General features: G+C 51.7%; 59 protein-coding genes and 1 pseudogene. 33 read left to right on the top strand and 27 right to left on the bottom strand.

The window, feature by feature from the left end; genetic code table 11:
* Positions 1–68: 68 nt before the first annotated feature.
* Both BZG83_RS04185 and BZG83_RS04180 read right to left on the bottom strand, forming a co-directional pair.
* Positions 69–422, bottom strand: coding sequence for a hypothetical protein (locus tag BZG83_RS04185; RefSeq protein WP_077479480.1), 354 nt, complete (start codon positions 420–422; stop codon positions 69–71).
* 65 nt (positions 423–487) lie between these two features.
* A complete protein-coding gene (locus tag BZG83_RS04180) occupies positions 488–1,189 on the bottom strand; it encodes a LuxR C-terminal-related transcriptional regulator (protein WP_077479479.1) in 702 nt (233 codons plus the stop codon).
* A 285-nt stretch (positions 1,190–1,474) separates the two neighbouring features.
* On the opposite strand from BZG83_RS04180, the gene BZG83_RS04175 reads away from it, so the two are divergent.
* Complete coding sequence (locus tag BZG83_RS04175; protein ID WP_069588185.1) at positions 1,475–2,017, top strand: single-stranded DNA-binding protein; 543 nt, start codon at positions 1,475–1,477, stop codon at positions 2,015–2,017.
* Positions 2,018–2,080: 63 nt separating this feature from the next.
* On the opposite strand, the gene BZG83_RS04170 is transcribed toward BZG83_RS04175, so the two are convergent.
* The gene (locus BZG83_RS04170) at positions 2,081–3,238 is read right to left on the bottom strand and encodes an alpha-hydroxy acid oxidase (protein WP_077479478.1); all 1,158 of its coding nucleotides are present in this window, start codon (positions 3,236–3,238) and stop codon (positions 2,081–2,083) included.
* A 147-nt stretch (positions 3,239–3,385) separates the two neighbouring features.
* Positions 3,386–4,273 (bottom strand): LysR family transcriptional regulator, encoded by an 888-nt coding sequence (locus BZG83_RS04165; RefSeq protein ID WP_077479477.1) that lies wholly within the window; start codon positions 4,271–4,273, stop codon positions 3,386–3,388.
* Between the two features lie 121 nt (positions 4,274–4,394).
* On the opposite strand from BZG83_RS04165, the gene csrD reads away from it, so the two are divergent.
* The 10 genes from csrD to tldD all read left to right on the top strand — a co-directional run bounded on the left by csrD (position 4,395) and on the right by tldD (position 17,822).
* Positions 4,395–6,374, top strand: a complete 1,980-nt coding sequence (gene csrD, locus BZG83_RS04160; RefSeq protein WP_077479476.1) for an RNase E specificity factor CsrD — start codon at positions 4,395–4,397, stop codon at positions 6,372–6,374.
* Positions 6,371–6,883, top strand: coding sequence for a hypothetical protein (locus BZG83_RS04155; protein ID WP_077479475.1), 513 nt, complete (start codon positions 6,371–6,373; stop codon positions 6,881–6,883). The genes csrD and BZG83_RS04155 overlap by 4 nt, the downstream gene beginning before the upstream one ends.
* Positions 6,884–7,067: 184 nt before the next feature.
* The gene (locus BZG83_RS04150; protein WP_069588176.1) at positions 7,068–8,111 is read left to right on the top strand and encodes a rod shape-determining protein; all 1,044 of its coding nucleotides are present in this window, start codon (positions 7,068–7,070) and stop codon (positions 8,109–8,111) included.
* Positions 8,112–8,144: 33 nt separating this feature from the next.
* Positions 8,145–9,053 (top strand): rod shape-determining protein MreC, encoded by a 909-nt coding sequence (gene mreC, locus BZG83_RS04145; RefSeq protein ID WP_069588174.1) that lies wholly within the window; start codon positions 8,145–8,147, stop codon positions 9,051–9,053.
* Positions 9,053–9,541, top strand: coding sequence for a rod shape-determining protein MreD (gene mreD, locus BZG83_RS04140; RefSeq protein WP_077479474.1), 489 nt, complete (start codon positions 9,053–9,055; stop codon positions 9,539–9,541). The genes mreC and mreD overlap by 1 nt, the downstream gene beginning before the upstream one ends.
* A 9-nt stretch (positions 9,542–9,550) precedes the next feature.
* On the top strand, positions 9,551–10,117 hold the full coding sequence (locus tag BZG83_RS04135) for a Maf family protein (RefSeq protein ID WP_077479473.1): 567 nt from the start codon (positions 9,551–9,553) through the stop codon (positions 10,115–10,117).
* Positions 10,118–10,155: 38 nt separating this feature from the next.
* Positions 10,156–11,625 carry a ribonuclease G gene (gene rng, locus BZG83_RS04130; RefSeq protein WP_069588168.1) on the top strand — a complete coding sequence of 490 codons (1,470 nt, stop codon included), beginning with the start codon at positions 10,156–10,158 and terminating at the stop codon, positions 11,623–11,625.
* 3 nt (positions 11,626–11,628) lie between these two features.
* A complete protein-coding gene (locus BZG83_RS04125; protein WP_077479472.1) occupies positions 11,629–15,486 on the top strand; it encodes a YhdP family protein in 3,858 nt (1,285 codons plus the stop codon).
* Between the two features lie 2 nt (positions 15,487–15,488).
* Positions 15,489–16,307 (top strand): carbon-nitrogen hydrolase family protein, encoded by an 819-nt coding sequence (locus tag BZG83_RS04120; RefSeq protein ID WP_077479471.1) that lies wholly within the window; start codon positions 15,489–15,491, stop codon positions 16,305–16,307.
* 66 nt (positions 16,308–16,373) lie between these two features.
* Positions 16,374–17,822, top strand: a complete 1,449-nt coding sequence (tldD, locus tag BZG83_RS04115; protein WP_077479470.1) for a metalloprotease TldD — start codon at positions 16,374–16,376, stop codon at positions 17,820–17,822.
* 35 nt (positions 17,823–17,857) lie between these two features.
* Here tldD and yjgA read toward each other — a convergent pair whose 3' ends face one another.
* A complete protein-coding gene (yjgA, locus tag BZG83_RS04110) occupies positions 17,858–18,385 on the bottom strand; it encodes a ribosome biogenesis factor YjgA (protein WP_077479469.1) in 528 nt (175 codons plus the stop codon).
* Positions 18,386–18,513: 128 nt separating this feature from the next.
* On the opposite strand from yjgA, the gene pmbA reads away from it, so the two are divergent.
* On the top strand, positions 18,514–19,854 hold the full coding sequence (gene pmbA / locus BZG83_RS04105) for a metalloprotease PmbA (RefSeq protein WP_077479468.1): 1,341 nt from the start codon (positions 18,514–18,516) through the stop codon (positions 19,852–19,854).
* A 94-nt stretch (positions 19,855–19,948) separates the two neighbouring features.
* A complete protein-coding gene (locus BZG83_RS04100; RefSeq protein ID WP_077479467.1) occupies positions 19,949–20,782 on the top strand; it encodes a hypothetical protein in 834 nt (277 codons plus the stop codon).
* A gap of 6 nt (positions 20,783–20,788) precedes the next feature.
* On the opposite strand, the gene BZG83_RS04095 is transcribed toward BZG83_RS04100, so the two are convergent.
* Genes BZG83_RS04095 through folB form a run of 3 tightly spaced genes read right to left on the bottom strand, consistent with a single transcriptional unit; the run spans position 20,789 to position 22,442 of the window.
* Complete coding sequence (locus BZG83_RS04095) at positions 20,789–21,589, bottom strand: undecaprenyl-diphosphate phosphatase (RefSeq protein WP_077479466.1); 801 nt, start codon at positions 21,587–21,589, stop codon at positions 20,789–20,791.
* An 8-nt stretch (positions 21,590–21,597) separates the two neighbouring features.
* The gene (gene folK / locus BZG83_RS04090) at positions 21,598–22,092 is read right to left on the bottom strand and encodes a 2-amino-4-hydroxy-6-hydroxymethyldihydropteridine diphosphokinase (protein ID WP_077479465.1); all 495 of its coding nucleotides are present in this window, start codon (positions 22,090–22,092) and stop codon (positions 21,598–21,600) included.
* Positions 22,089–22,442: a dihydroneopterin aldolase gene (gene folB / locus BZG83_RS04085; protein WP_069588147.1), complete on the bottom strand. Its 354-nt coding sequence runs from the start codon at positions 22,440–22,442 to the stop codon at positions 22,089–22,091. The genes folK and folB overlap by 4 nt, the downstream gene beginning before the upstream one ends.
* Before the next feature lie 170 nt (positions 22,443–22,612).
* Between folB and plsY the strand changes: the two genes are divergently transcribed.
* Positions 22,613–23,212 carry a glycerol-3-phosphate 1-O-acyltransferase PlsY gene (plsY, locus tag BZG83_RS04080; protein ID WP_069588145.1) on the top strand — a complete coding sequence of 200 codons (600 nt, stop codon included), beginning with the start codon at positions 22,613–22,615 and terminating at the stop codon, positions 23,210–23,212.
* Positions 23,213–23,251: 39 nt separating this feature from the next.
* On the opposite strand, the gene tsaD is transcribed toward plsY, so the two are convergent.
* Positions 23,252–24,271 carry a tRNA (adenosine(37)-N6)-threonylcarbamoyltransferase complex transferase subunit TsaD gene (tsaD, locus tag BZG83_RS04075; protein ID WP_077479464.1) on the bottom strand — a complete coding sequence of 340 codons (1,020 nt, stop codon included), beginning with the start codon at positions 24,269–24,271 and terminating at the stop codon, positions 23,252–23,254.
* A gap of 249 nt (positions 24,272–24,520) precedes the next feature.
* Between tsaD and rpsU the strand changes: the two genes are divergently transcribed.
* The 4 genes and pseudogenes from rpsU to rpoD all read left to right on the top strand — a co-directional run.
* Complete coding sequence (rpsU, locus tag BZG83_RS04070; RefSeq protein WP_069588141.1) at positions 24,521–24,736, top strand: 30S ribosomal protein S21; 216 nt, start codon at positions 24,521–24,523, stop codon at positions 24,734–24,736.
* 23 nt (positions 24,737–24,759) lie between these two features.
* A complete protein-coding gene (locus tag BZG83_RS04065) occupies positions 24,760–25,203 on the top strand; it encodes a GatB/YqeY domain-containing protein (RefSeq protein ID WP_069588140.1) in 444 nt (147 codons plus the stop codon).
* 83 nt (positions 25,204–25,286) lie between these two features.
* The gene (gene dnaG / locus BZG83_RS04060) at positions 25,287–27,038 is read left to right on the top strand and encodes a DNA primase (RefSeq protein WP_077479463.1); all 1,752 of its coding nucleotides are present in this window, start codon (positions 25,287–25,289) and stop codon (positions 27,036–27,038) included.
* Between the two features lie 81 nt (positions 27,039–27,119).
* Positions 27,120–28,973 (top strand): annotated as a pseudogene (gene rpoD / locus BZG83_RS04055) (RNA polymerase sigma factor RpoD); the annotation flags it as partial.
* A 69-nt stretch (positions 28,974–29,042) separates the two neighbouring features.
* On the opposite strand, the gene mgtE reads toward rpoD, so the two are convergent.
* The 12 genes from mgtE to BZG83_RS03995 all read right to left on the bottom strand — a co-directional run bounded on the left by mgtE (position 29,043) and on the right by BZG83_RS03995 (position 38,320).
* The gene (gene mgtE, locus BZG83_RS04050; protein ID WP_077479461.1) at positions 29,043–30,410 is read right to left on the bottom strand and encodes a magnesium transporter; all 1,368 of its coding nucleotides are present in this window, start codon (positions 30,408–30,410) and stop codon (positions 29,043–29,045) included.
* Positions 30,411–30,531: 121 nt separating this feature from the next.
* Positions 30,532–30,807, bottom strand: coding sequence for an HPr family phosphocarrier protein (locus tag BZG83_RS04045; RefSeq protein ID WP_077456362.1), 276 nt, complete (start codon positions 30,805–30,807; stop codon positions 30,532–30,534).
* Positions 30,804–31,655: an RNase adapter RapZ gene (rapZ, locus tag BZG83_RS04040; protein ID WP_077479460.1), complete on the bottom strand. Its 852-nt coding sequence runs from the start codon at positions 31,653–31,655 to the stop codon at positions 30,804–30,806. Before rapZ ends, BZG83_RS04045 begins: the two co-directional genes overlap by 4 nt.
* A gap of 26 nt (positions 31,656–31,681) precedes the next feature.
* Positions 31,682–32,125: a PTS IIA-like nitrogen regulatory protein PtsN gene (gene ptsN, locus BZG83_RS04035; protein ID WP_069588129.1), complete on the bottom strand. Its 444-nt coding sequence runs from the start codon at positions 32,123–32,125 to the stop codon at positions 31,682–31,684.
* A gap of 3 nt (positions 32,126–32,128) precedes the next feature.
* Entirely contained in the window at positions 32,129–32,416 is a 288-nt protein-coding gene (gene hpf / locus BZG83_RS04030) for a ribosome hibernation promoting factor (RefSeq protein ID WP_077479459.1), read from the bottom strand.
* A gap of 26 nt (positions 32,417–32,442) precedes the next feature.
* On the bottom strand, positions 32,443–33,900 hold the full coding sequence (locus BZG83_RS04025; RefSeq protein WP_077479458.1) for an RNA polymerase factor sigma-54: 1,458 nt from the start codon (positions 33,898–33,900) through the stop codon (positions 32,443–32,445).
* A gap of 124 nt (positions 33,901–34,024) precedes the next feature.
* Positions 34,025–34,750 carry an LPS export ABC transporter ATP-binding protein gene (gene lptB / locus BZG83_RS04020; protein WP_069588123.1) on the bottom strand — a complete coding sequence of 242 codons (726 nt, stop codon included), beginning with the start codon at positions 34,748–34,750 and terminating at the stop codon, positions 34,025–34,027.
* Positions 34,751–34,758: 8 nt separating this feature from the next.
* A complete protein-coding gene (gene lptA, locus BZG83_RS04015) occupies positions 34,759–35,277 on the bottom strand; it encodes a lipopolysaccharide transport periplasmic protein LptA (protein WP_077479482.1) in 519 nt (172 codons plus the stop codon).
* Positions 35,258–35,821, bottom strand: coding sequence for an LPS export ABC transporter periplasmic protein LptC (gene lptC, locus BZG83_RS04010; protein WP_077479457.1), 564 nt, complete (start codon positions 35,819–35,821; stop codon positions 35,258–35,260). The genes lptA and lptC overlap by 20 nt, the downstream gene beginning before the upstream one ends.
* Positions 35,818–36,378 (bottom strand): 3-deoxy-manno-octulosonate-8-phosphatase KdsC, encoded by a 561-nt coding sequence (gene kdsC / locus BZG83_RS04005; RefSeq protein WP_077479456.1) that lies wholly within the window; start codon positions 36,376–36,378, stop codon positions 35,818–35,820. Before kdsC ends, lptC begins: the two co-directional genes overlap by 4 nt.
* The gene (locus BZG83_RS04000; protein WP_077479481.1) at positions 36,378–37,346 is read right to left on the bottom strand and encodes a KpsF/GutQ family sugar-phosphate isomerase; all 969 of its coding nucleotides are present in this window, start codon (positions 37,344–37,346) and stop codon (positions 36,378–36,380) included. Before BZG83_RS04000 ends, kdsC begins: the two co-directional genes overlap by 1 nt.
* 11 nt (positions 37,347–37,357) lie before the next feature.
* On the bottom strand, positions 37,358–38,320 hold the full coding sequence (locus tag BZG83_RS03995) for a calcium/sodium antiporter (protein WP_077479455.1): 963 nt from the start codon (positions 38,318–38,320) through the stop codon (positions 37,358–37,360).
* A 315-nt stretch (positions 38,321–38,635) separates the two neighbouring features.
* On the opposite strand from BZG83_RS03995, the gene mlaF reads away from it, so the two are divergent.
* From mlaF to murA, 7 genes are read left to right on the top strand one after another with little or no spacing between them, the layout of a single operon-like run.
* A complete protein-coding gene (gene mlaF / locus BZG83_RS03990; RefSeq protein ID WP_077456374.1) occupies positions 38,636–39,433 on the top strand; it encodes a phospholipid ABC transporter ATP-binding protein MlaF in 798 nt (265 codons plus the stop codon).
* Positions 39,433–40,212: a lipid asymmetry maintenance ABC transporter permease subunit MlaE gene (gene mlaE / locus BZG83_RS03985; RefSeq protein ID WP_175418646.1), complete on the top strand. Its 780-nt coding sequence runs from the start codon at positions 39,433–39,435 to the stop codon at positions 40,210–40,212. Before mlaF ends, mlaE begins: the two co-directional genes overlap by 1 nt.
* Before the next feature lie 2 nt (positions 40,213–40,214).
* Positions 40,215–40,694 carry an outer membrane lipid asymmetry maintenance protein MlaD gene (gene mlaD, locus BZG83_RS03980; protein ID WP_077479454.1) on the top strand — a complete coding sequence of 160 codons (480 nt, stop codon included), beginning with the start codon at positions 40,215–40,217 and terminating at the stop codon, positions 40,692–40,694.
* A gap of 4 nt (positions 40,695–40,698) precedes the next feature.
* On the top strand, positions 40,699–41,373 hold the full coding sequence (gene mlaC / locus BZG83_RS03975; RefSeq protein WP_077479453.1) for a phospholipid-binding protein MlaC: 675 nt from the start codon (positions 40,699–40,701) through the stop codon (positions 41,371–41,373).
* Positions 41,370–41,684: an STAS domain-containing protein gene (locus tag BZG83_RS03970; protein ID WP_077479452.1), complete on the top strand. Its 315-nt coding sequence runs from the start codon at positions 41,370–41,372 to the stop codon at positions 41,682–41,684. Before mlaC ends, BZG83_RS03970 begins: the two co-directional genes overlap by 4 nt.
* Positions 41,685–41,686: 2 nt before the next feature.
* Positions 41,687–41,941, top strand: coding sequence for a BolA family iron metabolism protein IbaG (ibaG, locus tag BZG83_RS03965; protein WP_077456380.1), 255 nt, complete (start codon positions 41,687–41,689; stop codon positions 41,939–41,941).
* Between the two features lie 9 nt (positions 41,942–41,950).
* On the top strand, positions 41,951–43,210 hold the full coding sequence (murA, locus tag BZG83_RS03960) for a UDP-N-acetylglucosamine 1-carboxyvinyltransferase (protein ID WP_077456382.1): 1,260 nt from the start codon (positions 41,951–41,953) through the stop codon (positions 43,208–43,210).
* Positions 43,211–43,312: 102 nt separating this feature from the next.
* Here the strand turns inward: murA and degS are convergent, their stop codons facing one another.
* The 3 genes from degS to zapG all read right to left on the bottom strand — a co-directional run bounded on the left by degS (position 43,313) and on the right by zapG (position 46,368).
* The gene (gene degS / locus BZG83_RS03955) at positions 43,313–44,386 is read right to left on the bottom strand and encodes an outer membrane-stress sensor serine endopeptidase DegS (protein WP_077479451.1); all 1,074 of its coding nucleotides are present in this window, start codon (positions 44,384–44,386) and stop codon (positions 43,313–43,315) included.
* Positions 44,387–44,527: 141 nt separating this feature from the next.
* Complete coding sequence (locus BZG83_RS03950; protein ID WP_101494742.1) at positions 44,528–45,892, bottom strand: Do family serine endopeptidase; 1,365 nt, start codon at positions 45,890–45,892, stop codon at positions 44,528–44,530.
* Positions 45,893–45,960: 68 nt separating this feature from the next.
* On the bottom strand, positions 45,961–46,368 hold the full coding sequence (zapG, locus tag BZG83_RS03945) for a Z-ring associated protein ZapG (protein ID WP_077479449.1): 408 nt from the start codon (positions 46,366–46,368) through the stop codon (positions 45,961–45,963).
* A 200-nt stretch (positions 46,369–46,568) separates the two neighbouring features.
* On the opposite strand from zapG, the gene zapE reads away from it, so the two are divergent.
* From zapE to sspB, 8 genes are all read left to right on the top strand, one after another.
* Positions 46,569–47,675: a cell division protein ZapE gene (gene zapE / locus BZG83_RS03940; protein WP_077479448.1), complete on the top strand. Its 1,107-nt coding sequence runs from the start codon at positions 46,569–46,571 to the stop codon at positions 47,673–47,675.
* A 284-nt stretch (positions 47,676–47,959) separates the two neighbouring features.
* The gene (gene rplM / locus BZG83_RS03935) at positions 47,960–48,388 is read left to right on the top strand and encodes a 50S ribosomal protein L13 (RefSeq protein ID WP_077456388.1); all 429 of its coding nucleotides are present in this window, start codon (positions 47,960–47,962) and stop codon (positions 48,386–48,388) included.
* A gap of 13 nt (positions 48,389–48,401) precedes the next feature.
* Entirely contained in the window at positions 48,402–48,791 is a 390-nt protein-coding gene (gene rpsI / locus BZG83_RS03930; RefSeq protein ID WP_069588094.1) for a 30S ribosomal protein S9, read from the top strand.
* A 365-nt stretch (positions 48,792–49,156) separates the two neighbouring features.
* Complete coding sequence (gene petA, locus BZG83_RS03925; protein ID WP_069588092.1) at positions 49,157–49,747, top strand: ubiquinol-cytochrome c reductase iron-sulfur subunit; 591 nt, start codon at positions 49,157–49,159, stop codon at positions 49,745–49,747.
* Complete coding sequence (locus BZG83_RS03920) at positions 49,747–51,012, top strand: cytochrome b (protein ID WP_069588091.1); 1,266 nt, start codon at positions 49,747–49,749, stop codon at positions 51,010–51,012. Before petA ends, BZG83_RS03920 begins: the two co-directional genes overlap by 1 nt.
* Positions 51,009–51,746: a cytochrome c1 gene (locus tag BZG83_RS03915; protein ID WP_077479447.1), complete on the top strand. Its 738-nt coding sequence runs from the start codon at positions 51,009–51,011 to the stop codon at positions 51,744–51,746. The genes BZG83_RS03920 and BZG83_RS03915 overlap by 4 nt, the downstream gene beginning before the upstream one ends.
* 87 nt (positions 51,747–51,833) lie before the next feature.
* Entirely contained in the window at positions 51,834–52,472 is a 639-nt protein-coding gene (sspA, locus tag BZG83_RS03910; RefSeq protein WP_069588088.1) for a stringent starvation protein SspA, read from the top strand.
* Positions 52,472–52,993: a ClpXP protease specificity-enhancing factor gene (gene sspB, locus BZG83_RS03905; protein ID WP_077479446.1), complete on the top strand. Its 522-nt coding sequence runs from the start codon at positions 52,472–52,474 to the stop codon at positions 52,991–52,993. The genes sspA and sspB overlap by 1 nt, the downstream gene beginning before the upstream one ends.
* 121 nt (positions 52,994–53,114) lie before the next feature.
* Here sspB and pyrI read toward each other — a convergent pair whose 3' ends face one another.
* The 3 genes from pyrI to argF all read right to left on the bottom strand — a co-directional run bounded on the left by pyrI (position 53,115) and on the right by argF (position 55,745).
* Positions 53,115–53,582: an aspartate carbamoyltransferase regulatory subunit gene (gene pyrI, locus BZG83_RS03900; RefSeq protein ID WP_069589977.1), complete on the bottom strand. Its 468-nt coding sequence runs from the start codon at positions 53,580–53,582 to the stop codon at positions 53,115–53,117.
* Positions 53,582–54,523 carry an aspartate carbamoyltransferase gene (gene pyrB / locus BZG83_RS03895; RefSeq protein ID WP_077479445.1) on the bottom strand — a complete coding sequence of 314 codons (942 nt, stop codon included), beginning with the start codon at positions 54,521–54,523 and terminating at the stop codon, positions 53,582–53,584. Before pyrB ends, pyrI begins: the two co-directional genes overlap by 1 nt.
* Before the next feature lie 214 nt (positions 54,524–54,737).
* Positions 54,738–55,745 (bottom strand): ornithine carbamoyltransferase, encoded by a 1,008-nt coding sequence (gene argF / locus BZG83_RS03890; protein ID WP_077479444.1) that lies wholly within the window; start codon positions 55,743–55,745, stop codon positions 54,738–54,740.
* Positions 55,746–55,764 lie beyond the last annotated feature (19 nt).

Genomic DNA, 55,764 nt, shown 5'->3' with positions numbered 1-55,764 from the left:
ATCTCGCTTTGCTTCACTAGCGCGTCAGCACTGCGGTTCAGGTTGTCATCATAAGCGCCCACGAGCGCCTAATGACGATATTGGCCACCCAGGAGGGCGTCAATATTCAGTGCGGTACAGGTATTCGATGCAGTATGAATGTGCGCATCTAACAAGGGCGAGGTCGGAAGCGGCCCACTGTCATGGTGGTCTGCATAAAAAACGCTGGCACCCGCCTGCAATAAGGCCTCTAAGGCAGGACGATTTTTTGCCATCGAGATATCAAACACATTGACCTGTTCGGTCTCAACTGGGACGTGTTGCAACAACGCAATATCCCGCTTCACACCAGTGATGAGGGTGGTGTTTTGAGGATAAGCGAGGCGCCACTGTACCAGTGCGGTTAGCCCGTCGGCATCGCCATTAAAAACATCAAAGGCCATTTGCGACTTCCTTATTGCAAAAACGGCGCGAGTGCGCCGTTGGGATCGGGAGGATGTATTCGCGATTAATCATCGTAACTGTCAGGACCGAGTTCGAGCCCGACCGATCCGATTAACGATAAGTTGTTTTTCGCCCAAAAAACAGCTTGTACGCGATTTTTTACATTTATCTTTTTGAAAACATTATATAAATGCGATTTAACCGTGTGTTCGCTGACCGCAAGCGCATTGGCAATATCTTGATTCGACGCGCCTGTGACCAGATGCCGTAAGATTTCTTGCTCGCGGTTGGTGAGCACAATGGCTTGCTCATCGATAGTTTGTTGGTAATGCTGCTGATAGTAGTGAATCAGCGCCGCCATTTTGTGGCGGGGGAGCCAATATTCTCCCGAGAACATCTTTTCGATGCCGTAGCACAGATGGCTTAACTCATCGTCTTTCTTAAATACCCCTTTAATAAAGGGCCAGCTTGCCAATTCCTTCGCGGTAAGATCATGGGCATTGAGGAGAGCAAACACATGCTGATCGGCATACGGTGTGAGTGCATGTTTAAGACGCTCGGTGGCGGTGTCGTCGAAGGCACTTAAATCAATCAGGACCAACCCAGAACGTTCGGTGAGCTTTTCGTGAATGGTATCTGGGCTCACGAGTTCGACGGTGCCGCGGATTTCTTTTTCTAAACACGCGATCAATGCAGAGACAGACATGCTGGGCTGAGAGATGAGAAGCAGTGTGTAAGAATCGGACGTGGTTTCTGCCTTGCTCATAAAGTTCCTACTTATCTGACGTAAAGCGTGCTCACCGATGTGCGTATTATTGCATAATTCAGCGCAGAGAGGCGCTCACGCGGGGACTTTATTCAGTCTAAACTATTTTTGTTGTCTACGTATATGTAAGCGTATGRCCATTCTTAGGTTCGTAGCGTGAATACAGAATCTGGAACCAGATCGCGTGGAAAAGCATCGAACCTCTTGGGCGCTCGTGCTAGACTTCGTGTTTATTTATCCAGTAGGCGAAAATGTTTTCGCGCGTAACAAGAGTGGGAGTCACCTATGGCCAGCCGTGGCATAAACAAAGTCATCTTGATTGGTAATTTGGGCAATGATCCGGAAATCCGTTATCTCCCGAACGGTGGTGCAGTGGCGAACTTGAGCCTAGCGACCTCGGAGTCATGGCGCGACAAGAGCACTGGCGAGATGCGTGAAAAAACCGAATGGCATCGCGTGGTCCTGTTTGGTAAGACCGCAGAAGTGGCTGGCGAGTATTTGCGTAAGGGCTCGCAAGTTTATATTGAAGGTCAGTTACAAACACGCAAATGGCAAGATCAAAGTGGTCAAGACCGCTACTCAACAGAAGTAGTGGTACAAGGCTTTAACGGCAGCATGCAAATGCTTGGTGGCCGTGCCGGACCAGGCCAAGGTCAGCCGATGCAGCAGTCGCAGCAGCAAGGTGGATGGGGTCAGCCTCAACAGCCACAAAACAACTTCAACCAGCAGCCGCCTCAGCAGCAAGCCGCGCCGCAATCTCAGCCGCAATCGCAACCTCAGCAGCAGTATAACGATCTGCCTGACTTTGACGACGATATTCCGTTCTAAAAAACGGTTTACTCGAAAAGCGATAAGCCCCGTTGTGACGGGGCTTTTCTTTATCTGATGAACTTAAACACCGGGGCCGGCTTTGAGGAAATGTGGCAGTTGTGTCGGCGTTGGACACTTTAACTGCCCCATGACTTGCGTCATTTGCTGTTTGAGCATTTCAATCGCGTGCTCGCCACCATGATGCCCCACGGCGCCGCACGCATAAACAAAGGTACGGCCCAGCAAGGTAAAGTCGGCTCCCATGGCCATCGCCTGCGCAACGTTGCCACCGCTTTGTACGCCGCTGTCTAGCAACAGCTTAATTTTATCCCCATAGGCCTTGTCGATAGTGCGAATGGTATCGAGCGGCGATTCGCCGATATCTAACTGACGGCCTCCATGGTTGGATAGCACCACCCCATCAGCACCTAGGGCAACGGCCTGAGCGACGTCTTCAGGATTGACCAGTCCTTTGAGAATCAAGGGGCCATCCCAGTTGTCACGGATCACTTTCAGGCTTTCAAAATCCACTGCACCCATCACGGTATTGTTCATAAAGTTTGCCAACTCGCTGGTGGGCATATTCTTCGGCATGTAGGGTTTGAGGGTTTGCATTTCCGGTACCCCCGCCAGCAAGGTATGCCAACACCAGCTTGGACATTGCATCATTTGTGCAATATTGCGTAGGTTCATTTTGGGTGGCATGGCTAAGCCGTTTTTGATGTCACGAGGGCGATAACCAAAGGTTGGTACATCGACGGTGACGAGGAGAACCTTGTAGCCTGCACGCTTAATGCGGCCCATCAGATCTTCGCGGATCTTAGCATCGGTTGGGTTATAGAGCTGATACCACGCGGTGCCCTCAGAAATGTCGGCAATGGTTTCAAGACTTGCCGACGATACTGTGCTAAGTACGTAGGGCACATTGGCTTCCAGTGCGGCTTTGGCAAGGATTTCAGGCGCTTTAGGCCACATCAAACCTTGTAAGCCTACAGGCGCAATGCCAAAGGGCGCGGCATAGCGGTGGCCAAAGAGCTCAACGGACAAATCAATCTCAGGGGTGGGAGCCAAGAGATCAGACTGTAGCTTGACGTCTTTAAAGCGATCAAAATTATGAGCGAGACCGATTTCGTCGTGGCATCCACCACATAAATAATCAAAGGCAAAGGCGGGAATACGCTTTTTGGCCGCACGTTTGAGTGCCGGTGTGTCGGGATAGTTAGGATTGTAGTAAGACATGGATCTCGCGTCCGTTTTGTGAGGTGAGTAAAGACCCTTACCTTAGCGCGGCAGTTGTTATCGATATATAGACAAAAAATAAAATACTTTTTCCAAAATCGCGCAAAGCCGCGCATGCGCTATCGCTTTTTAAGTCGTGATATTCCCTTAAATATACAAGTTCTTAACTTTTTGCTTGATAAAATCGATAAATAATTTGGTCTTAGTATGGTTGTAGTCCAACTTTGGATAGTAGGCATAGGCAGATGTGCGGGGCTGTTTCAGCGTCGGCAAAACGGGGACCAGTAACCCTTGATCGAGCTCTTTTTGGACGGTGCCAGCGCCGCCAAGAATGATCCCCATCCCGATCACAGCCGCGCTTACTAGCGCTTCAGGGTTGGGAGAGACAAAGTTGCCAGATAACTGCAAGCGCGTTCCGTCCTCAAAAACACGTTCTTGAGGTTGGTGTGAATTGCCATATAGCAAGACGTTGTGCTCGGTCAGTTGCGTTGGTGAGGTAATCGGCGCGTGGCGAGCTAGGTAACTAGGAGCGGCGAAAAAACCGGGCTGAAAATCAAATAGCTTGGCCGCGATGTAGCTGGCTGAGTTGAAGTAGTCGAGCTCTCGGCTGATCACCACATCTAAATTCAGATCGGGTAATTGGCCGGGGGTCAGCGTAGTCAGTTCGACTTTGATTTTCGGATAGATCTCAAGAAACTCAGCAATAAAGTTGACCAAAAAGCGGTTCCCTGTCACCAATGGCGCACCGATACGCAGGATGCCACTGACTTCGCCAAACGTGGATGCGGTCTCGCTGACCAGCTGTTGCCAATCGTCCACCCACGCTTTGGCGCGTTGATAAAACAGATCGCCAGCATCGGTCATGGACAGGCTTCGGGTGGTGCGCTTTAACAGCTGCACGCCCAGTTGGCTCTCAAGCCAGCTTAACCGCTTTGACAGTGCAGAACTTGAGGTGTGTAACTTGGTGGCGGCTTGTGCCAAAGAGCCTTGTTCAACCACACAGATAAAGCTTTGTGTGCAGGTAATCCAGTCCATGAAACCTCTTAATAGTGGAAAAGGTGATAACCAATCGTCAGACAGGCATTCACATTATGATAACCAAGCCTGATAATACCGACTACTCGACCATCAAGGCGACCTGAATCAGCAGAGAATCATGGAAAGAACAGCCAACGCCATCAAAGTTAGCGGCATGAAGCTTACCAATCGATTAGTGGCGTTTGTCACCCTGATTGTGGTGTGTGCCATTTTTGTCTTATTTATCGGTGGAGCAATTAGCTTTCGTCAATTAGGTATCGATTTTATCTCACACTATGTGGATGGCATGGTGGAGGTGATCGATCAGGAAATGGCCACCGAGCAACGGGACAACCAGTATTTTTCACGTTGGCTGCCTAAAATGCTCAAGGCGAGTGATGTCACCTCGCTGACCATCTACTCCGATGCGGGCATCCTTTATCAGTACGAGCAAATTCATTATCAAGCCCCGACCACGCAACAAGCGATTACCCGAGACATTCCGCTGGCGAATAACCCCGGCTTTGCTGTGAAGCTGACCTTTGTGCCCCCGTATGCGGAGTTTGCCTACTCCATTGGGCCGCTGTCGTCACTTTCCGCGGCCATTTTGGTGATTGTGCTGGGCTTGGCGTGGGGGATCCAATGGTTACGCCGCCAGCTTTATGGCAGTGAGGTCTTGGAGCAGCGAGGGCGCTTAATCTTAGCTGGCAGGCTTGATGAAGCGCAACATGGCGATGCTCACGAGTGGCCGATCCCTGCCAGTGCCGCATTGACGCAATTAATCGAGGAATTGAAAGAAGCCCGCCAAGAGCGAAGTCGCTTTGATACCTTTATTCGCACTAATACCTTCCTTGATCAGCTTACTGGAGCGGCGAACCGAGTCATGTTTGATAACCGCTTGCACACGTTAGCCAGCGATGATGCGAGCCAAGGTAGCTTGATTTTAGTGCGTGTCGCCGATTGGGAAGACTTGCTTGAACAGCAGGGGCAAGAAGGCGCTGATGCGCTGATTCAAGGCATGGGCAGTGTGTTATCGAATGCGATCCAGCGCTTTCCTGATGCCGTATTGGCTCGCTATTTTGCCTCGGATTTCGCCATTCTGTTGGTTAATCAAGCAGGGGAAGAAGTCCATCCCTTTTTGTCTCAACTTACCAACGCCCTCAACAAACTGAGCCCGCCGGACACACTGGATGCCGACAACTGGTTCCATATGGGCATGACCTCATTTGGGGCGGGAGAGCGTCGAGGTCGTTTGATGGATGAAGCCGAGCGTGCGCTGCGAGCGGCCCAACTGGAAGGGCATAGTGGCTGGTCGCAATTTGACAAAGACATTCGCCGCTTAGACAAACGCGGCAGTGTGCGCTGGCGTACGCTGTTGGAATCGGTGATGGCGGGGGAAGGACCGATGCTGTATCGCCAACCTGTCTATGCGCGGGATGGCAAAACCCGTCTTCACTATGAACTTTTAGGCCGGATCAAAGACGAAAATGGCAAGGTGTTAAAAGCCTCTCGCTTCTGGCCCGGGGTAGAGTTGGTCGGTATGGATGTGGTGTTTGATAAAGCGACGGTGAGCCGTGCGCTGTGGTGGTTAAAAACCGCTGATCATATCGACAATTATGCTATAAATGTAAGTGTTCACTCACTTTGCCAACGCGAATTTGTGATTTGGTTGCGTGATGCGWTATTGCAAACACCCCGAAGTATCCTCAATCGTTTGTTGGTGGAAGTGTCTGAAGGTGCCTTAGTGGCGCAATTTGACGCGGCGCGCCCTTGTTTGAGAATGATAGCCGCGTTAGGGTGCCGACTCGTGGTCGACCAAGCTGGTCGAACAGTAGTGAGTACTCACTATGTAAAAGATATTCAGCCAGCGTATATTAAGTTACATCGTAGCTTAGTGCGTAATATTCATCAGCGCCCTGAAAACCAATTGTACTTACGCAGTATGCTGGGGGCGTGTGAAGCCACTACCACCGACGTCTTGGCAGTAGGTGTGGAAACGGACCTAGAGTGGCAGGTGGTCAAAGAGCTGGGCGTCGTGGGGGGACAAGGGCGCTTACTTGGTGCGGAAATGTCACCTCATCCTGCGCAAAAGAAACGCCGCCGCTGGGGGAAACGATGACAACAGAGGAGAATCAAGTGAATCGCAAGCAGCAACAGGCAGGGCGAACATGGCTCGAATTTATTCTTCTGTTGTGTACCTTAGGTTTGCTTGTGGTTGTTGCGGTGCCCAAATTCTACGATTATGAGGCGGATGCGAACGTGACGGCGTTAAAAGGGCTAAAAAGTGCCATTGATAATGTGATGGTGCAGACCTATGAACAAGCGCAAGCCTCGAATATCGCGGATCAGCCTCGCGGGACTTTAACGGTCGAAGGCGCCACCATTGACGTGCAATTTGGGTATCCAGTAGCCAGTGACTTACCGCAATTGATTGGTGTGCTCAAAGAAGAAGAGCGCTGGCTGCCAAAGCCGCATGACAGCCAAGCCGGTGTCGATTATGTGTGGGTGTATCATGATAATCCCGCACCGTCGTGTTACCTCAGTTACTATGAAGCAACGCCGACACAGCATGCGAAGACCGAATTAGTCATCGGTCCCTCTTGCCAAGAGGCACCGATGTCGCAATAGCAAAGTGGACAAAATAGGAAGCTGGCATGTTTTTCGATGAAAAAATCATCAAAATGACAGCGCAATGAAAAAAAACTCAGATCTCATTCAGGTTTACAGCGCCGTATCTTGCCGCTTACCGTGCGCGTTGATACATTTAGCTCAATTTGTCTGATTTCACAGCTTGCAGGATTAACCGACCATCATGTTTAAGAAACTTCGCGGGATGTTTTCCAACGATCTATCGATTGACTTGGGAACCGCCAATACGCTGATTTACGTAAAAGGACAAGGCATTGTTCTTGATGAGCCTTCTGTCGTTGCCATTCGCCAAGACAGAGCGGGCTCGCCAAAAAGTGTGGCTGCTGTGGGTCACGACGCCAAACAAATGCTGGGTCGTACGCCTGGAAACATTGCGGCCATTCGCCCGATGAAAGATGGTGTGATTGCCGACTTTTACGTGACTGAGAAAATGCTGCAGCACTTTATCAAATCGGTACACGATCACAGTTATATGCGCCCAAGCCCGCGTGTGCTGGTCGCTGTCCCTTGTGGTTCGACCCAAGTTGAACGCCGTGCGATTCGTGAGTCAGCACTCGGTGCGGGCGCTCGTGAAGTGTATTTGATTGACGAGCCAATGGCAGCGGCGATCGGTGCAGGTCTGCCGGTCTCAGAAGCCACAGGTTCGATGGTGATCGATATCGGCGGTGGTACCACTGAAGTGGCTGTGATCTCGCTAAATGGTGTGGTGTACTCTTCATCAGTACGTATCGGTGGTGACCGCTTTGACGAATCCATCATCAACTACGTGCGCCGTAACTACGGTAGCTTGATTGGTGAAGCGACGGCAGAGCGCATCAAGCACGAAATTGGCTCGGCGTATCCGGGCGATGAAGTGCGTGAGATTGAAGTGCGTGGTCGTAACCTCGCTGAAGGGGTGCCGCGTAGCTTTACTCTGAACTCGAATGAAATTCTTGAAGCGCTGCAAGAGCCGCTGACCGGAATTGTTTCAGCCGTGATGGTCGCGCTAGAACAATGTCCACCTGAGCTGGCCTCTGACATCTCTGAGCGCGGTATGGTGATCACAGGCGGTGGTGCGCTGCTGCGTGATTTGGACCGTTTGCTGACGGAAGAAACTGGCATCCCTGTAGTGGTGGCAGAAGATCCATTGACCTGCGTGGCACGCGGTGGCGGTAAAGCGCTTGAAATGATTGACATGCACGGCGGCGACCTCTTTAGCGAAGACTAAGGTGATCGTGCCAGCAAACAGGTTGTTTTCATCATGAAACCTATGTTTGGCAGAGGTCCGTCTCTGCAACTACGCCTGTTTTTCGCTCTCTTACTATCAGTCAGCCTTATGCTGGCTGATAGTCGTCTTGACGCCTTTGCTGGCGTTCGCTATTTCCTCAATACACTGGTTGCACCGCTGCAATATGCGTCGAACGTTCCAAGGGACACGCTAGATGCGTTGGTGACGCAGTTTCAATCTCACCGACGCCTAGTAGCCGAAAATGAGGCGCTGCGTACGCAAGTATTGCGCCTTGAAAGTGATCAGTTGTTGTTAGCGCAAACAGAGCGCGAAAACCAACGCTTACGGGAGTTACTCGGCTCGCCGTTTGTTCGCGATGAGCGAAAAATGGTCGCTGAGGTCATGGCGGTCGACTCCGATCCCTATAAACATCAAGTGATGCTGGATAAAGGGCGCACCAATGGTGTTTACGAAGGCCAACCGGTGATCAATGAGCACGGTGTGGTGGGGCAAATTGCCTATGTGGGCGCGCACAACAGTCGGGTGCTGTTATTAACCGATCCTACCCACGCAATTCCTGTTCAGGTAATGCGCAATGACATTCGAGTGATTGCCTCCGGACGGGGTTCGACAGCGTACATCGGCTTGGACAACATTCCGAGCAGTACCGATATTAAGGTCGGTGACAAGCTGGTCACGTCGGGGTTGGGCGGCGTTTTTCCGGAAGGTTATCCGGTGGGCACGGTGACGGAGTTTTCGTTTGATAACAAACGGCCATTTGCTCAGGTCAAGGCAACGCCGGCGGTGAAATTTGATCGCCTACGGTATTTGCTGTTGGTGTGGCCGACGCCTGAGCAAGCGGATCCCGAGCAAGACAGCGAACAAGCAGGCTCTCAACCCGAGGATGCCGTGGCATCTAACGAAAAAGGAGAGTCGCAATAGTGGCAAATTCAATATTTCGCGGCCATCTGGTGATTTGGCTGACTTTTATTGCTGCGCTTATCTTACAAGCTGCGCCTTGGCCTGGCGAACTCGCACCTTTTCGACCTTCGTGGGTGTTGCTGGTGACCTTCTACTGGGTGTTGGCTTTGCCGCACCGGGTCAATGTCGGCACGGCACTCGTGCTGGGCTTGCTGTGGGACCTGATGTTAGGGTCAACATTAGGGGTGCGCGGTTTAATGATGGCGATCTTGGTCTATCTTGTCGCGCTCAACTTTCAACTTTTGCGCAACATGTCTTACTGGCAACAAGCATTGCTACTGTCGCTGTTAACCCTCGCGGGAAAGTTGATCGAGTTCTRGGCGGAGTACCTCGTCTCTGAYGTACAGTTTAATCCAGAGCAGCTCTGGGCAGGTGTGCTTAACTTTATACTGTGGCCTTGGCTTTTCTTACTGCTCCGCCGGGTGCGTCGTCGTTTTGCAATTCGTTAGAGGGATTTCATGAGCATTGATTTATATCTGGCGTCAGGCTCACCGCGACGCCAAGCGTTGTTGACCGATATGGGCATCAGCTTTTCGCGGGTAGTGGTGGATGTTGAAGAACAGCAGARAGCCGGTGAATCGCCTTATGCTTATGTGTCTCGTTTATCACAAGACAAAGCCCGTGCGGGAGTCGCAAAAACCGGTGGTCATTTACCTGTATTAGGCGCCGATACGATCGTCGTCGATGGCGAGCAGGTATTGGAAAAACCGCGCGATGAAGCGGATGGGGCGCGTATGCTCAAACAGCTATCTGGCCGTGAGCATCAAGTGATGACGGCGGTGACCGTTGCCAATGCGATGAAGCAAGTGACCACTGTGGTAACAACACGGGTGTGGTTTCGTGAGTTGACCGATGACGATATTCGCGCGTACTGGCAATCGAAAGAACCTATAGATAAAGCGGGCGGCTACGCCATTCAAGGCCTTGGCGGCAAGTTTGTTACCCGTATCGACGGCAGTTATCACGCGGTCGTTGGTTTGCCATTGTATGAAACCGAGCAGCTGCTCAAGCAATTTATGGCCTGAACAACCGTCAGGCCCCTTTTTGAGATGTCGGGGAAACCATGAGTGCGGAACTGTTAATCAATGTCACACCTAGCGAAACGCGGGTGGCGATGATAGAAGGTGGCAACCTTCAAGAAATCCATATTGAGCGAGAAGCGAAGCGCGGCATCGTAGGCAATATCTACAAAGGGAAAGTGAGTCGTGTCTTGCCTGGGATGCAGGCAGCCTTTGTCGATATTGGCTTAGATAAAGCGGCTTTTTTGCACGCCTCGGATATCGTGCCGCACACTGAGTGTGTCTCTGAAAATGAAAAACAGCAATTTCAAGTGCGCGATATTTCTGAATTGGTACGCCAAGGACAAGACATTGTGGTGCAGGTGGTCAAAGACCCCTTGGGCACCAAAGGCGCTCGCCTGACCACTGACATTACTTTGCCGTCGCGGTATCTGGTCTTTATGCCGGGCGCGTCGCATGTTGGCGTGTCACAGCGCATCGAAAGTGAAGAGGAGCGCAGTCGCTTAAAACGTATTGTCAGTGACTATTGCGATGAGCTGGGCGGCTTTATTATCCGCACCGCGGCAGAAGGCGCGACGGATAAAGAAATGGCGCAAGATGCAGCGTTTCTAAAACGGTTGTGGAAGAAGGTCTTAGAGCGGCGCGCACGGTATAAATCGAAATCCATGCTCTATGGCGAGTTGGCATTAGCGCAGCGCATTGTGCGTGATTTTGTTGGCACCGAGCTGGATTTGATTCGGGTCGATTCTCGCCAAGCATATGATACGTTGGAAGAATTCACCTCAGAATTTGTCCCCGAACTTGCCGGCAAGCTTGCTTACTACGATGGTCAGCAACCGATTTTTGATATGTACGACACCGAAAACGAAATCCAGCGCTCGCTGGAACGTAAGGTGGAGTTGAAGTCGGGGGGCTATTTGATCATTGATCAAACCGAGGCCATGACCACCATTGATATCAATACCGGGGCCTTTGTGGGGCGCCGTAACCTTGATGAGACTATCTTTAATACTAATGTCGAAGCGACACGAGCCATTGCTCGCCAGCTACGCCTGCGCAATTTGGGCGGTATTATCATCATCGATTTTATCGATATGAGTACCGACGAACACCGCCGCCGCGTGTTGCACTCGCTGGAACAAGCGTTAAGCCATGATCGGGTAAAAACCAACATTAATGGCTTTACCCAACTCGGCTTAGTGGAAATGACCCGCAAACGTACGCGCGAAAGTATTGAACATGTGCTGTGTGGTGAGTGTCCAACGTGTGAAGGCCGAGGCTCGGTGAAAACGGTAGAAACCGTCTGCTATGAAGTGCTCAGAGAAATCACTCGAGTGAACCGTGCCTATGATGCCGATAAATTTGTGGTATATGCCTCGCCGGCAGTGGTGGAAGCTTTGGTGGAAGAGGACTCCCACTTAGTTGCAGAGCTCGAAGTCTTTATTGGTAAGCAAGTAAAGGTGAAATCCGAGCCTTTGTATACCCAAGAGCAGTTTGACGTAGTAATGATGTAATCCATGACCTGGGCCGCGAAAATTGGACGCTGGCTGATAGCCGGCGTCGTGAGTCTTATTCTGTTAACCGCCGTCTTTATTGGCGGTTTGCGCTTTTTATTACCTAACGTGGATATGGTGCGTGAGCCGCTACGACAATGGGTCAGCGAGCAAACGGGCTTTAGCGCGCGTCTTGGGACCATTGCAGGCCAATGGCGCAATCTTACGCCGTCATTGCAACTCAATCATGTCGCCTTGACCACCAGTGATAACAGTCCGCCATTACTGACCGCAAACCACATTGATCTACAACTGGATGTCTTTGCGAGCTTATCTCGCCGTCAACCGGTGTTTTCCCATGTTACCCTCGATGGACTGACCTTTAACAGCGGTCAACTTCCCGATAAAAAAGACAGCACCGGGGTGCGTGAGCGCCTTGAAGATTTGTTTTTAGCCCGCCTTGGCCAGTTCTCTGTCACTAATGCCCGTCTGGTTCTTGTCACACCGTCATTGGCGGCGCAGACGCTGAATATCGATAATTTGTTGTGGCGTAATCAAAATGGTCAGCATCATGCGCAGGGCACCATTGGGATTGCGGGGACAGAGCTGGAAAAAATCCGCGTCAATGCGGCCTTTACTGAGACCGACGGGGTGGACTCGCTTAGTGGTGATTTTTATCTAGCTAGCGAAAACATGGATTTGGCACCGTGGCTGATGAAGCGCTTTACGCCGTCAGTGACGATTGATAATGCGCGCTTAGATGCCAATGCATGGCTGCGGGTTGAGAAAGGCCAAGTGGCAAATGCTTTGCTGGGTGTCGATACCTTTGCTTTGACGTGGCGCGATCAGCAGGGGGCCTCGCAGCAATGGGCACTCAAAGACAGCCGCGTGCAACTGCAGGCAAGAGAGGACCAGCAATGGCGCGTGGATAGCGATGGGGTTTGGGTTCAGCAAGGGGATACCACGCTGCCGGCGCTGAATCAGTTGTCTTGGCAAGGAAACGAGTCTAACTGGCAGCTTAATGCTCGTCACATTGATATCGCGGCATTACGTCCGTTAGTTGGATTGTTGAGCCAATCTGACCGTCAACATCAACTGATAGAAGCTCTTTCACCAGCCGGTACGGTGGACACGCTGGCAATGAGTCAGGCCTCCGATGGGCCGCTGCGCTATCAAGCCTCTTTCTCTGACATTCGCGCCAACCAGTGGGGGTATTTTCCGGCCTTTGAGGGGTTAAATGTCACCGTGTCCGGTGAGGGACATCAAGGCGAGGCGACCTTAGCATTGGGGCAACAATCACTCCCTTATGGTGATTTTTTCCAAGCGCCATTACCGCTTGAGCATGGTGAGGTGACGGTGCAATGGGCGGAGCGTGGCGATACTTTGACGGTTTGGAGTGATGCGATTGCCATAAAAGCCGCTGACTTGGATGCGCGCGGGGCGTTTCGCTTAGACATTCCTTCGCAAGGTTCGCCGTTTTTGGCGCTCTATGCGAACGCCGATGTGCGCGATGCAGGCCAGACGTGGCGCTATTTACCTACCCGCGCGATGCCAGACTCCCTCACTGATTATCTCTCTCGTGCGATTCAGGGCGGGCAGGCACAGGGCAGTGATATTTTATGGTTTGGCGCCTTAAATACGTTTCCTTACCGTCAACATGACGGCGTATTCCAAGCGCGAGTGCCGTTGCGTCAAGGCGCGTTCAGTTTTAATACCGCTTGGCCAACTCTGACCGAATTGGATGCTGAGCTCTTGTTTGAAAACGCACGGTTAACCATTCAGGGCGATCATGTACGCCTTGGCGATGCGATCAGCCGTCAGGTTCGTGCGGATATCGACGATATGGAGGCTGCTGATAGTGCATTAACCTTAGAGGCGGATTTATCGGCCACTGGGGATGCGGTCCGTCGTTATATGTTGGCGACACCACTCGTTGACTCCTTGGGGGCGGCGTTGACGCACGTCCAAGTTGAGGGATTGGTGGATGCCAATTTAGCGCTCAATATTCCACTTGATGGCAGTCAGCTACATGCCACAGGCGAAGTGCGCTTTGCAGGGAACCAAGTGCTTATTCAAGCACCGTCCATGCAACTGGATAATGTCGCGGGCAGACTGCACTTTGACGATGACACGATTAGTACTCGTGGCCTCACTGCACARTGGTTGGGTCAACCGATGTCGGTGAATTTTGACGGACAAACCGACGCGGCAGGTTATCAGTTGGATCTTAACCTCGACGCGGACTGGGACGTCGCCCCTTTGCTGGCTAGATTGTCGCTACCGCTCGAGGATTATCTCGCCGGTGGGGCACGCTGGCAGGCAACATTGGGCCTGACATTACACGACATCGGTTTTGACTACCAACTGGGGGTTGATATCGATACCACCCCCTTGCAGTCAACATTGCCCGCGCCACTGGCTAAACCGCGTTGGTCAACCGGCAGTGCCTCGCTGGCAGCAACGGGCAACAGCGAAGGACTACAAGGGCGAATTCAGTTACCGGCAGTCAGCTATCAAGCGCGTATTAATACCCAAGGCGAGCGTCCAGTGATCACCGCAAGCCAATGGAATGTGGGCGAACAGCCTACCTCACTCTTGGCGGCGCAAGGGCATCAGTTGGATATTGACTTGGCACAGCTAGATGTAATGCCGTGGCGCGACCTATGGCGTGACGTGACGCCGCAATGGCCACAAGGGCAAAGTGATTTYCCGACCTTACCGGTGCCGACTAAAGTGAACGCACGCATCGCTCGCTTAGACGCCGACAAGTTGAGGTTTAATCAAGTGTCTCTTGCTGTGCGCAAAAAGCCACAAGGATGGGACGCCTTACTCGGTAGCAATGAGCTTAGCGGCCGCGCCCAGTGGCCGACGGGAGGACGCTTAGCGATCGATGTCGATCATTGGCATATCAATATGATCGCCGATACCACCGAAAACGATCCTAATGCGCCCCTGTTCGCACCGGTGGACAGCCGAGCCTCTGCCGCCGATAAGGCGCTATTGGCGGCGGTGCCATCCACCGATATATTGATCAAAGACTTATGGCTACAAGGCTATCGACTTGGGCGAGTTTCTGCATCACTCGACAAGCAAGAAGAACGCATAGACTTAACCTCATTGACCATCGAGAGCGGTCAAAACCAAGCGGCAGTAAGCGGCAGTTGGTTAATCGATGAGGATCAGCGCAATCAAACGGCGCTCTCCATACAGTTAAATGGCGATAGCACGTCGGATTTAATGGGGCGCTTTGGGGTCAGCGGTGGGATCCAAGATGCGCGTTTTACCTCGCAAGCGGATATCTCTTATGGCGGACTGCCGTGGCAAGTGGATATCGCGAGTTTAAATGGTGAAGTCCGTGCCGATATCCAAGATGGTTACATCAGTGGCGTCGGAGGCGCGGGTAAATTACTGGGCTTATTTAGCTTGGATTCTATTTTGCGCAAAATCCAACTCGACTTTTCTGGCGTATTCGAAGATGGGCTAGCGTTTGATGACATTACCGGCCGTGCGGTGATCACAAATGGCGTGGTCGTGACCGATAATATCCGCATGGATGGATTAGCAGGTGATATGGTTATCAGAGGTATCGCTAACTTGGTCAGCAATCAAGTCAACGCGGATGTGCGCTTTACGCCAGATATTACCTCTGGGATCCCTGTGCTCAGCGCGTTTGCTGTTACGCCACAAACGGCGCTCTATGTATTGGCCGTCACCACGGCGATTTCGCCGGTTGTGGATGTATTTACACAGGTTCGCTATCAAGTTACTGGGCCGATTGGTACGCCTGACATTCGGGAAATTTCCCGTAATCAAGAGGCGCTAACCTTGCCCGCCGATGCCACGGAACGATTGCGCCAACAGGCAGAACAAGCCAAGGAGTGAGCATGATGAAAGTCGGCATCATCCAGATGAATTCGGGCGCCGATCCGGTGCAGAACATGGACGTACTACAAACCAGTTTGCAGCGGTTACATCAACACGGGGTCAAACTGGCGCTGACGCCAGAAAATGCCTTGGTATTTGGTGATAAACAAGATTACCAACGGCACGCCGAGCCGTTAGGACATGGCCGTATTCAGCGCCAACTGGCAGAAATGGCGCACCAGTTCGACATCTGGCTGGTGGTGGGCGCCTTTCCAATCCAAAACGACAACGGCCGTCTGACTAGCACAAGCTTAGTGTTCGATAATGCCGGACACTTGCGAGGTAGCTACGATAAGCTGCATATGTTTGATGTGGAAGTGGCGGATGCGCACGGACGTTATCGTGAGTCGGACTACTTTCAAGCCGGCGATCAACTTGCCACCGTGGATACGCCATTTGGTTGCTTGGGGTTAAGCATCTGCTATGACGTGCGTTTTGCGCCGCTCTATCATGCGTTACGCGCGCAAGGCGCTGATATTTTAACCGTGCCGGCGGCGTTTACGCGCGTCACGGGACAGGCACATTGGGAGGCGTTGCTGCGCGCCCGTGCGATTGAAACCCAATGCTGGGTGATTGCTGCCGGGCAATGTGGTGAACACAGTAAAGGCCGTCAAACGTGGGGGCATTCGATGATTATCGACCCTTGGGGGCAAGTAGTGGCGTCACTGGGGGACGACCCCGGTGTGACGTGGGCGGAGCTTGACTTGAGCATCGGTGAATCCATTCGCCGTAAAATGCCGGTGCTCGACCACGCTCGGTTGCAAACCCAATTGAAATAGCGCACCCTCGGCGCATCATCTTTTTATCTTTGGCTAGCATAAATAGCCACAACCAAGAGTAAGCGAATGAGTCTGGAACAGGTCGAAGAAACCTTATTGCGCCCTGCGGGGATCAGTGAGTCGCATCTCCAAGAGACACTGGCTCACCTGAGTGGTCGTCAAATTGACTACGGCGACGTTTTTTTCCAATCAACGTGGCACGAGTCGCTCGTCTTGGAAGATAGCATCATCAAAGACGGCTCGTTCAATATCGATCGAGGCGTAGGTGTACGCGCTATCACGGGTGAGAAAACCGGGTTTGCCTACTCGGACCAACTTAACGCTGATGCCTTGATGCAAAGTGCGACTGCCGCACGCGGGATTGCGCCCAAAGGTGGGCAGGGTCAAGTCAGTGCCTTTCGCACGGTTCGAGGCGGTCAATACTATGGCCCGCTTGATCCGCTCGGTAGCCTAACCCGCGAGCAAAAAATCGCATTGCTGAAAGAAATCGACAGCTACATTCGTGCCAAAGAGCCGCGAGTGAAAGAAGTCAGTGCCAGTATTAATGGCTTGTACGAGCAAGTATTGATTGCCGCCACGGATGGGACCTATGCCGCGGATATTCGCCCTCTAGTCCGTTTATCTGTGTCTGTGCTCGTTGAGCAGGATGGGCGCCGTGAGCGGGGAAGTGCCGGTGGCGGTGGCCGTTATGGTTACGAGGTATTCTTGCAAGAGCAAGACGGAAAAAGCACGGCGCTACAGTTTGCTGATGAAGCGATTCGTTTAGCGCTGGTGAACTTGCGTGCAGAAGGCGCTCCTGCTGGCACCATGCCTGTGGTGTTAGGCGCGGGTTGGCCGGGCGTGCTATTGCATGAAGCGGTCGGGCATGGTTTGGAAGGCGATTTCAACCGTAAAGAGTCGTCTGTCTTTACTGGTAGCCTCGGTGAGCAAGTGACTTCACCGCTTTGCACCATTGTTGATGATGGCACGATGGCGGATCGTCGCGGCTCGCTCAATATCGATGATGAAGGGGTGCCGGGCCAATATAACGTCCTGATCGAAAACGGGGTGCTTAAAGGCTATATGCAAGATAAGCACAACGCGAGCTTGATGGGAGTGGCACCGACCGGAAACGGCCGTCGCGAATCTTATGCGCATTTACCCATGCCGCGCATGACCAATACCTACATGCTGGGTGGCGACAGTACGCCGAGTGATATTATTGCCAGTGTTGAGCACGGTTTGTATGCCCCTAACTTTGGTGGCGGACAAGTGGATATTACCTCGGGTAAATTTGTATTCTCGACCTCTGAAGCCTATTTAATTGAGAACGGCAAAGTTACCACGCCTGTGAAAGGGGCCACCTTGATTGGCAGTGGTATTGAGGCGATGCAACAAGTGTCGATGGTGGGTAATGATCTCGCGATTGACCGAGGCGTCGGCGTCTGCGGTAAGGCAGGGCAAAGTGTGCCGGTTGGCGTGGGTCAGCCAACGCTGAAACTTRATGMCATGACAGTGGGTGGCACGGAGTCATAAACAAACACGCCAGTGGAGAACACTGGCGTGAGGTTTTACAGGCTTTGGTCGTAAAAGCCTTTAATGTATTGGAAGATCTCGCGATACGCCTTGGGCGGCTTGTTTTGTTGTCGCTCTTTTTTAGCCTGACGGGCAAGTTGGCGCAAGCGTTGGCGGTCGGCCTCTGGATACTGCAGCATCACATCGTTGATAGCGTCGTCGCCTTCATCGACAACACGGTCGCGCAGCTTTTCGAGCTTATGCAGCTCAGCACTTTGTTGCGCGTGCTTGTTTTGTAGCTTATCCAGCGCCGCTTGAATCGGCTCAGGGTCGCGAGAGCGCATGAGCTTGCCGACATATTGCAATTGGCGACGACGTGCTTCGTTTTTTAAGCGTTGTGCGTCAACAATGGCGGCGTATAAGTCGTCGTCGAGTGGAAACTTTTCCAACACGGCAGGCTTGAGCTTAACCAGCTCTTCGCCAAGCTCTTGCAGGGCGAGCATATCGCGCTTCATCTCGGATTTACTCACCCAGATGATTTCTTCCTCTTCCTCCCAAGGAGCAGGTTTATTTTTACGGCCCATGTTCAACCTCAATGAGAATGTGCAATGACACTTATGTTAACAAGAAACGCGCACAAACGCGGGCTTTTTTGTCACCGGCTCGCGTGGCCCCGTATTCTAAATTCGAATTTTAATCAGAAAGGTCAACTATGAGTGTAAAACAGCAGGTCGCGGAGCAAGAGCAACACCTACGCCAAGCCGTCAGCCGTGCGTTGGACATGGCCGCGCAACGCAGTGATGCCGCAGAGGTAGCGATCACCAAAAGCACAGGGATCAGCGTCACGTCACGCATGGGTGAAGTGGAGAACGTAGAGTTTAATCGCGATGGTGCCTTGGGAGTGACTGTCTACTGCGATCAGCGCAAAGGTAGCGCATCCACGACAGATCTGTCCGAGCGTGCGATTGCCAAAACGGTCGAAGCCGCGTTGGAAATTGCCAGCTATACCTCACCGGATTCCTTTGGTGGCCCAGCACCAAAACACTTAATGGCCTTTGAGTATCCCGATCTTGATCTGTTTTACCCTGACGAGCCAGAGCCCGATGCTGCAGCCGCATTAGCCATTGAGGCGGAACAAGCCGCGTTAGGTTATGACTCGCGGATCAAATTCAGTGATGGCGCCAGTTACGACAGCCATTATGGAGTCCGTGTGTATGGCAATAGCCACGGCATGCTAGGCAGTTATGCCTCCAGCCGTCAGGCGCTAAGCTGCTCGGTGATCGCGGAAAGTGCCAATGGTATGGAGCGCGATATGAGCTACACGGTTGCGCGCGATAAAGCCGATTTATGGACCCCAACCTCAGTAGGCATCGAAGCGGCAAAACACGCGGTAGCGCGTTTAGACCCACGTAGTCTGGCGACGTGTGAAGTCCCCGTGATGTTTGATGCCAGTGTGGCGACCGGCCTGTTTGGTCATCTGGTGATGGCGATCAGTGGCTCTGCGTTATATCGCAAATCATCCTTTTTACTGGATAAAAAGGATGAAAAAATCTTCCCTAACTGGCTCACGATCAATGAGTTACCTCACGTACTTAAAGGGTCGGCCAGCTCGCCGTTTGATAGCGAAGGGGTTAAGACCCAAGACAGACGCATTGTGGAGCAAGGGGTATTAAAAACCTATCTAGCGACCAGCTACGCGGCTCGTAAGCTCGATATGGAGCCCACTGGCCACGCTGGCGGTATCCATAACTGGTATGTCAGCCACACCGGCCAAGATGCTGATGCCATGCTGAAAACCTTGGGCACCGGTCTATTGGTGACTGAGTTAATGGGGCAGGGGGTGAATCCTGTCACTGGTGATTACTCGCGCGGCGCTGCGGGTTTTTGGGTGGAAAACGGTGAAATCCAATATCCAGTCAGCGGCATTACCATCGCGGGGAATTTAAACCAGATGTTCGCCAATATTGTTGCTATCGGCACAGATATTGAGACGCGCAGCCAAATTCAAACCGGCTCAATCATTATTGATGCAATGAAAGTGGCTGGCGAATAATAGCCATCACTTCTTCCCTAAGGGCGCCGATTGGCGCCCTTTTTAGTTTACTGCCATGCTAATAGCTGTTAGTCGAGCAGCGAGGGAGCGAGGCATGAACACAAGGCCGTTGCGTGATCTGATTGGAGCGCGTGTATTGGGCGTGCTAGGCACGTATTCCACCCCAGAGAAGATGGGCAGTATGGCGGTGTCGATTTGCGGTGTGGAGCCGCTCAGTGATACGCGATTGCGCACGATCTTTCCCAAAGGGCATCAATTGAAAGACGGTCAATGGGTCACGTTACATCTCGATAACCGCACCGGGGTGAGTGATTATGACGCCGACCTTAAGGTGTATCGTTTGTCGTTTAAGGGCAAGGTGATTGCCACATCCGCCTTTGAGGTCATGATTGATGCGCTCGAATATCAGGTGGCCTATGGGATGGGCGTGGTGAAGTCTTATCAAGCCCCTGATTATGCTTATCCGTTAGATACGCGTCGAACCGTGGCGTTACCCACCACACCTTTATCGCAAGTCCCGGCGATGGATGACAGTGAGTATGATAATAAAATCGGTGTGCTTTTGACCTATGCGCCGAGTCAGCCACATACGACGGTGATGGCGTTTTTATCGTCGGTCGAGGATGACATTTTCTTTATCACCTTTCCCAGTACTTTCAAATCCTTGCTGCTAAAACGCGACAACCGCTGTTACTTTGCGATTGATAGCCGTGCAACTTTTACCTTTGAACAGGCGATTGAATGGAACTACAGCATTATTCGCGGCGAGGTTTATACCGTGCCTAAACCGTCGATGATGTTTGATGAGATACGAGAGCGTTTTGTGGCAAAAAACCCGTGGGAAGTGGGCTTTTTTAGCCATCCTGAGGTGGAGATGTACCACCTGAAGGCAGCCAATGTGGTCTGCCCTCGGATGGCATTGGATTAGCGAAGCTTATTGGCTCATCAATAGCGCAATGAGGCCCACACCCAAAATCAGGCGGTAAATCACGAACGGTAACATACCCACTCGGGTGACCAGCTTTAAAAACGCATGAATACACGCATAGGCGCTGACAAAAGAGACCAAAACGCCAACCCCAATGGGGGCAAACTCAACCGGCACTGGGCTGGTGGCTAGCTGTAAGCCCAGATACGATCCGGCGAGGGTGATGATTGGAATCGACATCAAAAATGAGAAACGCGCGGCGGCTTCTCGGGTGTAGCCTAGCATCAGCGCAGCAGTAATGGTGGCGCCCGAACGTGAGGTGCCTGGGATCAAAGCAAGTGCTTGAGCGATCCCGATAAACAGCGCACGCGATCGGGTGGTTTGATACTCATCGCATTGTTGACGCGCATGGCGGTCGGCCCACCAAAGCAGTGCACCAAATAGCAAGGTGGTAGCGGCAATCACCCACGCTGAACGCAGGTAAAGCTCAATCAAATCTTTAAGAAACAGGCCTGCCACGCAGGCGGGAATGGTCGCCAATACGATCATCCAAGCCAATTGACTATCCCGGCTGTGTTTACCTGTGAACGACGCGAAAAAGGCACCTAACAGTGACACAACTTCACGGCGGAAATAGCCAATCACCGCGGCAAGTGTACCGACATGAACGGCCACATCGAAGGCTAAGCCTTGGTCGGCCCAGCCAAAAATCTGCGATGGCAAAATGAGGTGGGCGGAGCTAGAAATGGGCAAAAACTCAGTCAAGCCTTGAATAAGGGCAAGAAAAAAGGCTTCAAACATGCTCATGGTAATGATTATTCCTTCAAATACGCAGGGGTCTCGATAGGCCACAGTGGCTGGGCTTGGTCAAATTGCTGCCAAAGCTGCGCAAATGTTCGTCCATCCCCGGGGATTGCTTGATCGGGACACAGTTCAGCGAGTGGCCAAAGGGTGAATGCAAATTTATAAATATCGTTGCGTGGTAAGGCAGGTCCGCTGGACTGGCACTGATCGCCAAAGGTCAATAAGTCGATGTCCAAGGTACGATCGCGATACTTAACGTCGTCGCGCTGTCGCCCATATCGACTTTCGATATCGCGTATGGTTTGCCAAAAGGTTTGCAGATCGAGTGTGGTGTCGAGCTCAGCAATAAGGTTATAGAAATTCGGCCCTTCAAAGCCGACGGGTTCTGCCTCAAAAATGCGCGAAAAACGGCAGTGCGGGTCTAAGGCACGTAACGCTTCAACTGCAGCTTGGATATGCAGGTCGCGATCGATGTTTGAGCCAATACTGACTAATGCTTTTGTCACCGTGTGCCTCGCTCTATTACTACGCCAACATTACGCGCTTGGGCGACGGCACCAGGTTTGGCCACACGCACCTTTACCCAGCTGACGCCAAATTGTGACTGGATTAGCGCGGCGACCTCTTCGGCGACCCGCTCGATGAGCGCACAGCGGCTGGCTTGAACATGTGCAATCACAGCCTCACTGACACTGGCATAATCCAGCGCTAAACTGACATCATCACTTTGGGCGGCGGGACGATTGTCGTGCGCCATTTCGATATCGAGTACCAACTTTTGTTGGATGGTTTGTTCCCAATCGTAGACACCGATGGTGGTCACAACGTCGAGTTGTTCTATAAAGACGGAATCCATGTTTTTTCACACTCCGTGACAGGTCGGATACCACTGTGGTAAGAAAGCCCGTATTATCGAGCTTATCGATTGACACTTGGATGCGCGATGCGTTCCGATCCATGTTGCGTCTAATCAAGATCGTGGGCGCACTATAGCAACGAATGCAGCACAAACTCTAGGAATTTCACATGACTGCACTGGCCATTGCCATCATCATCGCTGCCTATTTGCTCGGCTCTGTTTCCAGTGCGGTGCTGGTGTGCCGGGCCTATGGTCTGCCGGATCCTCGCGAACAAGGGTCTGGAAATCCGGGCGCGACCAATGTGTATCGCCTCGGGGGTCGCACGGCCGCGGCATTGGTCTTAGTGTGCGACATGCTTAAAGGGACGATCCCAGTTTGGCTCAGTTATCTTATCGGGATTAATCCGTTTTTGCTTGGCTTGATTGGCATCGCCGCCTGTCTTGGACACATCTATCCGGTGTTCTTCCATTTTCGAGGTGGCAAAGGTGTGGCGACGGCGCTAGGTGCTATGGCCCCGATAGGACTCAGTCTGACTGGCTTGTTAGTGCTGACTTGGGGAGTGGTGTTGGTGATCACSGGCTATTCGTCATTAAGTGCCATCGTCACTGCTATTTTGGCACCGCTTTTCACTTGGTGGATTAAACCGCAATTTACCATGCCAGTGGCGATGCTCTCCTGCCTGATCTTATTTCGTCATTACGAAAATATTCGTCGCCTGCTCGATGGCGAGGAAAAACCCATCGTGCTCAGGCGCTGGCGACGTTAACAGACGTAAAAAAAAGCAGCCCAAGGCTGCTTTTTCGCATCATTGAGTCAGCGATGGCAAGGTATCAATCGGCCAGCGCGGCTGTGCCTTCACCCCCAGCCCCATATGCTCACCGTTTTTTAGTCGCTGCATCCCCGCGTAGGCAATCATGGCACCGTTATCGGTACAGAACTCGGGACGTGGATAGAAAACGTCGCCGCCCAGTTTGCGCGTGAGGGTGTCGAGTTTGTCGCGTAAATGACGGTTCGCGCTAACGCCGCCAGCAACCACTAATCGATTCATGCCACATTGCTCTAACGCTCGCTTACATTTGATTGCCAGCGTGTCCACCACCGCGTCTTGGAAGGCATACGCGATATCTGCACGGGTTTGCGGATCATTGTCATTGGCTGCAATGGTATTCGCGGCAAATGTCTTCAAGCCGGAAAAGCTGAAATCGAGACCAGGACGATCGGTCATCGGACGCGGGAAGGTGAAGCGGCCGTGGGTGCCGTTTTCTGCCAGTTTTGACAGCAATGGGCCACCGGGATAATCAAGATTCATCAGCTTCGCGGTTTTATCAAACGCTTCACCGGCTGCGTCATCAATCGACTCACCAAGAATGCGGTATTCGCCAATCCCCTTTACTTCGACCAACAGCGTGTGTCCGCCGGAGACGAGCAACGCCACAAACGGAAAGGGAGGCGGCGTGTCTTCTAACATAGGCGCAAGTAAGTGGCCTTCCATATGATGCACCGCTACCGCCGGCACTTGCCAAGCGTACGCCAAGCTGCGACCGATGGTGGCACCGACCAGCAGGGCACCGACCAATCCGGGACCGGCGGTGTAGGCCACGCCATCGATATCCGCTGGTGTCAGCTGCGCCTCTGCCATCGCTGCTTTGACTAACGGCAAGGTCTTTTTAACGTGATCGCGAGAGGCTAACTCAGGGACAACCCCGCCATAATCGGCATGAAGCTTTACCTGACTGTAAAGTTTATGTGACAAAAGCCCGCGCTGATCGTCGTAGATCGCCACGCCAGTTTCGTCACACGATGTCTCTATGCCTAAAATTCGCATCATAACCTCAGGAAAAAAGCCGATAGATTGAACGCTTAGGATAAATGAGCACGCTGAGCGTGAAGACCGAAGCGAGAAGACGTTGCCAGCACAGGCTGGCGGTGCGCGCAATCTTACATGGCTTGGAAGTAATTCGCCAGATGTGCTTTACAATGCCCCCCTATTCGGATTAGAATTTCGCACCATTTTTAATCAAGGCTGGCCAATAATTCGCCAGCGATAACTGATAACCCCTGAGGTGAAAGGCACATGCCAGTAGTTAAAGTACGTGAAAACGAACCATTTGACGTAGCATTGCGTCGCTTTAAGCGCTCTTGTGAAAAAGCAGGTATTCTTTCTGAAGTTCGCCGTCGTGAGCACTTCGAAAAGCCAACTACCGTTCGCAAACGCGCTAAAGCCGCTGCTCAAAAACGTCACCTGAAGAAGTTGGCACGCGAAAACCAACGTCGCGTACGTCTGTACTAATTTAGTCAGATTAGGTAGGTGCTATGGAATTGCTTGAACGTCTAAAAGATGCCCAAAAAGCGGCGATGAAAGCGAAAGACAAGACGCGTCTTGGTACGATTCGCCTTCTGATGTCAGCCATTAAACAGCAAGAAGTGGATACCCGTCAGTCATTGAGTGACGAGGACATTCTTGCGGTGCTGACAAAAAGCGTAAAGCAGCGCCGTGATTCCGTAGCCCAATACCAGTCAGCCGGTCGTGATGATCTTGCCGATGCAGAACTTGCGGAAATTGCAGTGATTGAAGAATTTCTTCCTCAACCACTGAGCGAAGCAGAGGTCGATGCATTGGTAAAAGCTGCCGTTGAAAAAACTGGCGCAGCTTCCATGCAAGACATGGGCAAGGTGATGGGGGTACTAAAACCTCAAATCCAAGGCCGAGCTGATATGGGAAAAGTTAGCCAACTCGTGAAAGCGAATTTAAGCTAAGTTTTTCCAGACCTTACAACAAGCCGTGCTTTCCGTAATGGACGGCGCGGCTTGTTTGCTTCTCTCCCTATAAATTTCAGGTTATGGCAGGCAGAATCCCGCGCGCATTCATTGACGACTTGCTCTCACGTCTCGACATTGTTGAGATCATAGACGCACGGGTCAAGCTCAAGAAAAAGGGCAAGAATTACAGCGCCTGTTGTCCGTTCCATAACGAAAAAACGCCTTCATTTAGCGTTAGCCAAGAAAAGCAGTTTTACCACTGCTTCGGATGTGGTGTGCACGGTAATGCCATCGACTTTGTGATGGAATTTGATCGATTGGAGTTTCCCGATGCGATTGAAGAGTTAGCGAACACACTCGGTTTAGACGTGCCCCGTGAACAAGCGAATGGCGGGACAGCACGCCCCAGCATTCCCACGGATGATAAACGTCAGATTTATGAAACCATGGAAGCCATTGCACGGACCTACAGCAGCGAGCTGCGAACGGAAGCCGGACAAGTGGCGGTGGATTATCTCAAACAACGTGGTCTATCCGGTGAAGTGGTAAAACAGTTTGGTATTGGGTATGTCCCTGATCATTGGGACACCATTAAGCGACGTTTTGGTCGTAGCCAAGCGGAGCAACGCCAGCTGATCACCGCTGGCATGTTGATTGAAAACGACAATGGTCGCAGTTATGACCGTTTTCGTGGTCGCGTGATGTTTCCTATCCGCGATCGCCGAGGCCGTGTGATCGGCTTTGGTGGACGGGTGTTAGGGGATGGCACCCCGAAATACCTGAACTCGCCAGAAACGCCGATCTTTCATAAAGGTCGGGAGTTGTATGGCTTGTATGAAGTGATGCAACGTTATCGCCACCCTGAGCGTATCCTCGTGGTTGAAGGCTATATGGACGTGGTGGCACTGGCACAATTTGGTGTCGATTACGCTGTGGCCTCGTTGGGGACATCGACCACCGGGGAGCATATGCAAACCCTGTTTCGGCAAAGTAGTACTATACTTTGCTGCTACGATGGCGATCGAGCCGGCCGAGAAGCGGCATGGCGGGCGATGGAACAAGCATTGCCCTACATGACTGATGGCAGACAGCTCAAATTTATGTTTTTGCCCGACGGTGAAGATCCGGATTCGATGATCCGCCAAGAGGGCAAAGAAGGGTTTGAACAGCGGTTGAATGAGGCACAAACCCTCTCCACCTTTATGTTCACCACCTTGCTTAAGCAAGTCGACACCAGCAGCCAAGAAGGTAAAGCCAAGTTGGCGAACTTGGCAGTGCCTTTGATTGAAAAAGTGCCCGGGGATACGTTGCGCCTTTACCTGCGTAATACACTGGGGCAGAAATTGGGCATCATGGATGACCATCAGCTAGAGACCTTGATCCGTCGCCAAGGGCAGCCCGTTAAAGTACATGGGCAATCAGAGATTAAGCGTACGCCGATGCGTGAGGTGATTGCATTACTGGTCCAGTACCCGTACTTGGGCCAAGAGGTACCGCCGTTGCCATCAGCGGAGTCGATTGATTTGCCCGGTTTGGCGTTACTCAATCCGATCCTTGAGATCTGTCGAGCGCGCCCCAATATCACTACCGGTCAGTTGCTAGAGCACTGGCGGGGGACWAAACAAGAAGCCTTGCTGGCGCGGTTAGCCGGCTGGGATCTTTATATTGACGATGATAATGCGTCAGAACTTTTTTGCGATTCACTGGATAAAATACTCGCCCAGTGTGTCGAACAACAAATAGCCAAGTTGCAAGCGAAGTCAAATACCGTCGGCTTATCAGTCGAAGAGAAGCGGGAACTGATGCTACTGATACAGAGCCAGTCCGTTTAGAAAGTAGCCAGCAAAGGCGACATTTGTTAAAATTGGCGGTTTGCGTTTCCGCATACTAAATTCTTCACTCAGACCCGAAGTTGGATATCGTCTATGGATCAAAATCCGCAGTCACAGCTAAAGTTGCTTGTCGCAAAAGGCAAGGAACAAGGCTATCTGACCTATGCCGAAGTTAACGACCACCTCCCGGAAGACATTGTCGATTCCGACCAGATAGAAGACATCATTCAGATGATCAATGACATGGGCATCCAAGTGGTAGAAGCCGCGCCCGATGCTGATGAATTGATGATGTCTGAGACCGTGGCCGACGAAGACGCGGTAGAAGCCGCAGCGGCAGCGCTGTCCAGTGTGGAAAGTGAAATTGGCCGTACCACCGACCCTGTGCGCATGTATATGCGTGAAATGGGAACGGTAGAGCTTCTGACCCGTGAGGGTGAGATCGATATCGCGAAGCGTATCGAAGACGGCATTAACCAAGTACAGTGCTCGGTGGCGGAATACCCGGCCTCGATTGCCTCACTGCTTGATCAGTTCGATAAGGTGGAAGCGGAAGAGCTACGCCTGACTGACATCATCTCTGGGTTTATTGATCCAACCCAAGATGACATGGCCCCGACCGCCACCCACATCGGCTCTGAGCTGAGTGAGAAAGAGCTCGAAGACGAAGATGACGACGACGCTGATGACGACGATGATGATAACGACAACGAAGAAGATGTCGGTATCGATCCTGAGCTTGCACGCGAGAAGTTTAGCGAGCTCCGTCGTACGTATTCCAATATGGAAGCGGCAATCAACCAGTATGGTCGTTACGACGACCGCACTAAAGCGTCTATCGAAGAACTGTCAGAAACCTTCAAGCAGTTCCGCTTGGTGCCTAAGCAGTTTGATCGTCTGGTTAACGAAATGCGCCAGACCATGGACAAAGTGCGTACCCAAGAACGCTTGGTCATGCGTCTGTGTGTCGATCAGGCTAAAATGCCGAAGAAAACCTTCGTGCAGCTGTTTGCCGGTAACGAATCATCTGATGCATGGATTGATGAAGCGCTGTCATCCGGTAAGCCGTATGCAGAGCGTGTGGCGCGTTACGAAGAAGATCTACGTCGCTGTGTACAAAAGCTGAAAATCATCGAAGAAGAGACAGGCCTGTCTGTTGAGCGTATCAAAGACATTAGCCGTCGCATGTCTATCGGTGAAGCGAAAGCACGCCGTGCGAAGAAAGAGATGGTGGAAGCCAACCTACGTCTGGTTATTTCGATTGCTAAGAAATACACCAACCGTGGCTTACAATTCTTGGATTTGATTCAAGAAGGTAACATTGGCTTGATGAAAGCGGTGGATAAATTTGAATACCGCCGTGGTTATAAGTTCTCAACCTATGCGACTTGGTGGATCCGTCAGGCGATTACTCGCTCGATTGCAGACCAAGCACGGACGATTCGTATTCCGGTGCACATGATTGAGACTATCAACAAGCTTAACCGCATCTCGCGTCAAATGCTTCAGGAAATGGGGCGTGAGCCACTGCCTGAAGAGTTGGCGGAGCGCATGATGATGCCGGAAGATAAAATCCGCAAAGTCCTCAAGATTGCGAAAGAGCCAATCTCAATGGAAACCCCTATCGGTGATGATGAAGATTCACATCTGGGCGATTTCATTGAAGATACCACCCTTGAGCTACCGATGGACTCAGCAACGTCTAACAACCTGAAAATGGCGACCAATGACGTATTGGCCGGTCTGACACCGCGTGAAGCAAAAGTGCTACGCATGCGCTTTGGTATCGATATGAATACCGACCACACGTTGGAAGAAGTCGGTAAGCAGTTTGATGTTACGCGCGAGCGTATTCGTCAGATTGAAGCGAAAGCGCTGCGTAAACTGCGTCACCCAAGCCGTTCAGAGACATTACGTAGCTTCTTGGACGAGTAAGCGGTAAGCGTTTTGCACTGCCCAATAGAAAGGCGAGCCAATGGCTCGCCTTTTTTAATCGCGGTCAGATTAGGTAATAAACAAGGTAGCGAGGCCAAGAAAGGCAAGGAGTCCAACCACGTCAGTGACGGTAGTCAGTGCCATGCCTCCTGCCAGTGCCGGATCAATATTGTATTTTTTTAACAGGGTCGGGATGGCGACTCCGGCAATCCCAGCGATAAATAAATTCATCATCATCGCACCGGCAATGATCAATCCAAGCTCAAGGTTCCCTTTCCATAGCACCACGACGCCGCCAATAATCATCGACCATACCAAGCCATTGATAAGTCCAACGGTGGCCTCTTTGGCCAGCAGCCAGCGTGTGTTGGAGTCACCAATGTGACCCACGGCTAACCCGCGAATGACCAAGGCAACGGTTTGATTCCCCGCTACACCGCCCATCGAGGGGACGATAGTCATCAATACCGCAATCGCAGCCATTTTATCGAGCGTGCCTTCAAACATGTTCGACACGGAGGCTGCGGTCAGTGCTGCAAGTACATTGATCCCCAGCCAGATACTGCGACGACGCGCACTTTTAAAGGCGGGCGCAAAGGTGTCTTCGTCATCGTCGAGACCGGCCAAGCCCATCATCGAGTGCTCGGCATCTTCACGAATAATATCGACCACGTCATCGATGGTAATACGGCCGACAAGGTGATTCTGTTGGTCGACGACAGGGGCGGAAACCCAGTTACGACGCTCAAAAAGGCTCGCCACATCGCCATCGTCCATGGTCACGCTAATGGCTTCATCCGGATCGTCCATGATGTCGACCACTTCCGTGTCCGGCTGGTTAACCAACAAGGCGGCAATAGGTAAATTGCCAATCAGTCGGCCATTCGGGTCAATCACATAAAGCGCATCAGTGGTATCGGGTAGCTCGCCTCGCATGCGTAGATAACGCAGTACCACATCGACAGTGACGTCGCCTCGAATGGTGACCACGTCGGTGTTCATCATCCCGCCCGCAGAGTCTTCCGGGTAGGAGAGCGCTTGCTGGATGCGCGCACGGTCTTGTGCGTCCATCTCTGCCAGCACGTCTTGTGAGACATCTTGAGGCAAACTACGCAGCAGATAAGCGACGTCGTCGGTTTCCATCCCTTCGGTAGCGGCGGCAAGTTGCTCGGGCGCCATACGCACCATGATGCCGTCTTTCACATCCTCAGACAGCTCATCGAGGATTTCACCTTGGTCTTCGGGATCCGTCAGTTGCCAGAGAACTAAACGGCCTTTGGGCGGCGAGGCCTCAAGTAGGTGGGCGATGTCTTCCGGCTCCATGTCTTCCAACATGCGGCGGACGCGGACAAACATGCCTTGTTCCAGCAGTAGGCTAACTTCTTGTAGCCGTTGGTGGGTTTGATTGCTCTGTTCTTGTTCTGTCGTTTCTGCCATAGGCAACATCCCCCATTGCAATGTCTGAAATTCTAACGCAATCAGGGGAGTCTGTCGCATGACAAATGGGTTGCGTGTCAGTATAAGAAAGGAATTGCGTGCTGGTCAGCGCAGTGGGCGGTTAACTTTCTTCGTCAAATCCGGCATCGAATAGCGCTTTTACCGCGTTTAAAGCCGGTTCGGCTTGTGGACCCGTCGCGGTGAGGGTGATGGTTTGTCCTTGAGCCGATTCCAGCATCAGCATCGCCATCACGCTATCGGCCGTGGCGCGCTTATCGCCACTTTGCAACTCAATGGTGGCGTCGTAGGCTTGGAGCAGCTCAACCAGCTTCATGGCGGCGCGCGCATGTAAGCCCAGTCGGTTACGCACACACACATCCGTGTGCAGGGTGGTCATGACGATTGCTCCAAGGTGCGATGGCGAATCTGCACTTTTTCGCCGAGCTCCGTGAAGTAGTCAGACAGATATTGGGCARTATACACAGAGCGATGTTTACCCCCCGTACATCCAATTGCGACGGTAACATAACTGCGATTATTGTTTTTCAATGCGGGCAGCCAAGACTCAAGAAAGCCTTTGATTTGTGCAATCACCATCGCGACATCGGGTTGCGCGGCGAGGAACATGCGTACGGGCTTTTCTAAGCCGGTATGAGGGCGCAGGGTCGGCTCCCAATGCGGGTTGGGCAAAAAGCGAACATCAAACACATAGTCGGCATCGGCGGGTAAGCCATGCTTAAAGCCGAACGATTCAAACACCATCACCAAATCGCCACTAGCGCGGCCCAATACCAGTGAGCGTACCGACTCGCTCAAGTCGTGAATCGACAGCCCCGTGGTATTAATCACGCGGTCGGCGTGTTCCTTGATGGGCGCCATTTGTTGCTTTTCGGCTTGAATCGCTTGCTCAAGAGACAGGTTTTGGCGCGACAGGGGATGCAGGCGGCGCGTTTCACTAAAGCGTTTGATCAGGTCCTTGTCATCTGCATCCAGGTAATACAAGGTGACATCGCACACTTCCCGTAACGCGGCGAGGGTGTCAGCAATAGGCTCATTTGCGTTAGGCAGGTTACGAATGTCCAAGCTGACCGCAATTTTGGCCTCGGCATCTTCTTGCGACGTGACGAAGTCGCGCAACAGATTCACAGGGAGATTATCAACGCAGTAATACCCGAGATCTTCGAGCACCCGCAACGCCACAGATTTGCCTGACCCCGAACGGCCACTGACAATTTTCAGCATCATAATAGACTCCCGTCAGCCCTTACTCGTTATTGAGTCATGATATTGTACAGCTCTTGGTCCGAATCTGCATTGCGAAGCTGTCGGCATAGCTGTTTATCATTGAGCTTTTCGGCGATGGCCGAGAGGGTTTGGAGATGGTATTTGCACTGTTCGTCCGGGACGAGTAGCGCGAAGAGCAAATCGACGGGGCGTTTGTCGATAGCGTCGAACTCAATCGGCTCTGCACATTGCAACAACACGCCAATAGCATGGTCACTGTCCGTGATGCGGCCGTGTGGAATGGCAATCCCTGAGCCGATACCTGTGGTGCCCAGCTTTTCACGACTTAGCATGCATTCAAACAATTGTTGCGCGTTGATCCCCAACTTGTCCGCAGCCACTTGGCTAATGATTTCTAGGGCGCGTTTCTTGCTGGAACAGTGGACGGCACTGCGTGTGCAGTCCACTGTGAGTACGTCTTTAAGTTCCATAGCTTAATGCTGTWTGAGCTTCTCTTTATGTTTACTCAATTGCTTGACCAACTTGTCGGTCAACCCATCAATGGCCGCATACATATCTTGCGACTGTGCTTTAGCATGAATCTCTCCATTGTTGACATGGAGCGTCGCTTCAGCGATTTGGTCGAGCTTTTGGACCGTCAACACAACGTGGACATTATTAATGTGCTCGAAAAAGCGCTCGAGTTTAGCAAACTTTGTATCCACATACTCGCGTAATGGTGGCGTGATTTCGACATGATGTCCGGTCAGGTTGATTTGCATACACATCTTCCTTCTGTTGAGGCGCCCTAAAGCAGGCGCTTACGCTGGTTTGACGGCGCAATACCGAGCGACTCCCGATACTTAGCGATGGTCCGTCGTGCAACTTTGATGCCTTGCTCAGCTAACAAGGCGGCAATTTTGCTATCACTGAGGGGCTTGTTGGCAGGCTCCGCTGCCACCAATTTTTTGATCAGGGCACGAATGGCTGTCGAAGAGCATTCGCCGCCATTGTCCGTGCTCACGTGGCTTGAGAAGAAGTACTTCAACTCAAAAATACCGCGTGGCGTATGCATAAATTTTTGGGTGGTCACACGAGAGATGGTCGACTCGTGCATGTCGACGTCCATGGCGATATCGTTAAGCACCATGGGCTTCATGGCTTCTTCGCCATACTCAAAGAAATCTTGTTGATGCTCGACAATACAGCGGGCCACCTTCAATAAGGTCTCATTGCGGCTTTCGAGGCTTTTAATCAGCCACTTGGCTTCTTGCAAATGGGAGCGAATAAACTGACTATCTGACGGGCTACAGCCGTTACGACCATAAGCGGCATATTGCTCATTGACCTTAAGCTTAGGAACGCTATCTGGGTTGATTTGTACCACCCATTTGCCGTGATGTTTAAACACGGAGACATCCGGTACCACGTATTCTGCTTCGTTGGTCACGATCAGGTTACCCGGACGTGGCTCAAGACTATGGATCAGTTGCATCACGGCTTTAAGATCCGGCTCTTTTAGACGGGTATCTCGCATCAGTTGACGATAATCGCGGTTGGCGAGCAAATCCATATGTTGGGTGAGCACGGTACGTGCCTCATCCAGCCAGGGCGTTTCTGGATTGTATGTCGCTAATTGGAGCAATAAGCACTCTTGTAGCGAGCGAGAGGCTACACCCAATGGATCAAAGTGTTGAACACGTTTTAATACGGCTTCCACTTCGTCAAGCTCAATCTCCTCACTGCCCAAGCTTTCTATGATCTCATCCGTGGTGACTGACAGATAGCCTTGATCGTCCACCGCATCGATGATCGCCAAGGCAATCGCTTGATCCGTTTCCGAGAAGGGGGTGAGGTCGAGCTGCCATTTTAGATAGTCGTAAAGGCTTTCGGTGGTTTCACCTTGATACACGGGAAGCTCATCGCCGCCCGAGGCAATGCCAGTACTGCCGGTTCCCGCGCTATAGACGTCATCCCAAGTGGTATCCACCGGCAACTCGTCGGGCATTTCGTTTTTCTCGAAGGCGTCTGAGGTTTCTAACGTGTCGGCGCTGGCAGTGGCGGTTTCCGTGGTGTCGTTATCATTACGCTCCGCGGCCTCTTGCTCTTGACCCTCGTCCTGTTCCAACAGCGGGTTGGTTTCCAACGCTTCTTGGATCTCTTGCTGCAAATCTAGCGTCGACAACTGCAGCAGGCGAATAGCCTGCTGTAGCTGCGGTGTCATTGCGAGTTGTTGTCCAAGCTTGAGCTGAAGCGTGGGTTTCATAGGGGCGTTACACCTTTCCTTTTACAACGACCAATGAGGTTAAAACGCTTGCTCTGAGATGCAGGGCAAGCGCTCTATAAATAACTATAGCCGTGATTGGCAGATTTTAGCGTGAGCGAGTCCACTATAGCTTGAACTGATCACCGAGATAGACACGTTTGACGTGCTCGTCATTCAGCACTTCATCAGGGGTGCCGTGCGCAATCAAGTGTCCTTGGCTGACAATGTAAGCATGCTCACAGACACTCAAGGTTTCTCGAACATTGTGGTCGGTGATCAGCACGCCTAAGCCACGATCGCGTAGGTGTTCGATGATCTTTTTAATGTCGATCACGGAGATCGGATCGACGCCGGCAAACGGCTCATCAAGCAAAATGAATTTCGGGTTAGCGGCGAGGGCGCGTGCAATTTCGACACGGCGTCGTTCGCCCCCTGACAGCGCCATGCCAAGGCTATCGCGGATATGCTGAATATTAAATTCATCCAACAAGTCTTCGGCTTTGTCTTGACGCTCCTCTTTGGTGAGGGATTTTCGCGTTTGCAGTACCGCCATCAAATTGTCGTAGACGGTGAGCTTGCGAAAAATCGAGGCCTCTTGCGGCAAATAACCGATGCCAAGACGTGAACGGTTATGCATCGGCTGAATGCTAATGTCTTGATCGTCGATAAAAATTGCCCCTTCGTCGCGAGCGACAAGACCGACAATCATGTAAAACGATGTGGTTTTACCTGCACCATTTGGGCCGAGTAGGCCGACGATCTCGCCGGATTTTACTTCCAGACTGACATCGGCGACGACTTTTCGTCCTTTATAACTTTTCGCCAAATTGGCCGCTTTTAACGTTGCCATAGGGCCTCTTATTGCGATTCTSACTCAGATGGGCTTTTAGTGGTCGGCTGCAAGATAGTAGTGACACGCTTATTGCTGTCACTTTCTGCGACCAATTGCTGCTTATCAATTTGATAGGTGATCACGTTGCCTTCGACTTGATTACCCGCTTGCTCCAGCATGGCATTGGTCGACATTTTCAAAAACTCGTTGCCCACTTCGTAGCGCAACTTATAGGCTTCACCGTGCAGCTTTTTACCATCATCCATGGTCTGCTCGAAGGTCGCGGGTTTACCGAACGCTTCAATGGTTTCATCGCCTTCTTGGCCTTGAGGGCGGATCACGACCAGCTTGTCGGCCAGAATTTTAATGCTWCCTTGGGTCAGTACAACATCTTGGGTAAAGGTCACCGTGTTGGTGGCCATGTCCAAATGCTGGCTCTCAGATTGAATATAAATAGGCTGCTCTGTGTCGCTACTCAATGCCAATGAGTAGTGCGAAAACAGCAACATGGCACCTGCCAGTGCTTTAACGAGGGGTCGTTTCATATCGGCCTTTAACATCGTTTAACAGTTCCATCTGGTGGTTACCGAAGTTCCCTTTCACGCGTTGTCCTTCGGTTTGAAAGCCAACGCCAGTGATGGTGGTGGGACGGTCGGACCAAAAGTCTCGCGTGGTGAGATCCAACGTCACAGTCTCGGTGGCTACCGAATGAATTTGCGCGTTCGGTAGCAAGTTAAAAATTCGCACTTTGCCTGTCATCGTCAATATGTGCTTATCAGACAGCACCGCATAGTTTGCACTGATGCGCCACTCTTCGTCTTTACCATTGTTATAGGTCCATAAGACAGGCTCATTAAAGTGGGTTTCATCAATGTTGGCGTAGTGCTCTAAGTGCTCAGCGTCAACGGTATAGCTGCGTATCCCATCGGCGTTGTATTGCACGGTTTTAATTTGTTCACCGGTAAACAGAGGCTTTTCTGCGTCCGGCTCAACTTGTACCGCACGCTCCCAGACATGTTGAGAAAGCAGATAATAGCCGGTTAGGGCACACAGTACTATCAGCACCAGCATGCTTAGCCGCTGCATCATACGCTTAAGCCCTTGTGCTGATCGAGCTCGCCTCGTGCCTCGAGGATCAGATCGCAGACTTCACGGACCGCGCCGAACCCACCACGGATTTGGGTCACCAGATCGGCACGTTGTTTTAATAGCGGGTGACCGTCTGCCACACAAACCGCGAGGCCGACTTTTGCCATTACGGGCCAATCAATCAAGTCATCACCGATATACGCGGTGTGCTCAGGGCTAACGTTGCATTGCTGACAAAGGTCGTCGTACGCAGCTAGCTTGTCACTTTGTCCTTGATAGACATGACGGACCCCTAAGGCGTTCATTCTATTTTCGACAATCTTAGACTGTCGACCTGTGATCACTGCGACCTCAATACCAGCGTGCATCAAGGCTTTGATGCCGTAGCCATCACGGGTGTGAAAGGCCTTCAGCTCCTCGCCTTGATTGCCCATATACACGCGACCATCGGAGAAAACGCCATCGACATCGCAAATCAGTAGCTGGATCGTCGCCGCGCGTTCGAACAGGGTGGTGGCAACAGGGCCATATAAGGTGTCAGTCACAGGTGCGGACATTACATTACTCCGGCTTTCAAAAGGTCATGCATGTTGAGGGCGCCAAGAAGCTGGCCATTTTTCGCCACCAGCAGCCCGTTAATTTTACGCTCCTCCATGAGTTTGAGTCCTTCTGCCGCCAGCAGTTCCGGTTCAATGGTGATCGGATTGGCGGACATCACCTCGCCAATGGCGGTGGTGTGTAAATCAATGCGTTGATCGAGTAAGCGGCGCAGATCGCCATCGGTAAAGACGCCTGCCAACTGTTGCTCTGCATCGACCACGGCGGTCATTCCCAGGCCTTTTTCTGACACTTCCAGCAAGGCATCGCGCACGGTGGCACTGTCTGGCACCACGGGTAAACGCTCGCCTTGATGCATCAGATCGCTAATACGTAAGAGTAGTTTGCGTCCTAATGCGCCGCCCGGATGGGAGAGGGCAAAGTCATCGGCGGTAAAACCTTTTGCTTGCATCAATGCCATGGCAAGCGCGTCGCCCATTACCAAGGTGGCCGTGGTGCTGGATGTTGGCGCAAGCTTAAGAGGGCACGCCTCTTTGGGTACGTGAATATTGAGATGGACTCTGGCGAGTTGCCCCATACTCGAGTTGGGGTTGCCCGTCATACAGACTAACGGGATCCCGAGACGTTTAATCACCGGCAGTAAGGTAAGAATCTCACCGGCTTCGCCCGAGTTGGAAATGGCTAACACCACGTCGCCTTGATTTATCATCCCAAGGTCACCGTGACTTGCCTCACCTGGGTGCACGAAAAACGCAGGCGTTCCTGTGCTTGCAAGGGTAGCTGCAATCTTACGGCCGATATGGCCCGACTTGCCCATTCCCATTACCACCACTTTGCCGGTGGCGTTCAAGATTAATCGACAGGCGGCATCAAAATGCTCGTCAATCGCCGTTTTGAGTTGTGCAATCGCATCTTGCTCAATGGTAAGCACATCAAGTCCTGCGCGACGAAAATCAAATTCACTCATCACCATGTCCATTATGCGGCAGCGTTAACAAAGAGATAGCCTTGATAGGCGATATAACACATCAAAAAGATCGCCCCTTCAATGCGGTTGATACTGCGTGATTTGCCTAATGCGAAGACCAGTAGCATCACAGAGAGAACCAGCATGATGTAGTAATCCCGCCCCATTGCAAATTCACTGATCGGTGACGGGTTAAGCAAGCCCGGGATCCCCATCACTGCCAAGATATTAAACACGTTCGAGCCGATAATATTGCCGACAGCGAGATCGTCTTCCCCTTTCATCACGCCGGCAATCGAGGCGGCGAGTTCGGGCAAGCTGGTGCCGATAGCAATGATGGTCAAGCCAATCACTAAGTCGCTCATGCCAAAGTATTGAGCAATGGTGACTGCCGAGTCGACCACTTGATCGGATGACAGCAATAGCAAAGGCAGACCGATTAAAATCCACATCACCGCTTTTAGATTACTGACATCTTGCGGAATGTCGGATTCCTGATCCGCCAGCATAGGATCGGTCCCGCCTGAGTCTTTGCCAATTTTGATCATGGCAAGGATAAACACCACGAATAAGACCAACAGACCCACGCCTTCGAAAAAGCCGAGGTGGTTGTTCCACAAAAGAGCGCCGGCGAGCAAGGTGACCGCCATCATTAATGGTAGTTCGCGGCGCAAAATGATAGAGCTAATCGACAAAGGCTTAATCAGGGCGGTAAAGCCAAGAATGAGGGCAATGTTGGCGATGTTTGATCCTAAGACATTCCCCACCGCGGTGTCGGTTTTATCTGCAAGCGCGGCATTGGCCGATACCATCATTTCAGGCGCGGAAGAGCCCATGGCCAGAATCGTCATGCCAATGACAAGAGGAGAGACGCCGTAGTTTTTCGCGATCGCGGCAGCGCCGAACACAAGTCGGTCAGCACTCCAAACCAGTAACACTAATCCCACAATAAGTATGGCAACCGCTTCTACCATGACACCTGTCCTTTGCGTTTTTAAATTGGCGTAAATGAGGTGCAATTCTGACGGCTAACGTGGCAAATGTGAAGCGAAAAGCCCGCACCATCGCCGTTAATGCGTTGCTTTTCATTCATGAACGGGAACTCGTTGGCACTTTTTCGGTCCATATAGGCCATTCTTCCTCGATGAGCGGGTGAATGGCTATACTGCCATAATCAGGGCTATATCACGTCCTATCAGGCAGGGAGCAGGCGTTGCTTGTGTTAGCATAGGGGACGCCTTATTATCAGCCACTTAATTTTTATCCTATCTAACCATGAGAATGCGGCAATGGCAGCACAGAGCCTGATAGATATTAACGGGATGACATTCTCACGGGGCAGCCGGTGCATTTTCGATCATATTGATTTGCAGGTGCCGCGTGGTCAGGTGACCGCCATCATGGGACCATCTGGCATTGGTAAAACAACCCTATTGCGTTTAATTGCTGGTCAGCTAAAGCCTGATGCCGGCGACATTGTTTTTGATGGCCACAATATTCCCACCTTAGGGCGTCGTCGTTTATTCGATGTGCGCCAACGGATGAGCATGTTGTTTCAATCTGGCGCCTTGTTCACCGATATGTCGGTGTTTGATAATGTGGCCTTTCCCTTGCGTGAGCACACGCAGTTGGATGAATCCCTCATTCATACCATTGTGATGCTGAAGCTCGAGGCGGTAGGGCTGCGCGGGGCAGCTGCATTAATGCCCAGTGATCTCTCTGGGGGGATGGCTCGCCGTGCCGCACTGGCGCGTGCTATTGCCCTCGACCCAGAACTGATTTTGTTTGATGAGCCCTTTGTGGGACAGGACCCAATTACTATGGGAGTCTTGGTCACCTTGATTCGCCAGCTTAACCAAGCCTTGGGGCTGACCTGCGTGGTGGTATCCCACGATGTGCCTGAAGTGATGAGCATCGCGGACAAAGTCTATCTGTTGGCAGACAGCCGGATCATCGCCAGTGGCACACCGCAATCGCTGCGTGATAATCAAGATCCTTGGGTCAAACAATTCCTCGAAGGGCACGCAGATGGCCCTGTACCATTCCGCTATCCTGCGGGTCAGCTAGAGCAGGAGATTTACCGGTGATAAAAACGCAGATTGCGGATGTGGGTCGCCGCGCGATGGGCGTGGCTGAGTCGATGGGGCGCGCCACCTTTGTGATGACCGGCGCGCTGGTGGGCAAACCACAGCCGAGCAAGACCTTCCCGCTCTTGATTAAACAGCTTTACTCGGTGGGCGTTCGCTCACTGGCGATCATCATCGTATCAGGCCTATTCATTGGCATGGTATTGAGTTTACAAGGCTATTTAGTGTTGTCCGATTTTGGCGCAGAAACCAGCCTTGGGCAAATGGTCGCCTTGTCGCTGTTACGCGAACTAGGCCCGGTGGTGACGGCATTGCTGTTTGCCGGACGGGCGGGCTCAGCGCTGACCGCGGAAATTGGTCTGATGAAAGCCACTGAGCAGCTATCCAGCTTAGAGATGATGGCGGTTGACCCGCTTCGCCGCGTGATCGCGCCGCGCTTCTGGGCCGGTGTGATTGCGATGCCGTTGTTGGCGGTGATCTTTATGCTGGTGGGCATCTGGGGCGGCGAGCTCGTCGGGGTAGACTGGAAAGGCATCGATCACGGTAGTTTCTGGTCTGTGATGCAAGCATCGGTCGATCTGGGCTACGACGTTGGCAACGCACTGATCAAAAGTGTGGTATTTGCTATCGCAGTGACTTGGATTGCCCTGTTTAACGGTTACGATGCCACGCCGACCTCGGAAGGTATCAGCCGTGCCACCACACGCACTGTGGTGCACTCTTCATTGGCCGTGCTCGGCCTTGACTTTGTCCTTACTGCACTCATGTTTGGGAATTAATCATGCAACAGAGTCGAAAAACAGAATTTTGGGTAGGCTGCTTTGTCATCGCCGGCATTGCAGCATTATTGGTGCTGGCGTTCCAAGTGGCGGATGTTCAACGTTGGGGACGAGCGGATACTTACACCTTAACCGCAGAGTTTGACAACATTGGTGGCCTGAAAGTGCGCTCACCGGTCAAAGTCGGGGGCGTGACCGTGGGTCAGGTGACGGCTATCTCGCTGAATGCAGAAACCTATGTGCCGAAAGTCACCCTACAGATTAACAGTAGTGCGGGATATTTCCCTGAGTCGAGCTCGGCATCGATTTACACCGCAGGATTACTCGGTGAGCAGTACATTGGTATTACGCCCGGGTTTGTCGATGAAGCATTAGGCATTGGCTACCTTGAAGACGGCGGTAAGTTAGAAGACACCAAATCCGCGCTGGTACTCGAGGACTTAATTGGACAGTTCTTGTATAGCGTGGGCGATAAGGAGTAATCGAATGAAGAAGGTTTTGATCACACTGTCATCAGCGCTGATCGTGTTTGTCGCCAGTGTCAGTTCGTTTGTGCATGCCAGTGAGCCGGTGGACCAAACCAACCCCTACCGGTTGATTGAGCAAGTGGCTGACAACACCTTTACTCGCCTGCGTAAAGATCGCACCTTGTTCCGCGCCGATCCGGATTTGCTGCGTGACGTGGTGAAAGACGAGCTACTGCCCTACATCCACACCCGCTATGCGGCGTCGTTGGTGCTAGGTGCGCAGCATTATCGTCAAGCCACCCCTGAACAGCGCGATGCATTCACCGAGGCATTCACCGAATACATGATTGCTTCCTACGCACAAATCCTGCTCGAGTACGACAACCAAGATGTCAACGTGCAACGTGACCAAGCCATTGGTGATGACGACAAGATTGTAAAAGTGCGCGTGGATATCACCGATTCCTCGCGTCCGCCGATTCGTCTTGATTTCAGCCTGCGTAAAAATACTCGGACAGGAAATTGGCAAGCCTATGACGTAACGGCGGAAGGGGTGAGTATGATCCAATCTAAACAATCAGAGTGGAAAGCGCCGCTGCGTCGTGATGGTATTGATTCTGTGATTGAACAGCTCAAAGAGCTGGCGGCAAAACCGATTCGTCGCGAGGATAAACAGAAACAGGGCGAGTCATGAGTGTCGAGTTAATTACAAGCGGCGGGCAGCATTACCACTTGTCAGGACGGTTAGATCGTGACACAGTGCCCGCTTTTTGGCGCCAGCGTAGCCAGTGGCTACCTAATGATTCGGCGCTGAGCCTGGATTTAAGCGGGCTATCTCGCGTCGACTCTGCCGGCATGGCCATGTTGTTGCACTTGGATAAAACCTTGAAAGAGAAAGGTCAGACCGTGCGCTACAGCGGCATGCCAGAGCAGCTCAAACTGTTGTTGACGCTAAGCAACATCGAGGCATTTTTTGACGATGCTGAGCATCAAGAAGGGGTTTAAACGTGGAAGCGAGCGAAGTTAAAGCCATTTTAGACGCGGCTCTGTCACTAGACGAGCTGCACGTGAAAGGCGACGGAAGCCACTTTGAAGTAGTGGCCGTGGCAGAGATGTTCGACGGAATGTCGCGTGTGAAAAAACAGCAGACCATCTACGGCCCGCTGATGGAGCACATTGCACGTAACGATATTCATGCTGTGAGCATTAAAGCGATGACCCCCGCAGAGTGGGCGCGCGATAAAAAGCTGATGCAGTTGTAAGAGGGTCAGATGCAAAAGTTTCGAGTGACGGGCAATGGCCCGCTTAAAGGTGACGTGGCCATTTCCGGCGCGAAAAATGCAGCTCTCCCTATTTTATTTGCTTCACTGTTGGCTGAAGAGCCCGTTGAAGTCGCCAATGTGCCTAAACTCCGCGATATCGATACCACTATGGCGCTATTATCGCGCCTTGGGGCAAAAGTCAGCCGCAATGGCTCTGTCCATGTCGATGCCAGCGATATCACGGAACTGTGTGCCCCCTATGATTTGGTTAAAACCATGCGTGCGTCGATTTGGGCGCTCGGCCCCTTGGTCGCACGTTTCGGTAAAGGGGAAGTGTCTTTACCCGGCGGATGTGCGATTGGTGCCCGTCCGGTGGACTTGCACATTAACGGCTTAGAGCAGCTCGGCGCCACCATCACACTCGATGAAGGCTATGTGCGAGCCACCGTCGATGGTCGTCTAAAAGGAGCCCACATTGTGATGGATAAAGTCAGCGTGGGTGCTACCGTCACTGTGATGTGTGCTGCCACCTTGGCAGAAGGCACCACGGTGATTGAAAACGCCGCCCGCGAGCCAGAAATCGTGGATACGGCGAAATTCCTCAATACCCTTGGGGCGAAAGTCAAAGGCGCAGGCACCGACCGGATTGAAATTGAAGGGGTTGAACGTCTTGGCGGCGGCGTACATGCGGTGGTTGCTGATCGGATTGAAACCGGTACCTTTTTGGTGGCTGCGGCGGTTTCAGGCGGCCATATCGTCTGTCGCAATACTTCTCCGGATTTACTCGAAGCCGTGCTTCATAAATTGGAAGAAGCTGGCGCTAAGGTCACCACAGGCGATGACTTTATCGAGCTGGATATGACCGGCCGCGAACTGAAAGCGGTGAATGTACGTACCGCGCCGCATCCGGGCTTCCCAACCGACATGCAAGCGCAGTTTACCTTGCTGAACTTGGTGGCGAAAGGGACCGGGATTATTACCGAAACTATCTTCGAGAATCGCTTTATGCATGTGCCTGAACTGCAACGTATGGGCGCACACGCAGAAATAGAAGGCAACACCGTGGTGTGTGGTGATTGCGATAGCCTCAGTGGCGCGCAAGTGATGGCCACTGATCTGCGTGCCTCGGCAAGCTTAGTGATTGCTGGATGCATTGCCAAAGGCGAAACCGTGGTGGATCGCATTTATCATATCGATCGCGGTTATGAGCGTATCGAAGATAAACTGCAAGCGCTGGGCGCGAAAATCGAGCGTATTGACGGCGAGTAAGCGCGTCGTACGATGAGTTAACGAAAAAACGCCAGCCTTGATGGGGCTGGCGTTTTTGTCTTTGTGAGGCGTCAGCGTGTGCTAACGATGCGTTGCCGTCGACTATTGGCCGCTGTCTGGCTCGTTCCCGACCGTCACCGGCAGGGTTAAACTCTCACCATCGCGAATAAGGGTAATCGAAAGTGTTGTGCCAGGACGCGCATCGGTGACAATATCCATCGCCCCACGGGCACCTTTAACGGGTTTATCGTTAATTTTAATGATCAAATCTTGCGGCTGAATTCCCGCCTTTTCTGCCGGGCCGCCTTTATCCATGTCCGCCACCATTACGCCGCGCTGTTGCTCGGCATCAAGCAAGCGCGCCATCACTGGATTGACGTCACGACCATCGATACCAATGTAGCCTCGGATAACGCGCCCATCAGCAATCAATTTATTCATGATCTTTTCGGTTAAGCGGTAGGGAATGGCAAAGGAAATCCCGTAGGTTTCCAGATCGGTTGCCTGCTGAAACGAAGCGGTGTTGATCCCCACCAGCTCACCGCGGCTATTCACCAACGCGCCGCCGGAATTCCCTCGGTTAATTGCGGCATCGGTTTGCAGAAAGTCTTGGCGGCCATAAAAGCTCATCCCAGTGCGGCCCGTGGCGGAGATAATGCCGTAAGTGGTGGTTTGTCCGAGGTTATACGGGTTACCAATCGCAAGAACGGTATCGCCAACGGTAGGTTGATAGTCTTGGTTGACTGGGATTACGGGTAAGTTTTCAGCTGGAACTTTCAGCACCGCCAGATCCGTGCGTTGATCTTTACCGACCATTTGCGCGGTAAAAATACGGCCGTCTTGCAGGGCAACAATCACCTGATCCGCTTTGGCGACCACATGGTAATTGGTGACCACATAGCCTTTGGCGCTCATGATCACGCCTGAGCCAAGTCCTTGGGTATTGAGCTGCAAACGGTCGCCGCGAACGTAATTGCGGGTATAAATATTCACCACCGCGGGAGAGGCGCGCTTGACCGCATAACTGAATGAAACCAGTTCAGGCTGTTGGACCTCATCAAAATCGGGCAAGGATGAAACACTAAAAAGGCCTGAGCGTAGATCAGGCACCGCAACCAAAATTAGGGCGGCAGTGAATAAGCCAATAAGCGTGGAGCGAACCAATAGTGCCAGCATAAATGATGCTATCCTCAACGAAGCCAACTGCGAGGCTAGAGGATAGCATTGCAACAATCGTTTGTGGAAATGCAAAGCGGTGAGCTTTGTACAAAAAATGCCTGCCAAGAGGCAGGCATTTTGCGTGAGGCAAAGGCGGGATTAACGGATCACTAAATACAAGGAGCCGTTATCTCGAGCGATGTTCAGAGCCAGCACATTCGGCTTGTCTTCCAAAATCTTACGTAAATCACCGAGGTTTTCGACCTTATGTCGGTTCACCCCGACAATCACATCTCCTTCGCGCAGCCCGTATCGCGCCGCCAAAGACCCTTCTGCGACCGCAGCGACTTCTACACCGGCAGGATCGCCATCATGGTTTTTCAGCTCAGCGCCTTTCAACGCCTTATGCAGGTCATCGGCTTTGGCTTGCGTTTGGCTCGCTTCTTTCAGCGTGGTTTTGGCCGTGATGGTTTCGCCATCTCGGATCACACCCAGCTCAACGTCTTTGCCTGCGCCCAAGGTCGCGATTTTTGCGCGTAGCTCGCCAAAGGTACGGATACTCTTACCGTTGACCGAAACAATAATGTCGCCGGCTTTTAAGCCAGCCTCTTCGGCGGCAGAGTCCGGCATCACTTGGCTGACAAACGCACCATGTTTGGTGGCAAGGCCAAATGCATCTGCCAACTCAGAGGTCAGCTCACGGCCGGTCACACCCAGCATGCCGCGACGTACCGAGCCATATTCGAGAATTTGGTCGACCAAGCTTTTCGCCATGTTGGCTGGGATGGCAAAACCAATCCCGACGTTGCCGCCATTGGGGCCTAAAATCGCGGTATTGATACCAATCAACTCACCATTCAGGTTCACCAACGCGCCGCCGGAGTTACCGCTGTTAATCGCGGCATCGGTTTGAATAAAGTTTTCAAAGTTTTCTAAATTCAAACCACTGCGTCCGAGCGCAGAGATAATCCCTGAGGTGACGGTTTGCCCCAGTCCAAAGGGGTTACCAATCGCGACGGCAAAATCACCGACGCGTAGTGCGTCTGAATTAGCCAGTTTGATTGCAGTGAGGTCTTTCGCTGCGTCATCCAGTTGCAGCAGGGCAATATCTGACATCTCATCGCTGCCAATTAGGCGTGCGTCATATTCACGGCCATCTTGCAGCTGGACGCGAATTTGGTCGGCGTCATCAATCACATGATGGTTGGTAACAATGTAGCCTTTGTCGGCATCGATAATGACGCCAGAGCCTAAGCCGCGGAATGGGCGCTCTTGGACTTGCTCAGAAGGCATGTTGGGGCCAAAGAAAAAACGGAACGCTTCGGGAACACGTTGTTTCGAAACTTTATTACCCTCGACAGCGATACTGACCACGGCAGGAGAAACTTTCTCAAGCATTGGCGCCAAGCTAGGCATGGTCTGACCGCTCACCGCTTGAGGAAGTGCCGCATGGCTAGGAAGAGGAGAAAACGCCGCGCCAAGGGTCAACGCGGCAACACTAATCGCTAGTAAAGACTTTTTCATCATAGACTCACTCCGATTGTCCGAGTATGGATAAGAGTGGGGTCTATCTTAAAAAGTTCAATCCTTGATCAACTCACGCGCGATTTTCCTTCTTCTTTCAATAGCCCAGAGCCAGTGTCAGAGTAATCGCGTGGCGGTTGGTCGCCGTCAGTGGCTTCTTTAATCTCGGTGATCTTGCCTAAGCGCTTCGCAAAAGGATTATCTTGCTCGGGTAAATTCGGCATCAGATCGGAAGACGTTTTTGCCATATGCTGATACAGCTTGCTGTAATCCTTCGAGATGGTATCGAGCAGATCAGCACTTTGGGCGAAATGATCGACCAACTCTTGGCGATATTGCTCCAGCTCGTAACGTGACTTTTCCAGCTCCCTTTTTAAATCTTTTTGTTGTTTGAGGTCACGCGTAGTCATGCGGGCTATCAAAAAGCCAACCGCTACGCCGATGATGAGAAAGATCAGGCTATTAATCCAAGCCATAACTGCTCCTTGTAGTCACAAGTTGACCAACCACAGATACCATTTTCCCGCCTAAAAAGACAAGCGAAACGCCTCTGCTTGTTTCAACTTTAGCGCACTGTTTTGAGAAAAGTGAAGGTTGGTGATTGCTGCTCACTATACATGGCAATCGTCTGACGTGGTACTATCGAGGCAGGCGAATAACACGAGGCTTTCAAGGAATGACGCCGCTCGAACATTATAATAACGATCTGACCCAAAACGATTTTATTGAAGACCCCGCACAGCGTATGGCCGTTGAGAAACTCGATGCGCTCTATCACCGCTTACTACAAACGCCTGTGGTTGCGCCTAAGCCTGATAAGCGTGCTTGGCTACCATGGCGTAAATCGACCCCCCAACCGATCACACCGGTTAAAGGACTTTACTTTTGGGGCGGTGTCGGACGCGGTAAAACCTATCTGATGGATACCTTTTTCCATGCGCTACCGTTTGAAAACAAAATGCGCATGCACTTTCACCGCTTTATGCATCGGGTGCATCAAGAGTTAAAAGCGCTGGATGGTGAGGCCGATCCGCTTTGGCAAATCGCGGATAAATTTGCCCAAGAGACACGCGTTTTGTGTTTCGATGAATTTTTTGTCTCTGATATCACTGATGCGATGATCCTCGGCACCTTAATGGAAGCCCTGTTTGCGCGCGGTATTACGCTGGTGGCCACATCAAACATTGTGCCTGACGAGTTATATCGTAACGGCCTGCAGCGACAACGATTTTTACCCGCGATTGATTTAATCAATCAGCATTGTGAGGTGGTAAACGTTGACTCGGGGGTGGATTATCGCCTGCGCACCCTCACTCAAGCAGACATTTTTCATCACCCCTTAGGTGACAGTGCTCGTGCCAAAATGGACGACTACTTTCGTAAGCTCAATGGCGAGGGTGGGGTGCGCGATGATGTGATTGAAGTGAACCATCGCGCGCTGCCAACCATTGAAAATGGTGATGGTGTCGCGCATTTTAGTTTTGCTGAGCTGTGTCAGTCCGCACGTAGTCAAACCGATTACATGGAATTGGCGCGTTTGTATCACACGGTATTGCTGGCCGATATGCCGCAACTTCAGGCTAATCAAGAAGATGCTGCCCGTCGTTTTATTGCTTTAGTGGATGAATTTTACGAGCGTAACGTTAAGCTGATCATTTCTGCAGCGGTGCCGATGGACAGCCTCTATGCAGGCGAGCGATTGCGGTTTGAGTTTGAACGTTGTCAGTCGCGCCTTATCGAGATGCAAAGCCACGAATACCTTGCATTGGCGCACTTACCATAGGCTGTCGCGCACCTGTTGGCGCTTTGCGCATCAAGCGATTGCTAAACAATAACCAGTTGCGCATCAAGCGATTGCTAAACAATAACCAGTTGCGCATTTTGGTGGGATTTTTTTTGAAAAAGAGGTGATTTTTTCTCCACTCTTCCCTATAATCCCGCAACCCACCGTTACTGTTGAAAGGCTTAGGCCGAGGGTACCACCACTCGAAGGGGTGTTGTATGGACTCTTAACAGTGGGAGCTTCGGCTCCTTAAGTGAAACTTATTAAATCGGGTAATCATTAGCATGAAAACTTTCGTTGCTAAACCAGAAACTGTAAAACGCGACTGGTACGTTGTAGACGCTGAAGGCAAAACTCTGGGCCGTCTGGCTACTGAAATTGCATCTCGTCTGCGTGGTAAGCACAAACCAGAATACACCCCTCACGTTGACACCGGTGACTACATCGTTGTTATCAACGCTGAGAAAGTTACTGTAACTGGCCGCAAAGCGTCTGACAAAATGTACTACAGCCACACTGGCTACGTAGGTGGCATTAAGTCAATCAGCTTCGAGAAGCTGATCGCGCAAAAACCTGAGCTGGTTATTGAGAAAGCCGTTAAAGGCATGCTGCCTCGCGGTCCTCTAGGTCGTGCGATGTACCGTAAACTGAAAGTTTACGCGGGTTCTGAGCACAAGCACGCGGCACAACAACCGCAAGTACTAGACATCTAAGAGGAATATAGCAATGGCAGAACAATACTACGGCACTGGTCGTCGCAAAAGCTCCGCAGCTCGTGTATTCATCAAGCCGGGCAGCGGTAACATCGAGATCAACAAGCGTTCTCTGGACACTTACTTTGGTCGCGAAACTGCTCGCATGGTTGTTCGTCAGCCACTAGAGTTGGTTGAGATGATCGACAAGCTGGACCTGTACATCACCGTTTCTGGTGGTGGTATCTCTGGTCAAGCGGGCGCTATCCGTCACGGCATCACTCGTGCACTGATGGAATATGATGAGTCTCTACGTCCTGCACTACGTGCAGCTGGCTTCGTGACTCGTGACGCGCGTAAAGTTGAGCGTAAAAAAGTGGGTCTGCGCAAAGCACGTCGTCGCCCACAATTCTCGAAGCGTTAATTTACGCCCGAGCAATATTTGCCTCAAAAAGCCTGGTGGTTACACCGGGCTTTTTTTATGTTTGCACCAAACGGCTTACAAATATATTTCCTTTCAAAACAGCGTATAAGCACGCATTTTCCAACATTTCTATTACCCTTTCCTTAATTCTGTGCACACCGCTCACATTTGTTACAAAAAGGTAGCTTTATCTTGTCAAAAAGTAGGGTTTTCTCTATCATCTAGCCGACGTAATAGCAGCTAAGATTTAATCGAACTGATCCCRGTCAGCCGTTATTACATATTCGTTTTTRAGTWAGCCGTACGCTCCATGGACGCAAAGGACACAATAAAAATCCAAGCGGGAGCACATGGGAGAATGTTGGATGAGCAATGCGCCAGTGAATACCGGCCGACGCCGTTTCCTGACTGCGACGACGTCAGTTGTTGGCGGTTTAGGGGCCGTAGCAGTTGCCGTGCCTTTTATTAAGTCCTGGAACCCAAGCGCCAAAGCAAAGGCCGCGGGGGCGCCAGTTGAAGTCGATATCAGTAAACTGCAAGACGGCCAGATGATCCGCGTCGAATGGCGAGGAAAGCCTGTATGGGTGGTCCGTCGCAGCCAAGCAATACTCGAAGAGTTGTCTACGTTTGAAGACAGACTTCGTGACCCCGCGTCTGAGCAACCTCAGCAGCCAGGGTATGCAACCAATCAAACCCGTTCTATCAAGCCAGAAATCTTTGTTGCGGTTGGTATTTGTACCCACCTTGGTTGTTCACCAACCTATTTGCCAGACAGCTTTAGCGAGCAGGTGAGTGGGGTGAAAGCCGGGTTCTTCTGCCCGTGCCACGGTTCCAAGTTTGATATGGCCGGACGCGTATTCCAAAGTGTTCCAGCGCCGCTTAACTTGGTGGTGCCGCCTTATATGTTCTTGGACGACAAGCGCATACTCGTGGGACAAGATGAGGGGAATGCGTAATGGAAAATTTCCTGAACTGGGTTGAAAAACGTATTCCAGCGATGAATGCGTACCGTAAACACATGACCGAATACCCTATGCCGAAGAACTTTAACTTCTGGTATATGTTCGGTGTGTTGGCGATGATTGTTTTGGTTAACCAAATTCTTACAGGGATTTGGCTAACCATGAACTATGTGCCGTCAGCAGAAGGCGCGTTCGCGTCGGTTGAATACATCATGCGTGATGTGGAATACGGCTGGCTGCTCCGCTACATGCACTCCACCGGGGCCTCGGCCTTTTTCGTGGTGGTGTATCTGCACATGTTCCGCGGGTTAATTTACGGCTCGTATCAAAAGCCTCGTGAACTGCTGTGGCTGTTCGGTATGTTGATTTTCTTGGTGCTAATGGCCGAAGCCTTTATGGGCTATCTGCTGCCATGGGGTCAGATGTCATACTGGGGCGCGCAGGTTATCATTTCTCTGTTTGGTGCCATTCCGGTTATCGGTGACGACCTCACCCTGTGGATCCGTGGTGACTACGTCGTTTCTGGCGCAACATTGAACCGCTTCTTTGCGCTGCACGTCATTGCGTTGCCGATTGTGCTGCTGTTGCTTGTTGTGCTTCACGTACTGGCACTGCACGAAGTGGGCTCAAACAACCCAGACGGTATCGATACCAAACTGCCAAAAGGCAAGATGGGCGACGATTACCAGTCACAGTTTAAGTTCCACCCTGACTACACCAAGAAATATGACATCATCGATTCGATCCCTTTCCACCCTTACGGGACGGTGAAAGATCTGATTGGTATCGGTGTGTTCGGCATCTTGTTTGCCTACGTCATTTTCTTTAACCCTGAAATGGGCGGCTATTTCCTTGAGCCACCTAACTTTGAAGCGGCGAACCCGCTGAAGACGCCTGAGCACATTGCCCCGGTTTGGTACTTCACGCCTTTCTATGCGATTTTGCGTGCGATTCCAGACAAACTGATTGGGGTTATCGCCATGGGTGCATCGATTGTGGTGCTGTTCTTGTTGCCATGGCTTGACCGCTGTCGCGTGCGTTCATACCGCTACCGCAGCAAGTTGCACTTGGCGAACATTGTGCAATTCGTGATTGCCTTTATCGCTCTGGGCATTCTCGGTGCGTTGCCTGCGACGCCAACTTATACCTTGCTGGCGCAGATCTTCAGCTTCTGTTACTTCATGTTCTTCGTGCTGTTGTTCTTCTACAGCAAAAATGAAGCAACAAAACCGCTACCAGAGAGGGTGACATTCAAATGAAAAAATGGATTGTAATGTTATGCGCGCTGTTGCCCTCTTTGGCGATGGCCGCCGGTGGTAATGTTCATTTGGACGATGCCAACAACGACTTAACGGACAAAGCCTCATTGCAACGTGGTGCCAAGCTATTTATGAACTACTGCTTTGGTTGTCACGCCACGCAATATCAGCGCTATCAGCGTGTGGCTGAAGATCTCAACATCCCGAAAGACTTGATGGAAGATAACCTCATCTTCGACAAAAACGCCAAGTACGGGGATTTGATGAAAAACGCCATGTCGCAAGAATCGGGTGCCAAATATTTTGGTGCCCCAGCGCCGGACCTCACCTTGGTGGCGCGCGTGCGTGGTGTCGATTGGCTATACACCTATTTACGCTCGTTTTATGTTGACCCTTCTCGTCCATTTGGCGTGAACAATACAGTCTTCCCTAATGTGGGTATGCCACACGTGCTCGAAGAGCTACAAGGGACACCGCGTAAGGTTTACGAGCAACGTATGGTTGACGGTAAAATGGTTGWAGAGTTCGTTGGCCTAGAATCTGATGGCAACGGTGAGCTCAGCTCCGGCGAGTACGACAATGCCGTGCGCGATCTGGTTAACTTCCTTGAATATGCCGGCGAACCTGTAAAGCTAGAGCGTCAGCAACTAGGTTGGTGGGTGATTGGCTTCTTCGTGATATTCCTTATCTTGGGTTACCTACTCAAGAAAGAATATTGGCGCGATGTGCACTGATCGGTTAATCTAGTGTGTTGCTAATCCGCAATGGGGACGCTTTGTCCCCATTGCTTTCTATTGATATTGAACATCCTGGAGGGGTTGATGGCTGTTGCTGCCAATAAACGCTCGGTGATGACGTTATTCTCTGACGCATCTGATCTCTATAGTCATCAGGTACGCATCGTCCTCGCAGAGAAAGGTGTCAGTGTAGAAATTGAGTTGGTAGATCCGAACAATCTGCCTGAGGACTTGGTTGATCTGAATCCTTATAACTCTGTTCCGACCTTGGTGGACCGTGAACTTGCGTTGTATAACGCAGACATCATCATGGAATACTTGGATGAGCGTTTCCCTCACCCGCCATTGATGCCAGTTTACCCGGTTGCGCGTGCGCAAAGCCGTTTGATGATGTATCGCATCAAACGTAACTGGTATACCTTGGTTGAAAAGATCAGCCACGGTAGTGCTGATGAGGCCGACAAGGCACGTAAACAACTGCGCGAAGAGCTACTGGCACTGGCGCCTGTGTTTGCGGAAAGCCCGTACTTCTTGAGTGAAGAGTTTAGCCTTGTTGATTGCTATCTTGCACCACTGCTGTGGCGTTTGCCTGTTCTGGGCATTGAGCTGGCAGGCCCAGGCTCTAAAGAAGTCAAAGACTACATGACGCGTCTGTTTGAGCGTGATTCATTTCTCGCCTCACTGACAGAAGCTGAACGTGAAATGCGACTAACGGGTCAATAATGTCTACATCAGAATTCTCGATGACACCACGCCGCCCTTATTTGGTGCGTGCTTTCTATGATTGGTTACTCGATAACGAGCTCACTCCGCACATGGTTGTTGATGCAACCTTGCCGGGCGTGCAGGTGCCGTTTGACTATGTCAAAGACGGTCAAATCGTTCTCAATATCGCGCCACGCGCGGTTGGTAACCTTGAACTGGGTAACGAGTTCGTCAGTTTCAATGCCCGCTTTGGCGGACGGCCACAACAGGTCAATGTACCGATGTCGGCCGTGATGGCTTTGTATGCTCGCGAAAACGGCGCCGGCACCATGTTTGAAATGGAGCCTGCGTATGCCTCGTCAGAAGATGAAGAGATGCCATCGGGAGCCTTTGATGAACTGAACATCGATGATGACGAGCCATCGTTGGTGTCGGTCGATAGCGTCGACGATCCGGAAGCGTTGCCACAAGCCGAAGAGGATGAGATCCCAACTGCTCCGGCGAAAAAAGGGAAACCGACCCTGACTGTGGTGAAATAACCGATCTTATCGCTGTTTATTGAAACAGCCCGATCGCTTGATTAGAAAAGCCAGCTTAATGCTGGCTTTTTTGTTGACCTTGATAAGAACACAAGGGCTAGTCGGCGCGGATAACGAGTGCTTAGTGATTTTCGGTCATGATCTCGCGAGAGAAAACCTTTTCACAGTATTTGCAGCGTAGTTTGACATCTTGCTGCTCGGTTAACACCCGAAAGCTACTGACCACTGCAGGTTCACCGTGCGTGATACAGTTACTGTTCGGACAGCGGAACACACCTTGAATCACCTCGGGTAATGTCAGCGGCAGCTTAGCGACCACTTGATACTCTTCGATTTGATTCACTGTCGCTTGAGGCGCATAAAGTGCCAGCTGGCTGGCTTGATCTTCGCTGATCACCACGTTTTCAATTTTGATCAAATCCTTGCTGCCGAGCGCGGAAGAGGGCAAGTTCAAGCCAATGGTGATCCGTTCTTCACTGCCATGCATTTGAAAGAGGTTGAGGATCTTAAAGCCAATGTGCGCTGGAATATGGTCAATCACAGTGCCGTTGCGAATCGCTTCTACTTGTAGTTTGCTATCAGTGTTCATTAGGCGACTCCTTCCACTTGTTCATTTAACACCAAGGCCAATAGTGCTTCGCGCGCGTAGACCCCATTTTCGGCTTGCTCAAAGTAATACGCATGCTGGGTTTTATCGACATCCACGGTAATTTCATCCACCCGTGGCAGTGGGTGCATCACTTTCATATTGGGTTTCGCATCACGCAACATCGCGGCGTTTAAGATAAACGCAGCTTTGATATGGGCGTATTCTGACTCATCGAAGCGCTCTTTTTGCACACGGGTCATGTACAGCACATCCAACTCAGGCACCACTTCTTCAATGCTGCTATGCAGGCTGTAAGGGTGGCCCGCCGCGGTGAGCTCATCGAGCAAGTATTCGGGCATGGCAAGCGCATCGGGGGCGATATAAAAGAAACGGTTCCCTTCAAACTTGGATAAGGCTTGAGTGAGGGAGTGCACGGTACGGCCATACTTCAGATCGCCGACCATGGCAATGTTGAGGTTATCCAGACGGCCTTGGGTTTCATAAATGGAGAACAAATCCAGCAAGGTTTGGGTCGGGTGCTGGTTCGCACCGTCGCCGCCATTTACCACTGGCACACCTTCCGAAAACTCTGAGGCCAAGCGGGCAGCGCCTTCTTTGGGGTGGCGCATCACAAAGCCATCCACATACGATGAAATCACCCGTACCGAGTCAGCCAAGGTTTCACCCTTTTTACCTGATGAGGTATTGCCGCCATCAGGAAAGCCAATCACCGAGCCGCCTAAGCGCTGAATGGCCGTTTCAAACGACAAGCGTGTGCGGGTGGAGGCTTCAAAGAAGCAACTGGCAATCACCTTGTTTTTTAGCAGCGTCGGGTTAGGGCGTGCCTTGAGTTCGCCCGCCGTGGCAACGATTAACTCCAGCTCGTTGCGGCTGAGCTCGGGAATGGAAATAATGTGTTTGTTATACAGGGTATTGGCCATAACGCGAGTCCCTTTCTTTGCAGTGTGCTACAGGCAAAAAAAAACCTCCGAAACGGAGGTTTTTACGATCACGACCAATGCGGGTGCTGTCCCCCTGAGGGGCGGATAGCGCGCTGTTTGTGGGTGGAATAACAAACATATCGACTGGCCGTGTAATGAAATCTGGCCGAATTATACGCGCCTTTTTGTGGGGTGCAAGCAAAAGTGCAATCGTTTACGCCTGTGGTTTTACGAGTGTGGCGACCATCACAGCCTTGATGGTATGCATGCGATTCTCTGCTTGATCAAAGACGATCGACTGCGCAGATTCAAACACCTCTTCAGTCACTTCTAGGCCATTTAATCCATATTGTTCAGCCACTTGCTTGCCCACTTGGGTCTCATCATTATGGAACGCGGGCAGGCAGTGCATAAATTTCACCTGAGGGTTTTGTGTCGCTTGCATCAAGGCTGGGGTGACTTGATAAGGCGTAAGCGCGGCCACGCGTTGTGCCCATGCCGACTCGGGCTCGCCCATCGATACCCAAATATCTGTATACACAAAATCACAGCCTTCCACCGCGGCAGTTTCTTCACTTAAGGTGATCGACGCGCCGGTACTGGCGGCAATATCTTGGCAACGCGCGACCAAACCCTCGTCGGGCCAATAAGCCTTGGGCCCAATCAGGCGTACATCCATTCCCATTTTAGCGGCGCCTACCAGCAGGGAATTGCCCATGTTATTGCGCGCATCCCCCAAATAGGCAAAGGCGATTTGATTAAGCGGCTTGTCACTGTGCTCTTGCATGGTGAGCAGATCAGCAAGGACTTGAGTGGGGTGAAAGGTATCCGTTAGTCCATTCCAAACCGGCACGCCCGCGTAGGCTGCCAAGGTTTCCACCACATCTTGCCCAAAACCGCGATACTGAATGCCATCGTACATTCTTCCCAGTACGCGCGCGGTATCTTTGATGGTTTCCTTATGGCCAATTTGCGTACCGCTCGGGCCGAGATAGGTCACTTGTGCGCCTTGATCAAACGCAGCAACCTCAAAGGCACACCGCGTGCGCGTGGAGGTTTTCTCAAAAATCAACGCAATATTCTTACCCTTTAGACGGGCAACTTCTTCACCATTGGCCTTTGCCGCTTTTAACATCGCAGCGTCGTCCACCAAATCTTGGATCTGCGACGGGGACAGATCTAACAGTGTGAGCAGTGAGTGTTGGTAGAGGTTGCTTTTCATATCTATCCCTGTTTATGGC

Origin of the sequence: Salinivibrio sp. PR919 (assembly GCF_001995355.1) — a bacterium.
Classification (GTDB): Bacteria; Pseudomonadota; Gammaproteobacteria; order Enterobacterales; family Vibrionaceae; genus Salinivibrio; species Salinivibrio proteolyticus.
Note: the sequence above shows the minus strand (reverse complement) of the source record. Positions and strands in the feature narration are given on the sequence as shown.

What these genes read in the sequence shown, in the direction of transcription:
- BZG83_RS04185 (WP_077479480.1), bottom strand. Translation starts at nt 422, where the DNA reads ATGGCCTTTGATGTTTTTAATGGCGATGCCGACGGGCTAACCGCACTG.
- BZG83_RS04180 (WP_077479479.1), bottom strand. Translation starts at nt 1,189, where the DNA reads ATGAGCAAGGCAGAAACCACGTCCGATTCTTACACACTGCTTCTCATC.
- BZG83_RS04175 (WP_069588185.1), top strand. Translation starts at nt 1,475, where the DNA reads ATGGCCAGCCGTGGCATAAACAAAGTCATCTTGATTGGTAATTTGGGC.
- BZG83_RS04170 (WP_077479478.1), bottom strand. Translation starts at nt 3,238, where the DNA reads ATGTCTTACTACAATCCTAACTATCCCGACACACCGGCACTCAAACGT.
- BZG83_RS04165 (WP_077479477.1), bottom strand. Translation starts at nt 4,273, where the DNA reads ATGGACTGGATTACCTGCACACAAAGCTTTATCTGTGTGGTTGAACAA.
- BZG83_RS04155 (WP_077479475.1), top strand. Translation starts at nt 6,371, where the DNA reads ATGACAACAGAGGAGAATCAAGTGAATCGCAAGCAGCAACAGGCAGGG.
- BZG83_RS04150 (WP_069588176.1), top strand. Translation starts at nt 7,068, where the DNA reads ATGTTTAAGAAACTTCGCGGGATGTTTTCCAACGATCTATCGATTGAC.
- mreC (WP_069588174.1), top strand. Translation starts at nt 8,145, where the DNA reads ATGAAACCTATGTTTGGCAGAGGTCCGTCTCTGCAACTACGCCTGTTT.
- rng (WP_069588168.1), top strand. Translation starts at nt 10,156, where the DNA reads ATGAGTGCGGAACTGTTAATCAATGTCACACCTAGCGAAACGCGGGTG.
- BZG83_RS04120 (WP_077479471.1), top strand. Translation starts at nt 15,489, where the DNA reads ATGATGAAAGTCGGCATCATCCAGATGAATTCGGGCGCCGATCCGGTG.
- yjgA (WP_077479469.1), bottom strand. Translation starts at nt 18,385, where the DNA reads ATGGGCCGTAAAAATAAACCTGCTCCTTGGGAGGAAGAGGAAGAAATC.
- pmbA (WP_077479468.1), top strand. Translation starts at nt 18,514, where the DNA reads ATGAGTGTAAAACAGCAGGTCGCGGAGCAAGAGCAACACCTACGCCAA.
- BZG83_RS04100 (WP_077479467.1), top strand. Translation starts at nt 19,949, where the DNA reads ATGAACACAAGGCCGTTGCGTGATCTGATTGGAGCGCGTGTATTGGGC.
- BZG83_RS04095 (WP_077479466.1), bottom strand. Translation starts at nt 21,589, where the DNA reads ATGAGCATGTTTGAAGCCTTTTTTCTTGCCCTTATTCAAGGCTTGACT.
- folB (WP_069588147.1), bottom strand. Translation starts at nt 22,442, where the DNA reads ATGGATTCCGTCTTTATAGAACAACTCGACGTTGTGACCACCATCGGT.
- tsaD (WP_077479464.1), bottom strand. Translation starts at nt 24,271, where the DNA reads ATGCGAATTTTAGGCATAGAGACATCGTGTGACGAAACTGGCGTGGCG.
- rpsU (WP_069588141.1), top strand. Translation starts at nt 24,521, where the DNA reads ATGCCAGTAGTTAAAGTACGTGAAAACGAACCATTTGACGTAGCATTG.
- BZG83_RS04065 (WP_069588140.1), top strand. Translation starts at nt 24,760, where the DNA reads ATGGAATTGCTTGAACGTCTAAAAGATGCCCAAAAAGCGGCGATGAAA.
- mgtE (WP_077479461.1), bottom strand. Translation starts at nt 30,410, where the DNA reads ATGGCAGAAACGACAGAACAAGAACAGAGCAATCAAACCCACCAACGG.
- BZG83_RS04045 (WP_077456362.1), bottom strand. Translation starts at nt 30,807, where the DNA reads ATGACCACCCTGCACACGGATGTGTGTGTGCGTAACCGACTGGGCTTA.
- ptsN (WP_069588129.1), bottom strand. Translation starts at nt 32,125, where the DNA reads ATGGAACTTAAAGACGTACTCACAGTGGACTGCACACGCAGTGCCGTC.
- BZG83_RS04025 (WP_077479458.1), bottom strand. Translation starts at nt 33,900, where the DNA reads ATGAAACCCACGCTTCAGCTCAAGCTTGGACAACAACTCGCAATGACA.
- lptB (WP_069588123.1), bottom strand. Translation starts at nt 34,750, where the DNA reads ATGGCAACGTTAAAAGCGGCCAATTTGGCGAAAAGTTATAAAGGACGA.
- lptC (WP_077479457.1), bottom strand. Translation starts at nt 35,821, where the DNA reads ATGATGCAGCGGCTAAGCATGCTGGTGCTGATAGTACTGTGTGCCCTA.
- kdsC (WP_077479456.1), bottom strand. Translation starts at nt 36,378, where the DNA reads ATGTCCGCACCTGTGACTGACACCTTATATGGCCCTGTTGCCACCACC.
- BZG83_RS04000 (WP_077479481.1), bottom strand. Translation starts at nt 37,346, where the DNA reads ATGAGTGAATTTGATTTTCGTCGCGCAGGACTTGATGTGCTTACCATT.
- BZG83_RS03995 (WP_077479455.1), bottom strand. Translation starts at nt 38,320, where the DNA reads ATGGTAGAAGCGGTTGCCATACTTATTGTGGGATTAGTGTTACTGGTT.
- mlaF (WP_077456374.1), top strand. Translation starts at nt 38,636, where the DNA reads ATGGCAGCACAGAGCCTGATAGATATTAACGGGATGACATTCTCACGG.
- mlaD (WP_077479454.1), top strand. Translation starts at nt 40,215, where the DNA reads ATGCAACAGAGTCGAAAAACAGAATTTTGGGTAGGCTGCTTTGTCATC.
- mlaC (WP_077479453.1), top strand. Translation starts at nt 40,699, where the DNA reads ATGAAGAAGGTTTTGATCACACTGTCATCAGCGCTGATCGTGTTTGTC.
- BZG83_RS03970 (WP_077479452.1), top strand. Translation starts at nt 41,370, where the DNA reads ATGAGTGTCGAGTTAATTACAAGCGGCGGGCAGCATTACCACTTGTCA.
- murA (WP_077456382.1), top strand. Translation starts at nt 41,951, where the DNA reads ATGCAAAAGTTTCGAGTGACGGGCAATGGCCCGCTTAAAGGTGACGTG.
- degS (WP_077479451.1), bottom strand. Translation starts at nt 44,386, where the DNA reads ATGCTGGCACTATTGGTTCGCTCCACGCTTATTGGCTTATTCACTGCC.
- BZG83_RS03950 (WP_101494742.1), bottom strand. Translation starts at nt 45,892, where the DNA reads ATGAAAAAGTCTTTACTAGCGATTAGTGTTGCCGCGTTGACCCTTGGC.
- zapG (WP_077479449.1), bottom strand. Translation starts at nt 46,368, where the DNA reads ATGGCTTGGATTAATAGCCTGATCTTTCTCATCATCGGCGTAGCGGTT.
- zapE (WP_077479448.1), top strand. Translation starts at nt 46,569, where the DNA reads ATGACGCCGCTCGAACATTATAATAACGATCTGACCCAAAACGATTTT.
- rplM (WP_077456388.1), top strand. Translation starts at nt 47,960, where the DNA reads ATGAAAACTTTCGTTGCTAAACCAGAAACTGTAAAACGCGACTGGTAC.
- rpsI (WP_069588094.1), top strand. Translation starts at nt 48,402, where the DNA reads ATGGCAGAACAATACTACGGCACTGGTCGTCGCAAAAGCTCCGCAGCT.
- petA (WP_069588092.1), top strand. Translation starts at nt 49,157, where the DNA reads ATGAGCAATGCGCCAGTGAATACCGGCCGACGCCGTTTCCTGACTGCG.
- BZG83_RS03920 (WP_069588091.1), top strand. Translation starts at nt 49,747, where the DNA reads ATGGAAAATTTCCTGAACTGGGTTGAAAAACGTATTCCAGCGATGAAT.
- sspA (WP_069588088.1), top strand. Translation starts at nt 51,834, where the DNA reads ATGGCTGTTGCTGCCAATAAACGCTCGGTGATGACGTTATTCTCTGAC.
- sspB (WP_077479446.1), top strand. Translation starts at nt 52,472, where the DNA reads ATGTCTACATCAGAATTCTCGATGACACCACGCCGCCCTTATTTGGTG.
- pyrI (WP_069589977.1), bottom strand. Translation starts at nt 53,582, where the DNA reads ATGAACACTGATAGCAAACTACAAGTAGAAGCGATTCGCAACGGCACT.
- pyrB (WP_077479445.1), bottom strand. Translation starts at nt 54,523, where the DNA reads ATGGCCAATACCCTGTATAACAAACACATTATTTCCATTCCCGAGCTC.
- argF (WP_077479444.1), bottom strand. Translation starts at nt 55,745, where the DNA reads ATGAAAAGCAACCTCTACCAACACTCACTGCTCACACTGTTAGATCTG.